This window comes from Kitasatospora sp. NPDC006697 (assembly GCF_042869935.1).
In the GTDB taxonomy this organism is placed as follows: Bacteria; Actinomycetota; Actinomycetes; order Streptomycetales; family Streptomycetaceae; genus Kitasatospora.
The window spans coordinates 1-55,008 of sequence record NZ_JBIAGU010000039.1 but is presented as its reverse complement, the minus strand read 5'-3'; the positions used below and the strand labels follow the sequence as shown (position 1 = coordinate 55,008).

Here is a 55,008-nt window from a genome sequence, read left to right as displayed (position 1 = left end):
TGAGGAGAGAGGGTCCTTCTTGGCTGTCGGGTATCAGCTATCGATTGTGCCACACCGCTGGAGCTCCCCCGACCGGGCGGTACCCGGCCGGGGGGAGCGGCGGATCAGGCGATCTTGAACGGCTGCTGGCAGGCGCCGCAGACGATCGAGGCCTGGGCGAGCACCGAGGGCACCACCCGGACGTTGCGGCCGCAGCCGCACACGGCCTTGACCCGGACGCCGCCGCCGGAGGACCCGTGCCGGGCGGCCGGACCGCGGAAGGTGCGCAGCACCCCGCCGTCGACCGAGCCGGCCACCGCCTGCTGGTGGGCGCCGAGGGCGCTCTCCAGCCGCTCAATGGTCGCGGCGTACCGCTCCTGCGTCTCGGCGAGCATGGTGACCTGGGAGAACCCGCTGCTGGCGTGCGGCTCGACCGGGTGGGCCAGGCCCAGCTCGGAGGCGAGCAGCAGGAAGCGGCGGTTGTGATAGCGCCCGGCCCGGGAGGTGTCCCGGATCTCGCGCGCGGCGGCCAGGCCGTGGGCGGCCTCGTGCAGCAGCCGCTCGAAGCCGAGCGTGGTGCCGCAGGCCGACGAGGACTCACCGATCAGCGCCTCCGGCGAGGCGAGGTCGGGGAGGTCCTGGTGATAGGCCTGGATGTCGCTCCAGGCGGCGGCCAGTTCGGCCGCGAGGACGAGGGGCTGTGTCGTGCTCACGCTATACCAACGAGGGAATCGGTTCCGGCGTTCCATTCCTGAGCGCTTCCGGGCAATTCCCGGGAAACTCTCAGCTGGGCGTGCTGCTGCCCGCGTTGAGTATTCGAAATCTGACGCAAGACCAACCCCCTCCGGTGTCTGCACCCGTCGATGATTCGCCGGGGCCGCCGAATCCTCGGCCCAACGGGTTCGCTGGGCCCTGTACGGCCCGGGCCCCTTGTCGGATTTTTGACAGGGCCACGGGCCGTACACCGTACCGCTAGTTCGCCCCTGCTGGGAGTTGACTGGCCAGTAGGCGAGACACCGTCACCTATTCAGTACGCGCGCGCGACAATCGCGATATTGCCGTCCTGGTCGTAGGAGCCGGGCACCGAGCCGTCGGCGGCGACCAGGCAGCGCACCGAGACGCCCTGCTCGGCCAGCTTGGCCTCGCCCTCCGGGCCGAGGTCGGCCCAGCGGATCCGGCCCCAGCCGGTGGCGGCGGCCTCGACGCACTCGTCGAGGGTCTTCACGTCCACCGTGCGGGCCTCGCGGCGGTCCCGGGACTGCTTGAGCAGCAGCGCCTGGTCCTCCTCGAGGATGCCCGGCAGCAGGGCGGCCAGCGCGTCGATCTGCACCGGCGCCTTGCCGCCCGGGATCCGGCGGGCCAGCATCGCGGTGCCGGCCTCCAGGTCGCGCGGGCCGACCTCGATCCGCAGCGGCACGCCCTTGAGCTCCCAGTCCACCGCGCGGCGGCCGAACGGGGTGTCGGTGCGGTCGTCCACCACGGTGCGGATGCCGGCGGCCTCCAGGGCCGCGCCGATCTCGCGCACCTTGGCGATGACCTCGTCCTCGCCCTTGATGGCCAGCACCACGGCCTGCACGGCCGCCAGGCGCGGCGGCACCCGCAGGCCGTTGTCGTCGCCGTGCGACATGATCAGGCCGCCGACCATGCGGGTGGAGACGCCCCAGGAGGTCTGCCAGACGTACTCGCGCTCGGCGCCCTGCAGCTGGTAGGTGGTGTTGAAGGCCTTGGCGAAGTTCTGGCCCAGCTCGTGGCTGGTGCCCATCTGCAGGGCCTTGCCGTCGCCCATCATGCCCTCGAGGGTGAGGGTGTTGATGGCGCCGGCGAACCGCTCCCGGACCGTCTTGCGGCCCAGCACCACGTCGATGGCGAGGATGTTGGTCATGAAGTCGCCGTAGACGTCGGTGTGGATCATCGAGGCGTAGTCGCGGGCGTCCTCGTAGGTCGCGTGCGCGGTGTGCCCCTCCTGCCAGAGGAACTCGGTGGTGCGCAGGAAGACCCGCGGGCGCAGCTCCCAGCGGACCACGTTGGCCCACTGGTTGATCAGCAGCGGCAGGTCGCGGTGGCTCTGCACCCACTTCGAGAAGTACTCGTTGATGATGGTCTCGGAGGTGGGCCGGACCACCACCGGCTCCTCGAGGTCCTTGCCGCCGCCGTGGGTGACCACGGCGAGCTCCGGGGAGAAGCCCTCGACGTGCTCGGCCTCGCGGGTGAGGTAGGACTGCGGGATGAACATCGGGAAGTAGGCGTTCTGCGCGCCGGTCTTCTTGATCCGGGCGTCCATCTCCTGCTGCATCCGCTCCCACAGGCCGTAGCCGTACGGTCGGATGACCATGGTGCCGCGCACCGGACCGTTGTCGGCCAGCTCGGCCTTGTTGATCAGATCCTGGTACCAGCGCGGGAAGTCGTCCGCCTGGGGGGTGAGAACGGGAGCCTTAGCCATGGGCCGCATCGTACGGCGTGGGCGGGTCGGAGCGTGAATCCATATCGCCCGGGGGCGCACGCCGGTGGTGACCGGTGCTCCGGCGCGCTCCTCTGGACGCCGAGCCCGCGCGGCGGTTCCCTGGACCGGGGGGCGCACCACTGGGGGGACCCGGTTCCACGTACCCGATGGGAGGCCGACCAGATGGCTTCGGCGCACGGCACCGCCTTGTCCGGCAGCCCGGACACGTTCCCCGTCCCCGCGGACCCGCCCCGGCCGGGCCCGGGCTCCCGGGCCAGGGACTGGGCCGAGATCCAGGAGCGCACCCTGGTGCCGCTCTACGAGGCGGTGCACGAGCGGCTGGCGGTCGGCCCCGCCACCCGCCTGCTGGGGCTGGGCTGCCGGTCCGGGCTGGCGCTGCTGCTGGCCGCCGCGCGGGGCGCCCGGGTGACCGGCCAGGAGGCCGATCCGCAGCTGCGCGAGCTGGCCCGGGCCCGCGGACTGGCGGTCGCGGCCGGCCCCGGCACCACCCGGACGGCGCATGCGGTGGTCACCCTCTTCGAGCCGCAGCGGCTCGGCCCCGACCCGGACCGCGCGGTGCGCGCCGCGCTGCGACAGGTCCGGCCCGGCGGGGTGCTGGTGCTGGCGGGCCTGGCGGCGGCCGAGGACGGGCCGGTGCAGGCGGTGCTGCGGGTGGCCCGGCACGGCGGCGGCCGGCGCCCGGCCGACCCGCTGGACCCGGCCGGCGCACCGGGCGCGCTGGCGGCCGCCGCCGGGCTGCGGACGCTCGGGCGGGGCCGGGTGGACTGCCCGTTCGGCTACCCGGACCTGGCCGGCGCGGTGCGCGGACTGCTGGCCACCGGCTGGTTCGACGCGGCGGCCGGCTACGCGGGCGAGCGGCCGGTGGCCAAAGAGCTGGCCGAGGCGCTGCACCCGCTGGCCCGGCCGGACGGCTCGGTCTGGCTGCCGGTCACCGCCGAGTACCTGCTGGCCGTGCGGGCCTGACGGACGCTCAGCCGCCGTCCGCCGGGCGCGGGACGCCGGCCGCCCGGTAGGCCTCCGCCTCGTCCAGCGTCTCGGCGGCCAGCAGCGCCTCGGCCAGCGCGTCCAGCCGGGCCCGCTCCTGCTGCAGCTTGCGCACCGCCTCCTGGTAGCACTCGGCGACGATCCGCCGGGCCTCCTGGTCCACCGCGTCCAGGGTGCTCGGCGCGGCGGCCAGCCCGTAGGCGCCCTGGGGGTCGTCGGGGATCGCGGTGAGCCGGCCGACCCGCTCGCTCATCCCCCACCGCCCGGCCATCCCCCGGGCCAGGTTGGTGACCTGCTGCAGGTCGCTCTCCGCACCGGTGGTGATCACCCCGTAGACCACCTGCTCGGCCGCCATGCCGCCGAGCGCGCCGATGATCCGGCCGCGCAGGTACTCCTCGGTGTAGGAGTACCGGTCCGCCTCCGGAGTGGAGACGGTGACGCCGAGCGCCCGGCCGCGCGGCACGATGGTCACCTTGCGGACCGGGTCGGCGCCGGGCTGCAGCATGCCGAGCAGCGCGTGGCCGCTCTCGTGGTAGGCGGTGCGGCGGCGCTCCTCCTGCGGCATCACCAGCGGACGGACGGCGCCGAGCTGGACCTTCTCCAGCGCGTCCGAGAGGTCCCGCTGGTCCACCGCGTCCTGCTTGCGGCGCACCGCCAGCAGGGCCGCCTCGTTGACCAGGTTGGCCAGCTCCGCGCCGGTCATGCCCGGGGTGGTCTTGGCCACCTCGGTCAGGCTGGTGCCCTCGGCCAGCGGCACGTCGCGGGCGTGGATGGCCAGGATCGCGGCCCGGCCGTCCCGGTCCGGCGGGCTGACGCTGACCACCCGGTCGAACCGGCCGGGGCGCAGCAGCGCCGGGTCCAGCACATCGGCCCGGTTGGTCGCGGCGATCACCACCACACCCTCGGAGCCGGTGAAGCCGTCCATCTCGGTGAGGATCTGGTTGAGCGTCTGCTCGCGCTCGTCGTGCCCGCCCATCGCGTTGCCGCCGCCGCGCCTGCGGCCGATGGTGTCGATCTCGTCGATGAAGATGATCGACGGCGCGACCTTGCGGGCCTCGGAGAAGAGCTCGCGGACCCGGCTGGCGCCGACGCCGACGATCATCTCGATGAACTCGGAGGCGGAGGCGGAGAAGAACGGCACCCCGGCCTCGCCCGCCACCGCCCGGGCCAGCAGGGTCTTGCCGGTGCCGGGCGGGCCGGCCAGCAGCACCCCGCCGGGCATCTTGGCGCCCAGCCTCCGGTAGGCCTGGGGGTTCTTCAGGAAGTCGACCACCTCGGTCAGCTCGGCCTTGACCTCGTCGATGCCGGCCACGTCGGCGAAGGTGGTGCGCTTGCCCTCCTCCGAGGCGACCGGCTTGGGCGGGGCCTTGCGGCCGAGCGGGCCGCCGCCGAGCCCGCCGGCCATCCGGCGGGCCAGCAGCACCCAGACCAGGACCAGCAGCAGCATCGGGGCCAGCGAGATCAGCAGGTTCGCCAGGAAGCTGCGCTGCTGCACCACCGGCTCGGCGGTCACCTCGACGCCCTGCACCTGGAGGGTGTTCCAGAGGTTGTCGGTGGCGAACGAGGGCCGCTGGGTGGTGAAGTCGGTGTAGTCGCCCTTGCCGCCGTTCGGCTTGGGCACGGCCGCCTTGAGGTGGCCCTGGATCGCGTCGCCCTTGGAGTAGAGCTTGGCGACGTTGCCCCGGCTGAGCTGGTTGGTGAACTCGGTGTAGGAGATCGTGGTGCCGCCGTTGTTGCCGAAGAAGCTCAGCAGCGCGTCGCTGATCAGGAACACCACCAGCGCGGTGAGGATCAGGCCGAGCCAGCCGCCGGGCATCTTGCGGCGGGGCGGGACCGGGGGCGGCGGGGGCGGGGCCCCCTCGGACCGCCAGGGCTTCTCCGGGTTCTGACGGGGCGGCACGGGATCGGTCACGTGACGGACCATACGGGTCCAAAACCGGACGATCCATCAGCAACGCCGCCCGGCTACTCCGCCACGGCCCCCAGCGGCCGCCACTCCTCCACGGTGAGCGCGAACCGCTCGTGGTCGCGCCAGGCGCCGTCCAGGAAGAGCATCCGCGGGGTGAAGCCCTCGTGCCGGAAACCCAGCCGGCGGGCCAGCGCGATCGACCGGGCGTTCTCCGGCTGCACGTTGATCTCCAGCCGGTGCAGGCCCAGCCCGCCGACCAGCTGGTCGGCGAAGCAGCGGTCCACCACCAGCCGCATGCCCTCGCTCATCCGCCCGGTGCCCGCGTAGGGCAGGTAGCTGTCGTAGCCCAGCGCGGCGTTGCAGAACCGGCCCATCACGATGTTGGAGACGTTGCACTTGCCGACCAGGCCGCCGTCCTCCCGGTCCACGATCAGGTAGCTGCGCAGACCGGGGCCCTGGCGGCGCAGCAGGTCCGGCAGGCCGTCCGGCTCGACCGGGTTCCACTGCCCGATGTGGGTGGCCGACCGTCTCACCGCCGCCGCGTACTCGGTGACGTCGGTTGGCCTGGGGGGACGGATGGTCACACGGGTCATCGGACCATGATGGAGCATGCCGACGGCCCGCCAGCAGGCTGACGGGCCGTCGGTGCGGGCCTGCCTACAGCAGGTCCTTGAACTCCTTGGGCAGTTCGAAGTCGGCCGGGCCCTGGCCCGGGCCCAGGCCGAACGCGCCGCCCGCCTCGGTCCCGGCGGCCGGGCCGAGCGCCTTGCGCTGGGCGGCCGCGGCCTCCTCCTGGGCCCGCTTGAGCGGGTTGCCGCTCTTGCGCTTGCCCTTGGCCTGCGGGGCCTTCTTGGCGTTCTTCCTGGCGCCGCCGCCCATCCCGGGGATGCCCGGCATGCCGGGCACGCCCTTGCCGGAGGCCATCGCGGACATCATCTTGCGGGCCTCGAAGAACCGCTCGACCAGGTTCTTCACCTCGCCGACCTGGACGCCGGAGCCCTTGGCGATGCGGGCCCGGCGCTGGCCGTTGATGATCTCCGGCTCGGCCCGCTCGCCCGGGGTCATCGACTTGATGATCGCGCCGACCCGGTTGACGTCCTTGTCGTCGATGTTGTTGATCTGGTCGCGGATCTGGCCCATGCCCGGCAGCATGCCGAGCAGCTTGGAGATCGAGCCCATCTTCTGGACCTGCTCCAGCTGGGACAGGAAGTCGTCCAGTGTGAAGGCCTTCGGGCCGCCGCGCAGCTTGGCGGCCATCTTCTCGGCCTCGGCCTGGGAGAAGGTCTGCTCGGCCTTCTCGATCAGCGACAGCACGTCGCCCATGCCGAGGATCCGGGAGGCCATCCGGTCCGGGTGGAAGGCGTCGAAGTCGTCGACCTTCTCGCCGTTGGAGGCGAACATGATCTGCCGGCCGGTGATGTGCGCCACCGAGAGCGCGGCACCGCCGCGGGCGTCGCCGTCCAGCTTGGAGAGCACCACGCCGGTGAAGTCGACGCCCTCGAGGAAGGCCTGCGCGGTGGTCACCGCGTCCTGGCCGATCATCGCGTCGACCACGAACAGGACCTCGTCCGGCTGGACCGCGGCCCGGATGTCGGCGGCCTGCTGCATCAGCTCGGCGTCGATGCCGAGCCGGCCGGCGGTGTCGACGATGACGACGTCGTACTGCTTCTGCTTGGCGTACTCGATCGAGTCGCGGGCCACCTTGACCGGGTCGCCGACGCCGTTGCCCGGCTCCGGCCCGTAGAACGACACCCCGGCCCGCTCGGCCACGATGTTCAGCTGGTTGACCGCGTTCGGCCGCTGCAGGTCACAGGCGACCAGCAGCGGGGTGTGCTTCTGCTTCTTCAGCCAGTGGCCCAGCTTCCCGGCCAGCGTGGTCTTGCCGGCGCCCTGCAGACCGGCCAGCATGATCACGGTCGGCCCGGTCTTGGCGTACTTCAGCCGCCGGGTCTCACCGCCGAGGATGTTGACGAGCTCCTCGTTGACGATCTTGATGATCTGCTGCGCCGGGTTGAGCGCCCCCGACACCTCGGAGCCCAGCGCGCGGTCCTTCACCTGCTTGATGAAGGCCCGCACCACCGGCAGCGCGACGTCCGCCTCCAGCAGCGCGATCCGGATCTCCCGGGCGGTGGCGTCGATGTCCGCCTCGCTGAGGCGGCCCTTGCCCCTCAGGTTCTTGAACGTCGCTGCGAGGCGGTCGGAAAGAGTGTCGAACACGTCGGTCGCGGGTCCCTTGCGGCATCGATGGAGGTACGGGTTTCCTCCCCAGGGTATCCGGCCCGCCGGGGAAGAGCGGCGCCCCGGTCAGCGCAGTGCCGCCTGGAGCTCCGCGGCGAGCTTTCCGGCGGTGTCCCGGTCGAGCGGGCGGCCGGTGGGGTCGGTGAGGTAGAAGGCGTCGACGGCGTCCGCGCCCAGGGTGCTGACGTGGGCGGTGCGGACCCGGACGCCGGCGGTGTCCAGGGCACGGCCGATCCGGTGCAGCAGGCCCGGGGCGTCGTGGGCGCGGACCTCCAGGACGGTGGCGCTGGCCGAGGCGCCGCCGGGGGCGACGGTGACCACCGGCGGGGGCGGGGCGATGCCGCGGCGGCGCGGGGCGGCGGCGTCGCGTTCGGCGAGTTTGCGGCCGGTGTCCAGCGAACCGTCCAGGGCCCGGCGCAGGTCGGCGCGCAGGCGGGTGCCCTCCGGCAGTTCGCCGAACTCGGCCGCCACCCGCCAGGAGAGCAGCAGCACCGGGCCGGCCCCGATCGGGTCCAGCTCGCGCAGGGTCAGCGAACGGACCGTCAGCCGGTTGAGCGCCAGCACCCCGGCGACGGTGCCGAGCAGGCCCGGCCGGTCCGGGATGGCCAGCGCCAGCTCCACGCCCATCGGCTCGCCGGCCGGCGCGTCCCGCTCGGTCTCGGCGCGCAGCAGCAGTGCGGGCTCGCCGGTCCGGGCGGCCTCCACCGCCAGCCGCTCCTCCTCCACCGAGGCCGTGGAGGCGGGCGGCCCGGCCTGGCCCGGCGCGCCCTCCAGCAGCTCGGCCGCCCGCCGCACCAGCCCGGCCACCAGCGAGGCCCGCCAGCCGCTCCACGCGGCCGGCCCGGTGGCCAGCGCGTCCGCCTCGGTGAGCGCGTGCAGCAGCTCCAGGTGCCCGGCCGTGCCGACCGCCTTGGCCACCAGCTCCACGGTGGCCGGGTCGTCCGGGTCGCGCCGGGTGGCGGTCTCGATCAGCGTCAGGTGGTGGCGGACCAGCAGCGCCAGGCTCTCGGTGTCGTCCTGGTCGAAGCCCATCCGGGCGGCCATGTCCCGCACGATCACCTCCCCGGCCACCGAGTGGTCGCCCGGCCAGCCCTTGCCCATGTCGTGCAGCAGCCCGGCGACCAGCAGCAGGTCGGGCCGGGCCACCCGGCGGGTCAGCGCGGCCGCCCGCACCGCGGTCTCCACCAGGTGCCGGTCCACCGTCCAGGTGTGCACCGCGTTGCGCTGCGGGCGGCAGCGGACCCGCTCCCAGTCCGGCAGCAGCCGGGTGATCAGCCCCTCGACCTCCAGCGCCTCCCAGACCGGCAGGCAGGCCCGGCCCGCGCCGAGCAGGGTGACCAGTTGCTCGCGGGCCTCGGTCGGCCAGGGCACCGGCAGCGGCCCGGCCTCGGCGGCCAGCCGGCGGGCGGTGGCGTGCGAGAGCACCAGGCCGTTCTGCGCGGCTGCGGCCGCCGCCCGCAGCGGCAGCACCGGGTCGGTGGCCGGCCGGGCGCCCTGCGCCAGCACCGCCTCGCCGTCCTGCTCCACCACGCCCTCGGCCAGCGGCTCGCGGACCGGGCCGCGGACCGGCGCGCCCCGGCCGCCGCCGTTGAACGGGAAGAAGAACGGGCGCCGGCCGCGGCTGCGGCGGGCCGCCAGCAGCCGGTCGACGGTCCGCCAGGTCACCTCGCCGGCGTACCGGACGGTGCGGGCGGCCTGGTAGACCTCGCGCAGCAGGGTGTCGGCGTCCAGCACCCCGAGCCGCGCGGCCACCTGGTCCTGGTCCTGCAGGCTCAGCCGCTCGGTGGCCCGCCCGGTGACCAGGTGCAGCGCGTCCCGGACGTCGGCCAGCTTCTGCCGGGCGGCGTCCAGCCCCTCCCGCGGGGCGTCGGCCAGCCAGGAGGCGGCCACCGCGTCCAGCTCGACCAGGTCGCGCAGCCCGCCCCTGGCCTCCTTGAGGTCGGGCTCCAGCAGGAAGGAGAGCTCGCCGTGCCGCTCGGCCCGGGCCTGCCCGAGCTCGCGCAGCTCGGGCAGCCGCTCCGGCGCCCGGGCCCGCCAGTCGGCCAGCACCTCCGAGCGCAGCCGCCCGGTCAGCTCGGCGTCGCCGGCCAGGTGCCGGGCGTCCAGCAGGCCGAGCTGCGCCTTCAGGTCGGCGGCGGCCACCTCGCGCGCCTCGGCCGGGCGGCGCACCGAGTGGTCCAGCGCCACCCCGCTGTCCCAGACCGGGTACCAGATCCGGTCGGCCAGCTCGGCGACCGGCCCGCCCTCGTGCAGCAGCAGCAGGTCGAGGTCGCTGCGCGGGGAGAGCTCGCCGCGGCCGTAGCCGCCGACCGCGACCAGCGCGGTGCCGGGCGGCGGCCCGGCCCGCTCGAAGAGCGCGGCCAGCCAGTCGTCGGTGAGCCGGGCCAGCGCGGTGCGCCGGGCCCGGCCGGCCAGGGCGGGGTCGGCGAGCAGCGCGGCCCTGGCCCGCTGGTGGTCGGTGCGGTCGGCGGGGTCGACGGGGCCGGCGGATTCGGTGGTGGTCACTGGGGCTCCCGGGTGGTCGGGCCTGCGCGGGCGGTGAAACGCCGTCAGCGGACCCGCGACTGCTCGCGGGTCCGCTCGGGTCGTGCGACTGGTGCGGGTGTTACAGGGCGTCGGGTCCGCGCTCGCCGGTCCGGACCCGGACCAGGGTCTCGACCGGCACGGCCCAGACCTTGCCGTCCCCGATCTTGCCGGTCCTGGCGGACTTGACCAGGACCTCGATCACGTCCTCGGCGTCGCCGTCCTCGACCACGACCTCTATCCGGACCTTGGGCACCAGGTCCACGGTGTACTCGGCGCCCCGGTAGACCTCGGTGTGGCCGCGCTGGCGGCCGTAGCCGCTGGCCTCGGTGACGGTCAGCCCGTGCACCCCGAAGGCCTGCAGGGCCTCCTTGACCGCCTCCAGCTGGTGCGGCTTCACGACGGCGGTGATCAGCTTCATCAGGCGTCCACCCCGGTCTTCTCGCTGTTCTTGGTGCTGCTCGCGGCGGCCGGCGCGGGCCCGCTGAGGGCACGGGCCAGGCTGGCGCCCACGGCGCTGAAGTCGTAGGCCGACTCGGCGTGCTCGGCCTGGTCGATGCCGGCCACCTCGACGTCCTCGGCGACCCGGAACCCGATGGTCTTCTGGATCGCCTGACCGAGCAGCCAGGAGATCACGAAGGAGTAGACCGCGACCACCGCCACGCCCATCGCCTGCTTGCCCAGCTGGCCGACCCCGCCGCCGTAGAACAGGCCCTTGGCGGTCTGGCCGACGTGGCCGGTGGCGAAGAAGCCGATCAGCAGCGAGCCGATCGCCCCGCCGACCGCGTGCACGCCCACCACGTCGAGCGAGTCGTCGAAGCCGAGCTTGTACTTGAGCGAGATCGCCGCGGCGCAGACCGCACCCGCGATCAGGCCGATCGCCACCGCGCCCAGCATCGAGACCGAGCCGCAGGCCGGGGTGATCGCCACCAGGCCGGCCACCGCTCCGGAGGCCGCGCCCAGCGAGGTGAAGGCGCCGTGCCGCAGCTTCTCGTAGGCCAGCCAGCCGAGCATCGCGGCGGCGGTGGCGACCTGGGTGTTCATGAAGGCCATCCCGGCCACGCCGTTGGCGGCCAGCGCCGAGCCGGCGTTGAAGCCGAACCAGCCGAACCAGAGCAGCCCGGAGCCGAGCATCACCAGCGGCAGGCTGTGCGGCCGCATCGGGTCCTTCTTGAAGCCGATCCGCTTGCCCAGCACCAGGCACAGGGCCAGGCCCGCCACACCGGCGTTGATGTGCACCGCGGTGCCGCCGGCGAAGTCGATCACGCCCTGCCGGTCGCCCAGCCAGCCGCCGTGCCCGTTGTCGAAGAAGAAGACCCAGTGCGCGACCGGGAAGTAGACGATGGTCACCCAGAGCGCGATGAAGAGCGCCCAGGCGGTGAACTTGGCCCGGTCCGCGATGGCGCCGCTGATCAGCGCCGGGGTGATCACCGCGAACATCAGCTGGAAGGCCGCGAAGGCGGTGACCGGGATCGAGCCGCTCAGGTCGTTCAGGCCGATCCCGCGCATCCCGAGGTGGTCGAGGTTGCCGATCAGGCCGTGGAAGGCGTCCGTGCCGAAGCTGAGGGTGTACCCGTAGAGCACCCAGAGCACGGTCACGATGCCCAGGGCGATAAAGCTCATGACCAGCATGTTGAGGGTGCTCTTGACCCTGACCATGCCCCCGTAGAAGAAGGCCAGCCCAGGGGTCATCAACATGACCAGGGCTGCACTGATGAGTACGAAGGCGGTGTCGCCCCCGCTGAAGCCGTCCGGCATCGGCGTCTCCTCGAACGTGTCGCAGCCGCTCCACCCCCGGGTCGTCCCGTCCCGCCCGGGGTGGCGGCGATGCAGAGGAGAGTGCCGAAGCCGGGTTTCGGTCAGTGCGGCTCGGTGTTTCGCCGGGGTGACACGGTTGACGCACGCGTTACGTGCGCGTGAACCGGGCCGCTCGGGGCACTCTTGACGGGGACCCGACCACCGATTACACCACCTCGTACTCGGGGATCTGCTCCACCACCAGGTCTGCCAGCCGGTTGACGGCGGGCACCGAGCGGTAGTCCCGGCTGGCCGCGGCGGTGGTCTTGCGGACCCGGGTGTTCAGCCGCTCGGAGCGCACCTTCCCGGCGATCTCCACCGCCTCCTCGGCGATCACCGCGGCCTGCTCCGGCTCGCCCTGCAGCAGGTGCACGCTGGCCATGCCGACCAGGTTGAAGGCGTAGGAGCGGGTGTGGTTCTCCATGTCCTCGCGGAACAGGTCGACCGCGGTCTCCATGTGCGGGGCGGCCAGCGAGGCGTACCGCGGGCTGCGGCTGGAGTGGTAGGCCAGGTCGCGGAAGGAGTGCGCGTTCTCCGCGTAGAGCTCGGCCTTGGAGAAGAACCGCAGCCAGTCCGGGTCCTGCTCGACCGGGCCGGCGTCGGTGTAGGTGTCCTCGGCCAGCCGGACCGCCCGGGCGCAGCGGTTGACCTCGCCGATGTTGGAGTAGGCGCGGGCCTCCATCGCGTAGAGCAGCGCCTGCTGGCGGGGGGTGGCGGTGTCCCGGCTGCCGTACTGGGCGAGGTGGATCAGCTCCAGGGCGTCCTCGCCGCGGTTGAGGTGGATCATCTGGCGGCTCATGTCGGTGAGGATCAGCGCGCCGAACGGGCGGTCGCCGGCCTCCTTGGCCGCGTGCAGCGCCAGCACGTAGTACTTCTGCGCGCTCGGGTGCATGCCGACGTCGTAGGACATCCAGCCCGCCAGGTGGGCGAGCTCGGCGGTGAGCCGGAAGAGCCGCCGGGTCACGCCGGGCGGGTAGGTCTCCTGCAGCAGGTCGGTGACCTCGTGCAGCTGGCCGACCACCGCCTTGCGGCGCAGCCCGCCGCCGTTCTGCGCGTCCCACTGGCGGAACATCACCGTGGTCTGCTCCAGCAGTTGCAGCTCGGGCTCGGAGAGCCGCCCGGTGTAGGGCTCGCCGCCGTTGGCGGAGGCCAGGATCGGGGTCGGGGTGCCGCCGGGACCGGGGGTGAGCCAGCGCTGCATCGGCTCGACCAGTGCGGCGCCGGCGGTCAGCACCAGTGAGGTGCCGAGGAAGCCGCGCCGGTTGAGCATCAGGTCGCTGCGCGAGTACTCGCTGATCAGCTGCACGGTCTGCGGGCCGCTCCAGGGCAGGTCCACGCCGCCGCCGGCCACGGTGGAGACCGGCACGGCGACCCGCAGCCCCAGGTCCTCCTCGGAGACCACGGAGCCGAACCGCTCGGAGAACAGGTCGGACATGATCTTCGGGATCGGCTCGCGCGGCTGCTCGCCGTCCAGCCAGCGGCGCACCCGGGAGGTGTCGGTGCTCACATGGTGGGCGCCGAGCTGGCGCGCCTGCCGGTTGACCTGGCGGGCGAACTCGCCCTTGGACCACCCGCTGCGCGCGAACCACGCGGTGAGTTTCTCGTTGGGCTGCTTCTCTGCCATTGAGGGTCCACCTGTCCCGCCCGACCCCGCTCGGGGGTCCCGTCCCGTTCCCGCTCGGCCGCACCCTCCCGGTGCGTGATCCGAACGTAACGTGCCGTGAGCCGTCCGGGGGATGGTTCGCCGGGAAACGCCACCATTCGCCACCCCCGCGAGTGAAGCCGACGGGCCGTCAACGGCGGTTCACTGGTGGGCGGTCCGCGGCCCGGGCCTCCCGTTGCACGGCCCCGTCCCGACCGCGCGCACCCACTGCCGCGCGCCGTCCGGCGTACCGTCGCGCCGGGGAGCAGAATTTGACAAAGCGTCACAGTCCCGTAACCGCCGGCAACCGAAATCTGTTGGGGGAGGCATGGACAACCTGTTCGGCGATCTGAGGTTCGGCTCCCGCCGCCGCAGCCGCGCCACCGCGTGCCAGGCCGCGGCCGAGTACGCCGGCCGCTGGGGCTGGACGGTCGTGCTCGGCGGACCGGCCCGCGCCCACGGCGGCCCCTGCCGCTGCGGCCGGCCGCACTGCGCCGCCCCCGGGCTCCACCCGCTGCCCGGCGAGGCGCCCCGCAAGCTGCCGCCCGGCGCCACCCCGCACGAGGTGCGGGCGCTCTGGGACGGCGGACCGGACGGCTCGGTGCTGCTCGCGGTCGGCCCCCGCTTCGACGTACTGGACGTGCCCGAGCCGGCCGGGCTGCGCGCCCTGGTCCGGCTGGAGCGGATGGGCACCCAGGTCGGCCCGGTGCTGGCCGCGCCGACCGGCCGGCTGTTCTTCTTCGTCGCCCGCGGCACCGCCGACCTGCTGCCCGACCTGCTCTACCGGATGGGCTGGGACGACGCCGCGCTGGACCTGGTCGGCCACGGGGAGGGCGGCTACCTGCCGGCCCCGCCCACCGTGCTGCCGGGCCTGGGCCCGCTGCGCTGGCTGCGCCACCCCTGCCGGGAGAGCGCGGCCCGCCCGCCGCAGGCCCGGCTGCTGCTCGGCACCCTGGCCTACGCCTGCCACCGCGGCCGGGAGCGCGCGGTGGCCGCCGAGCCGGCCTGGCTCGCCTCCTGACACACCGATGGGCGGCCCCCGAACGGGGACCGCCCATCACCGGGAAGCCTCGGCTCAGTCGCCGATCAGCGCGTCCACGAAGGCGCCGGGCTCGAACGGCGCCAGGTCGTCCGCGCCCTCGCCCAGGCCGATCAGCTTGACCGGCACGCCCAGCTCGCGCTGCACCTGCACCACGATGCCGCCCTTGGCGGTGCCGTCCAGCTTGGTCAGCACGATGCCGGTGATCTCCACCACCTCGGCGAAGACCCGGGCCTGCACCAGCCCGTTCTGGCCGGTGGTGGCGTCCAGCACCAGCAGCACCTCGTCCACCGGGCCGTGCTTCTCCACCACCCGCTTGACCTTGCCCAGCTCGTCCATCAGGCCGGTCTTGGTGTGCAGCCGGCCGGCGGTGTCCACCAGCACGGTGTCCGCGCCCTCGGCGATGCCCTCCTTGACGGCGTCGAAGGCCACCGAGGCCGGGTCGCCGCCCTCCGGGCCGCGCACCGTGCGGGCGCCGACCCGCTCGCCCCAGGTCTGCAGCTGGTCGGCGGCGGCGGCCCGGAAGGTGTCGGCCGCGCCGAGCACCACGCTGCGGCCGTCGGCCACCAGCACCCGGGCGAGCTTGCCGGAGGTGGTGGTCTTGCCGACCCCGTTGACGCCGACCACCAGGACCACCGCCGGGCGGCCGTCCTCGTGCTTGGCGGTCTTCAGCGAGCGGTCGGCCTCGGTGCCGATCAGCGCCACCAGCTCCTCGCGCAGCAGACCGCGCAGCTCGTCCGGGGTGCGGGTTCCGAGCACCTTGACCCGGGTGCGCAGCCGCTCGACCAGCTCCTGGGTGGGGGCCACGCCGATGTCCGCGGTGAGCAGGGTGTCCTCGATCTCCTCCCAGGTCTCCTCGTCCAGCCGGTCCCGGGCGAGCAGGGTGAGCAGGCCCTTGCCGAGCGCGTTCTGCGAACGGGAGAGCCTCGACCGCAGCCGCACCAGGCGGCCGGCGGTCGGCTCCGGCACCTCGAGCGCGGGCGCCTCGGCGACCTGCTCCGGGCTGAGCTCGTCCGTCTCGGGCAGCTCGACCTGCTCGACGGTCCTGGCCGGCTCCTCGCGCGGAGGCGCCGCCTCCTCCCCGACCTGGGGCTCGGCCGGGGCGGCCGGCGGGGTGAGGGTGGCCGTCCGGTCCGGGGGCAGTTCCTTACGTCGTCTGCCGCTGACGACGAGGCCGGCGACCGCACCGATGGCGATCACGGCGATGACTACGGCAAGGATCACGTATTCCATAACCGTGCCAGTATCCGGTACGACGGCCCGAAGCGGGGCTAGGCGGGCTGCGCCTCCTTCTCCCGTTGCCGCATCGGGACCTTCCGCTCCCGGTGTTCGTCGCGCAGCCGCTGGCTGATCACCTGGGAGATGCCGTCGCCCTTCATGGTCACGCCGTACAGCGCGTCGGCGCACTCCATGGTCAGTTTCTGGTGGGTGATCACGATCAACTGCGAGCTGTCCCGCAGCTCCTCCATGATCGCGATCAGCCGGCGCAGGTTGGTCTCGTCCAGCGCCGCCTCCACCTCGTCCATCACGTAGAACGGGCTCGGCCGGGCCTTGAAGATGGCGACCAGCATGGCCACCGCGGTCAGCGAGCGCTCGCCGCCGGAGAGCAGCGAGAGCCGCTTGACCTTCTTGCCCGGCGGGCGCGCCTCCACCTCGACGCCGGTGGTCAGCATGTCGTCCGGGTCGGTCAGCACCAGCCGGCCCTCGCCGCCCGGGAAGAGCCGGGAGAAGACCCCCTCGAACTGGGCGGCGGTGTCGTGGAAGGCCGCCGTGAACAGCTGCTCCACCCGCTGGTCCACGTCCTTGACGATGTCCAGCAGGTCGCGCCGGCTGCGCTTCAGGTCCTCCAGCTGCTCGCCGAGGAACGTGTGCCGCTCCTCCAGCGCCGCGAACTCCTCCAGCGCCAGCGGGTTGATCTTGCCGAGCTGCTGGTAGGCCTTCTCGGCGGCGCGCAGCCGGCGCTCCTGCTCGGCCCGGACGTACGGCCGCGGCTCCCCCGGCTCCTCCCCCTCCTCGGCAGTGGCATCGGCGGCTTCCGCCGCGGGCGGCGGCGGAACGGGCTGGTCCGGGCCGTACTCGGCCAGCAGCCCGTCGGCCTCCACCCCGAACTCCTCCAGCGCCCGGGCCTCCAACTGCTCGATCCGCAGCCGCTTCTCGGCCCGCAGCACCTCGTCCCGGTGGCCCGCGTCGACCAGTTTGTCCAGCTCCTCCTTGAGCTCCCGGCCCTGTTCCCGGGCCGTCCGGAGCGCGGTCTCGCGGGCCGCCCTGGCCTGCTCCACCCGGGTCCGCTCGGCCTCCGCCCGGGCGGTGGAAACCTCCAGGCAGGCCAGCAGGGTGCGGGCGCCGGCCAGCACCGCGCCGGCCACCTGCGCCTCCCGGGCGGCCCGGCGGGCCCGCTCGGCGGCCCGTGCCCGGGACTCCCGCTCGGCCCGGGCGGCGCGGTCCAGCCCGTCGGCCCGGCCGGCCAGCGAGCGGACCCGCTCCTCGTGGGTGCGCACCGCGAGCCGGGCCTCCAGTTCGCGCTGGCGGGCCAGCACGCCCTGCTCGGCCAGCCGGTCGCGCTCGCCCTGGTCGGGCTCGTCCTCCTGCTCCTCGGCCAGCTCCTCGGCCACCGCCAGCCGCTCGGCCAGCTCCTCGGCGGCCTCCAGCGCGCTCTGCCGGCCCTGCTCGGCCTTGGCCAGCGCGTTCTCGGCCCGCTCGGCCTCGCCGGCCGCGGCCCGGGCCTGGCCGCCGAGCCGGCCCAGGGTGCCGGCCGTCTCGGCCCGCTGCTTCTCGGCGCCGCGCCGCTCGGCGGCCAGCCGCTCCAGTTCGGCGGCCAGCTCCCGGCGCTGCTCCTTGGCCTGCGCCAGCGCCTCGGCCAGTTCGGCGCACTGCCCGGTCAGCTCGGCCAACCGGGCGGCGGCGGCGTCCACCGCGGCCTGGGTCTCCAGCAGGCTGGGCGCGCCGGCCGCGCCGCCCTGGGCCAGCCCGGCGGCGAGCAGGTCACCCTCGGCGGTGACGGCGGTCAGCCCGGGCCGCTCGGCCAGCAGCGCCTGGGCGGCGTCCAGGTCGGCCACCACGGCGGTGCGGGCGAGCAGCGCGCGGACCGCGGGCAGCAGCTCGGCCGGCCCGTCCACCAGGCCGGCCGCCCAGCGGGCACCGGCCGGCAGCGGCGCCGAGGCCGGGTCAGCCGGCTCCGCCGCCCCGGCGACGCCGGCGATCAGCAGCGCGGCCCGGCCGGCGTCCTCGTCGCGCAGCAGCCGCAGTGCCGCGGCGGCGGCCGGCAGCCCGTCCACCGCCACCGCGTCGGCGGCCGCGCCGAGGGCGGCGGCCAGCGCGGTCTCCTCGCCCGGCGCCACGGTGAGCAGCCGGGCGGCCGGGCCGAGCAGCCCGGCCAGCCGGTCGCCGGCCGCGAGCAGCGCGCCGGTGCCGTCCTTGCGCCGCAGCCCGAGGGACAGCGCCTCGTGACGGGCGGTCAGCGCGGCCCGCTCCCGGTCGGCCGCGGCGGCCGCCTCGCGGGCCGCGCTGACCGCCCGCTCGGCGCCGGCCAGCCGCTCGCCGGCCTGCTCGTGCGCGGCCTCCAGCTTCTGATCGCCGCTCTCCAGGCCGGCCACCTGCTCGCGCAGCAGCTCGTACTCGGTGCCGGCCGCCTCGGCGCGCAGCGCGGCCTCGTCCCGGGCGGCGGCCAGCCGCTCGATCTCGGCCTGCGCGCCGGCCGCCCGGGAGGCCGCGGCGGCGGCCTGCCCCTGCAGCCGGGCCAGCCCCTCGCGCCGGTCGGCGGCGGCCCGGGCGGCGGCCCGCAGCCGCTGCTCCTCGGCGGCCAGCGCGCGCTCCAGCTCGGCGCGCTCGGCGACGGCCTCGTCCAGTGCCTGCTCGGCGGCCTCCAGCGATTCGGCCAGCGCGGCCTCCTGCTCGCGGATCCGCGCGGCCTCGGCCTCCAGCTCCTCCGGGTCGCGGCCGCGCCGCTCCGGCTCGCCGCCGCTGGTGGCGTGCCGCACCTTGGCCTCGGCCAGCCCGATGGTGCCGCGGGTCCGCTCGCCGAGCGCGGAGAGCCGGTACCAGGCCTGCCGGACCTCCTCCAGCCGCGGGCCGAGCTGCTCGACCTGGGCCTCCAGCACCGCCTCGCGCTGCCGGGCGGACTGCAGCTCCTGTTCGACCGCGCTGCGCCGCACCCGCAGCGCCAGCTCGTCGGCCACCTCGGCCGCTATGGCCTGCCGCAGGCTCAGCAGGTCGTCGGCGAGCAGCCGCAGCCGGGCGTCTCGCAGCTCGGCCTGGATGCCGGCGGCCCGCCGGGCGATCCGGGCCTGCCGGCCGAGCGGGCCGAGCTGGCGGCGCAGTTCGGCGACCAGGTCCTGCACCCGGTTGAGGTTGGCGGCCATCGCGTCCAGCTTCCGCAGCGCCTTCTCCTTGCGCTTGCGGTGCTTGAGCACCCCGGCGGCCTCCTCGATGAAGGCCCGGCGGCCCTGCGGGTCGGCGTGCAGCACCGAGTCCAGCCGGCCCTGGCCGACGATCACGTGCATCTCGCGGCCGATGCCGGAGTCGGAGAGCAGCTCCTGGATGTCCAGCAGCCGGCAGGTCTCGCCGTTCAGGGCGTACTCGCTGCCGCCGTTGCGGAACATGGTCCGGGTGATCGTCACCTCGGCGTAGTCGATCGGCAGCGCGCCGTCGGTGTTGTCAATGGTGAGCGAGACCTCGGCCCGGCCGAGCGGGGCCCGTCCACTGGTGCCGGCGAAGATGACGTCCTCCATCTTTCCGCCGCGCAGCGTCTTGGCGCCCTGCTCCCCCATCACCCAGGACAGCGCGTCGACCACGTTGGACTTGCCCGAGCCGTTCGGGCCGACCACGCAGGTGATGCCGGGTTCGAAGCGCAGCGTGGTCGCCGAGGCGAAGGACTTGAAGCCGCGCAGGGTGAGGCTCTTCAGGTGCACCCGGTCGACTGTATCCGCCGGGTCCGGCCGGTTTCGTTCGGCGGGGCCGTGGGCAGCCTGAGGAAAAGCCGCTCGGGGGAAGGCGCAGGGGGCCGCCCGGGGGCAGGCACGACGAAGGGACGCCGGTGAGGGCGTCCCTGGGTATCGCGTCCCGAGATCTCGCGTCGGTGCGCGGCAAATCGGCCGGTGCGAGGCCGGTCGATCCCTTGTCCGTTGATCAGGTGCCTAGAACCAGGCGCCTGCGGATCAGGTGAGTGCGGGCTCCCGCTGTCCGAGGTCGATGCTGTCGAGCAGGGAGTGCTCGGTAGCGACCGCGACCAGCGCGTTGTTCTCGGCCTGCATCCGAACGAGTTCGGCCTCCAGGTCCAGGACGCGCTGCTGAAGCCGCCGCATCTCGGAGAGCATTCGCGGGTCGGGGCCGCCGACGTACCCGAGAAGCGCCTTTGCCATGATGAATGGTCCTCCACGCTGAGTGACCGAACCAGAACGGTACAGGTCGAGGGGAAGGGGTGACGCACGCTCTGCACGATCAGAGGCAGTGCCGGCTGAGCACAACAGGTCAGACGCTGTGGCTGTACGGCCACAGGGCATGACCCTGCTCGAAAATCGCCATCACGTGCGCGGGTTTCCAGCGTCTCACCAAAGACCGTACGGGTCAACACGATCACCGCGCGCTACAACGCCGCTGTCACCTGCATGGCGGTCGCGTCACGCCACGGGCACCGGCGGTCACACCACCGAGGGTGGTGGATCACTGCTCGATGCGGAGTCAACCACGGTCCGACCGAAATGGCAACCGTTGAACAACACGCGTTGACGCCGACCCGAACGTCACATGACCTACGCCGCTGACCTGCGGTTCTCCGCGCGCCGCCGGACTGCGGGCGAGCCGCCGGGAGATCGTTCCCGGTGTCCGGGCGCCGCCGCGGGGCGGCCCGCTCTAGCGGATCTCGAAGTCGGGGTAGCCGGCTCCGGTGGCGCTCCAGATCTCCGTCACACCGGTGACCCGGCCCGGGGTGTCCGGGCCGCGCAGCAGCGCCAGCAGCCGCTCGCAGTCGGCGCGGCTGCCCTCGGCGACCACCTGCACCCGGCCGTCGTCCAGGTTGGAGGTGTAGCCGGTCAGGCCGATCTCCAGCGCGCGGGCCCTGGTCCACCAGCGGAAGCCCACCTGCTGGACCCGGCCGCGCACCCAGGCGGTGGCTCGGACGTGCTCGTGCATCCGCCCATTCTCTCAGTCCGGGACCGGCCCGTCGTGGCGCCAGCCCGGCGAGTGGATCTCCAGGGTGAGGCCGCCCCGGGAGAGCTCCTCGCCGCACTCCCGGCAGGACCAGGAGGGGTCCACCCGGTGGCCGTGGTGGTGCAGGGTGACCGGGGGCTCCTCCACCATCCAGCGGTCGCCCCAGACCCGCAGCGCCTGGACCACCGGGGCGAGCTGCCGGCCGGCCTCGGTCAGGTGGTACTCGTGGCGCACCGGGCGGTCCTGGTACTGGCGCCGCTCCAGCACGCCGGCCTCCTCCAGCGCCCGCAGCCGGTTGGTCAGCCGGTCGCGCGGGGCCCCGGTGTTGCGCACGATCTGCTCGAACCGGTGGTTGCCGTAGAACAGCTCGCGCACCGCGAGCAGCGCCCAGCGCTCGCCCAGCACCTGCAGCGCGGCGGCGATCGAGCAGGGGCGGGCGGCCGGCTTGGCGGCGGGCTCGGGGCTCATCGCGCCAGCGTGCCACAGCGGGTCGCGGAGTCAAACCGGGCCCGCTCCCCCGGTGGGGAGCGGGCCCGGCCGGGCGGGCGCGCGGGTCAGCGCGCGCGGGTCACCAGTCGCCGCCCCCGCCGAAGTCGCCCCCGCCGCCGAAGTCACCGCCGCCGTCGCTGAAGCTGCCGGAGTCGAAGCCGCCGAAGTCGCCGGGGTTGAAGTCGCCGCCGGTCACGTCGCCGCCCTCGGGGCGGTCGCCGCCGTCCCAACCGCCGCCGCCCTCGTAGCCGGGGCCGTAGCCGTAGGCCGGCGGGGCGGAGAAGACCGAGCCGAGCATGGTGCCGACCAGCAGGCCCGGCAGCAGGCCGGAGCCGTAGCCGCCGAAGTAGCCGCCCGCCCAGGGGCCGTAGGCCGGGCCGGCGTTCCAGTACGGCTGCGGGCCCTGCTCGGTCTGCACGGTGCGGATCGCCGGGTCCTGGCCGCTGGCCAGGCGCTGGGCGTCGGCCGTGCAGACCGGCACCTCGCGGCCGGCGCCGCCGGCCGGGGCCCAGAGCACGTCCTGGCTGGACGGCCCGTGCCGCGGGTCGAAGAAGCACGGCGGGCGGCGCTCCGGCAGCGGCCGGCCGGAGCGGCGGGCGGCCAGGGTGGCCAGCGAGAACCGGCCGTCCTCCAGCGCGGTGGTCACGGCGGTGACGTCGGCCGGCTTGGTGGCCTCGTCCATCGCGCGCTTGGCGCCCTCGTAGGAGTCCAGCGCCTTGGTGTAGTCGGCCCGCTGGACGTCGTCGGCGTCCGGGGCGCCCGGGTTGAAGTCCAGCCGGTCCAGCTCCTCGCCGAAGGCCGTGATGTCCTCGTCCACCACGGTCCGCAGCGCGCGCAGCTCGGCCGCCGCCTGCTCGGCCTTGCGCTTGCGGGAGCGGCGCACCAGCAGGAAGGCGCCGGTGCCGAGCAGGGCCAGCAGCACCAGCGGGACCACGATCACCGCGGCGCTGATCCCGCCGCCGCCGGGCGCGTGGCCGGAGACCTTGGGCGAGGCGTTGGTGACGAAATCGGTCAGGGTGCCGTTGATGTCTCCGTGGTGCGAGTCGAAGGCGGCCTGGGCGTAGTTGTGCGCGGTCCGGGTGCTGATCGCGCCGGGGTCGGACCGGACGTCGAACTGGTCGCCGCGCCAGACGGCGTAGGCACCGACGATGCCGACCTTGGTGCGCAGGTCCTGGAAGACGCTCTTCGCCGGGTACTGGGCGCTGTCCGGGACCACGGCGACGAAGATCGGCTTGTCCGCGTCCTTGATCTTCTTGGTCAGGGCGTCGGCCTGGGCCTGGGAGAACCGGCCGGTCATCGCCGGGTCGACGTAGACCTTGCCTTGCTTGAGGGACGAGGCGGCGTCGTCCAGGCCGCCGGACGCGGCGGCGGAGCCGGGCACGAGCAGGAGCAGCAGCCCGACCAGGACGGCCAGCAGTGCGACCGGCCCGCCCACCCGGGAGCGGCGAAGAGCGATTGTCATATCCCAGACGCTACCGGGCCGCCAACCCGACCGAACCGGAGCCACCGGTTCCCGAACCTCCGCCGCCACCGCCCCGGAACCGTCAATTCCGCCGATCCGCACGCCGGTTGCCCCGGAGGCCAAGGGGGGCCCAACGAAAACCCAAGACTCTTTCTCTTACGCAACAGTTACGTTCACCACACCCCCAGGAGCACCATGCCCGGGCCACGCTCGTCCGCCCCGACCACCGACACCCGCGGCCGCAGCCGCGCCCGGGCAGCCCTGCCGGGGCCGCGCCGCGGCCCCGACGGACCCGTCGGGCGGGCCCGCCCGGCCGGCCGCGCGCGCGGCCGGACCCGCCGCCCCGCACCCCGGGCGGTGCTCACCGGTTCCCTGGTGCTGCCGGTGCTGGGCGCCCTGCTCGACGAACTGCGCGGGGTCGCGCCCGGCGGGGTCTTCGCCCTGCTCACCGTGCTCGGCGCGGTGGGCGCGGCCTGGCTGGCCACCCGGGCCGGCTGGTGGTGGGTGCTCACCGCGGTCGCCCCGGTGGTGCTCGCCAGCACCGCCTGCGCGGAGCTGCTGGGCCGCCGGGACGCCTACCCGGACGACAAGGCGCTGGCCGCCGGCGCCGCCAAGTGGGCCGTGCACGGCTTCCCGGTGATGGCCGCCGCGCTGCTGGCCGCGGGGGCCGCGGTCGCCCTGCGGGTGCTGCTGGAGCGCGGCGGCCGACGGCCCTGACCCGGCCCCGCACCGGGCGGCTTCTCCGCCCTCCGCCGAACAGGGCATAGTGGGGAACGAACCCCCCGTCAGGAGAACTTGTGATCATCGGCTTGGTGACCGCCGTCGCGGCCTCCACCTGCTACGGCCTCGGTTCGGTGCTGCAGGCGGTCGGCTCCCGCCGCTCCGCCCGCGAGGAGGCCGCCCGGCAGACCGCGCCCGCCCAGCTCACCGAGCACGGCGGACCGAGCCTGAGTTCCACCGCCAAGGCCGTGGTCACCTGGGAGTTCATGGTCGGCACGGTGCTGGACTTCGTCGGCTTCCTGCTCGGCGCGCTCTCCGCCCGGCTGCTGCCGCTCTTCCTCTCGCAGACCGTGATCAGCGCCAACCTGGTGATCACCGCGCTCTGCGGGATCAAACTGCTCGGGCTGCGGCTGCGCCGCCCGGAGTGGATCTCGATCGGGGTGGTCTGCGGCGCCCTGGTGCTGCTGGCGGTGGCGGCCGGGCCGGAGGGCACCGGGAGCACGCCGGTCGCCACCCACTGGTGGCTGCTGCTGATCTCCGTGGTGGTGATCGCCGGCGGCTCGCTGCTGGTCCGCCGGCTCGGCCCGAGCGGCGCGGTGGTGGCCGGCCTGCTCTCCGGCCTCGGCTTCGGCGCGCTCGGCATCGGCGTGCGGGTGCTCGACGGGGTGGACCCGTTCTCGCTCGCCGCGCTGCTCTCCGACCCGGCGCTCTACGCGATCCTGGTCGGCGGCATCGGCGGGATGTACCTGCACACGGTGGCGCTGCAGATCGGCTCGGTGAACGGGGCGACGGCCGCGCTGGTGGTCGGCGAGACCGTGGTGCCCGGCATCGTCGGGGTGGTCTGGCTGGGCGACGCCACCCGGCACGGCATGGCCTGGCTGGGCCTGGCCGGCTTCGTGCTGGCGGTGGCCGGCGCGGTGGCGGTGGCGCACTACGGCGAGGGTGAGGGGGCGCTCCAGCTGGAGGCCCGCACCCCCGAGCACGTCTAGCGCGGTCAGTCGGTGCGCTGCCGCGGCACCCGCTGGCAGCGCGGGCAGAAGTAGCTGGACCGGTTCATCCAGGCGGCCCGCCGGATCGGCGTGCCGCAGCGGTAGCAGGGCTCGCCCTCCCGCCCGTAGGCGTCCAGCGAGCGGGAGAAGTAGCCGCTCTCGCCGTTCACGTTGACGTAGAGGCTGTCGAAGCTGGTGCCGCCCACCGCCAGCGCGGCCGTCATCACCTCGCGGGCGTGGCCCAGCAGGGCGGCGGCCAGCGGGCGGGTCAGGGTGGCGGTCGGCCGGTCGTAGTGCAGCCTGGCGCGCCAGAGCGCCTCGTCCGCGTAGATGTTGCCGACCCCGCTGATCAGCGTCTGGTCGAGCAGCGCCCGCTTGACCGTGGTGCGCTTGGCGCGCAGTGCGCCGAAGAAGGCCTCCTCGTCGAAGGCCTGGTCCAGCGGATCGCGGGCGATGTGCGCGAGCGAGACGGGCAGGCCGTCGAGGTCGGTCTCCTCGACCGCGAGGTGCCCGAAGGTGCGCTGGTCGACGAAGCGCAGCTCGCGCCCGCCGTCGGTGAACCGCAGCCGCACCCGCAGGTGGGTCTCGTCCGGGTGGTCCGGCTCCTGCACCAGCAGCTGGCCGCTCATGCCGAGGTGGCCGAGCATCGCGCAGTGCTGATTCCCGTTGGCCTCGCCGACGGGCAGCCAGAGGTACTTGCCGCGGCGCTCGGCCGGGCCGAGCGTGCGGCCGGCCAGCTGGGCGGCGAAGTCCGCGCCGCCGCCGGTCTGCCGGCGGACGGCGCGGGGGTGCAACACGTGGGCCTCGGCCACGGTGCGGCCGGCCACCCAGCGGTCCAGCCCCCGCCGGACCACCTCGACCTCGGGCAGCTCGGGCATCAGGCAGCGGGTGCGGAGCTGTCGCCGTACTTGGCCTTGATCGCGCGCCAGGCGCTCTCGGCGGCCTTCTGCTCGGCCTCCTTCTTGGAGCGGCCGGTGCCGCTGCCGAAGGCCTCGCCGGCCACCCGGGCCGCGGCGTTGAAGGTCTTCTCGTGGTCCGGTCCGGACTCCTCGACCACATACTCCGGCACGCCGATGCCGACCGAGGCGGTCAGCTCCTGCAGGCTGGTCTTCCAGTCCAGGCCTGCGCCCAGCTGGGAGGACTCCGCGATCAGCGGGTCGAAGAGGCGGTGCACGAACTCGGTCGCGGCGTCCAGCCCCTGGTCGAGGTAGACGGCGCCGATCACGGCCTCGACGGTGTCCGCGAGGATCGAGGACTTGTCCCGGCCGCCGGTGCCCTCCTCGCCCTTGCCGAGCCGGATGAAGGTCCCGAGCTCGAGACCGCGGCCCACCTCGGCGAGCGCGCGGGAGTTCACCACCGCGGCGCGCAGCTTGGCCAGCGTGCCCTCCGGCACATCCGGGTGGATGCGGTAGAGGGTGTCGGTGACCACCAGGCCCAGCACCGAGTCGCCGAGGAACTCCAGGCGCTCGTTGGTGGGCAGCCCGCCGTTCTCGTAGGCGAACGAGCGGTGGGTCAGGGCGCGTACCAGAAGGGCGCGCTCGAGCGTGTACCCGAGGCGCCCTTCCAGGACGTCATATGCGGTCGAGGCCGGCCCGCTGCCCGGTTCACCCCCGTTTTTGCGGGGGCCCGACTTGCGGGAGGAGTGAGCGTCCGACATCGATCCGTCCACCCCGCCGATCAGACCGAGAGGACCTGGCGACGGTTGTACGTGCCGCAGCTCGGGCACGCGATGTGCGCCAGCTTCGGCTCGTGGCAGCGGTCGCACGCGACGAGCGCGGGGACGACAGCCTTCCACTGCGAACGGCGGTGGCGCGTGTTGCTGCGCGACATCTTCCGCTTCGGAACAGCCACGGCTACTTCTCCTGGTTCTCGGCGAGACCCTCACGGGTACCGCTGTTCTCGTCACCCTCGTCGCCGTGGCCGGCGGAGAGTCCCTGCAAAGCCGCCCACCGGGGGTCGGCGGCGTCATGGTGGTGGTCCGGGTCGTCGTTGAGCAGCGCTCCGCATTCGGAGCACAGACCCAGGCAGTCTTCCCGGCACACCGGCTGCAGCGGCAGTTCCAGCACCACCGCGTCACGCAGCACCGGCTCGAGGTCGAAGAAGTCGCCCTCCAGCCGGTAAGTCTCTTCCTCGTCGTCCTCGGACAGCTCGTCCTGGGAGGACCCCCGGCCGCGATCGTCGGACTCGGGGTAGTAGTACAGCTCCTGGAACTCCACGTCGACGTCGTCCTCGACGGGCTCCAGGCAGCGCACGCACTCGCCGGTGACGTGGGCCTCGGCGGTGCCCGTGACGAGCACCCCTTCGACCACCGACTCCAGGCGGAGCTCCAGCGCGATCTCGCTGCCGACCGGGACGCCGATCACGTCCTCGATGCCGAAGGCCTCGGGCGCCGGGAGGGTCCGGGACACCTTGCGCATCGAACCGGGGCGACGGCCGAGCTCATGCGTGTCGAACACGAGCGGGTCGCGGTGGTCGAGGCGGTTCACGGTTCCTGACTTCCTGGCGGCGGGCGCATTCCTGCGCAACGCGGTGGCGGTTGGCGGTCCGGGCCGCGGCGTGATGCGCGGGCAGCCGAACGATCCGGCAACGAATGGGCCGGAGTGGTCAGCGTACCCGAGAGCGCGCCCAGCCCCAACTTCGGTCCCGGCTCAGCGACCGCCCAGCTCCCTGAGCCGGGTCATGTCGATCATGCTGGTGTCGAAGAAGCTGGTCTCGTCCAGGGCCGGCTGGGTGCCCTGCTGGTAGCCGTACGGCTGCTGCTGATCCGGCTGGTAGTGGGGCTGGGCCGGGATCTGCTGCTGGTAGCCGCCGGCCGGCTCCTGGTAGCCCGCGTAGCCGGCCGCGTAGGGGTCGGCGTGCTCGGGCTGCTGGTAGCCGTACTGGCCGTGGCCGTAGGCCGCCGCGGCCGGGTCGTAGGCGTAGCCGTCCTGGTGCTGCTGCTGGTACTCGCCGCCCTGGTACGGGGCCTGTGCCGGGTACTCCTGGCCCTGGTAGGCGGGCTGCTGCCAGCCTGCCTCGGCCGGGGTCTGCTCCGGCCAGGACTGCACGGCGGGCACCGCGGGCGGCTCCGGCTCGCGGTACCAGGGCTGCTCCTCCCCGCCGTCGGCGGCGAAGCCGGCGGCCACCGCCTCGGCCCGGTCCTTGAGCTGCTGGGCCTCGTCGGCGGCGGCCAGGTAGGCGCCGAGCTCGTCGATCGGGGCCTTGCCGAGCAGCTTGTCCCGGCCCCGCCCGACCGCCTCCAGGGTGCCGCTGAGCACGGCCTGCAGAGTGGCCAGCTTGAGGTCGACGTACTCGTCCACCTCCGGGCTGGGGCTCACCGCGGGCTGGAACTCCTCGCCGTCCTCCGGCTCGTAGGAGCCCTCGCCGCGCAGCTTGTCCCGGCCCCGGCCGACCGCGCCGAGCGTCTTGGTGAGCACCACCTCGAAGTTGGCCAGCTTGGAGTCGACGTAGTCGTCGGCCTCCTGGCGCTTCACGGCGACCTCCTCGCGGGCCTCCGCGAGGATCTTGTCGGACTCGGCCTGGGCCCGCCGGACCACCTCGGTGTCGGAGATCAGCGAGCCCCGCTCGGCGTGCGCGCCCTGGATGATCCGGTCGGCCTCGCCCCGGGCGTCGGCCACCACCTGCTCGTGGTCGGCCATCACCGACTGGGCGTGCGCCAGCTCCGCGGGCAGTGCGTCCCGCAGGTCCCGGAGCATCGCCACCAGCTCGGCCCGGTTCACCACGCAGGAGGCCGACATGGGCATCGCCCTGGCGTTCTCGACCACGGCGATGATCTCGTCGACTCTGTTCTGCACGTCCACGGGGCTTCTGTCTTTCCGTGAGTACCGCGGGGCGGGGATATCGACTGTACGTCAGAATCCACCGCCCTCGGACCCTTCGGCCCGCTACCGGGCGGCCCGCTCCGCGATCCGCTCCACCAGCCGGGTGTGCACGGTCGGCGGGATCAGGTGCGAGACGTCGCCGCCGTAGCTGGCGACCTCCTTGACCAGGGTCGAGGAGAGGAAGCTCCAGGTCGGCGAGGTCGGCAGGAAGAGCGTCTCGACGCCGGTCAGGCCGTGGTTCATCTGGGCCATCTGCAGCTCGTAGTCGAAGTCGCTGACCGCCCGCAGGCCCTTGACGATGGCCGGGATGGAGCGCTCGCGGCAGTAGTCCACCAGCAGGCCCTGGTGCGACTCCACCTGCACGTTGCCGTAGCCCGCGGTGGTCTCCTCGATCATCGAGATCCGCTCATCGATGCTGAACAGGCCCTGCTTGTTCTTGTTGACCAGCACCGCGACGTGCACCACGTCGTAGAGCTTGGAGGCCCGCTCGATGATGTCGAGGTGGCCGTAGGTGATCGGGTCGAACGATCCCGGACAGACTGCGCGGCGCATTTCGGTGGTGTCCCTTTCGGCAGTTCGCGGCGGCCCGGCTCAGCCGGCCTGTCCGTACCAGAGCGTGCCCTCGCCGTACCGGCGGGAGCGGAGCGCGTCGAAGCCCCCGGGCCAGGCGAACTCGCCGCCCCGGGTGCTGCGTTCCACGGTGACGAGTGCGTCGTCGGTGATCCAGCCCCCGGCCCGGAGTGTGATCAGCATCTCGCGCAGCTCCTGGTCGGTGACCGCGTACGGCGGGTCCAGGAAGACCAGGTCGTAGGGCTGTTCGGGAGCCGGCCCAGCCGCCACCCGCTCGGCCCGGTCGGCCCGCACCTCGGCGCCCGGCAGGCCGATCGCCTTGACGTTGGCCCGCACCACCCGGGCGGCCGACGGGTCCGCCTCCACCAGCAGCACCGCCGCCGCGCCACGGGAGAGCGCCTCCAGGCCGACCGCGCCCGACCCGGCGTACAGGTCCAGCAGCCGGGCGCCGGCCAGCGTGCCGCGCAGCGCCTCCAGGGTGGAGAACATCGCCTCGCGGGCCTTGTCGGAGGTCGGCCGGGTGCCCCGGCCGGGCGGGACGGCCAGCCGGCGGCCGCCGGCCGCCCCGGCGATGACGCGGGTCATACCCATCCTTCGTGCGGTACGGATGCCGAGGATTCGGCACGACCACGCTATACGGGGCGACCGGTGCTCCGACGGAAGGGTTACTCCTAAGGGTTACTCCTGGGGAGTCGCGCCGAGCAGGGCGGGCGAGGCGTAGCGGGACCAGGAGAGGCAGCCGTCGGCGGGCTCGTACTCCGGGCGGCGCGGGTCGTGGCCGAGCTCGCGCAGCTTGGTGCGGACGGAGTCGGGCGTGCGGCCGAACCGGGCGGCTATCCGGGCGATGGTCTCGCCCGCGTGGAACCGCCGGGTCAGCTCCTCCTCGTGCTGGGGCACCCAGGGGGCGCCGTGGCCGGGGTAGAGCTCGCGCAGCACGTCGCGGTCGGGGATCGGCTCGGAGACGTCGGCGACGATGGCCAGCGCGCGCAGCGCGCGGTTGAGCGCGATCCGCAGGTTGGCCACGTCCTCCACCGGCAGCCGCAGCTTGCCGCCGGCCAGCGGGTCGGCGGCGTGGCCCTCGCGCCAGCCGGTCAGGGTGAGGGTGACCTCGCGGTCGTCCTCACTGGAGAGTTCGATGCGGAAGACCTTGTCGCCCAGCGGAAGCTCGTTGAGGTGTCGGAATGCCATGGACGAAACCCCCAAGTGTCGTGCCAGGAGCGCCCCTTGAGGTGCGCCCTGAACACCTTCATTCTCTCCCGGGGCACTGACACTCCGAGCTGCTCAGCCCTTCTCCAGGTAGGCCGCCCGGTCCTCGTCCAGCAGGCCGGCCAGCTCGCTGCGCAGCTCCTGGTGCTCCGCCAGTTCCGGGTCGGCGGCGACCAGCCTGGCGGCCGCCTCGCGGGCCTCGGCGATCACCTCCTCGTCGTCCAGCACCGAGAGCACCTTGAGCGAGGAGCGCACCCCGGACTGGGCCTGGCCGAGCACATCGCCCTCGCGCCGCTGCTCCAGGTCGATCCGGGAGAGTGCGAAGCCGTCCAGGGTGCCGGCCACCGCGTCCAGCCTGGCCCGGGCCGCCGAGCCGGCCGGCATCTCGCTGACCAGCAGGCAGAGCCCGGGCGCGCTGCCGCGGCCGACCCGGCCGCGCAGCTGGTGCAGCTGGGAGACGCCGAAGCGGTCGGCGTCCATGATCACCATGGCGGTGGAGTTGGGCACGTTGACGCCGACCTCGATCACCGTGGTGGCGACCAGCACGTCCACCTCGCCGGCCGCGAACCGGCGCATCACCTCGTCCTTGGCCTCCGGTGCCAGCCGGCCGTGCAGGATCCCCACCCGCAGCCCGGCCAGCGGGCCCTTGGCCAGCATCTCGGCGGTCTCCAGCACGGCCAGCGGCGGGCGGCGCTCGTCGCTGCCGGCGCCGGCGTCGGCGCCGACCTCCTCGGCGGCGTCCTCCGGGGCCCGCTTCCTCCGCTTCTTCGGGTCCTCCTCCTCGTCCCCGATCCGCGGGCAGACCACGTAGGCCTGGTGGCCCTTGGCCACCTCCTCGCGCACCCGCTCCCACGCCCGGGCCAGGAAGTTGGGCTTCTCCAGGGCCGGCACCACATGGCTGGAGATCGGCGAGCGCCCGGCCGGCAGCTGGTCCAGCACCGAGGTCTCCAGGTCGCCGAAGACGGTCATCGCCACGGTGCGCGGGATCGGGGTGGCGGTCATCACCAGCAGGTGCGGCGGCTGGCCGCCCTTGGCCCGCAGCGCGTCCCGCTGCTCCACGCCGAACCGGTGCTGCTCGTCCACCACCACCAGGCCGAGGTCCTGGAACTGCACCTTGTCCTCGATCAGCGCATGGGTGCCGATGGCGATCCCGGCGTTGCCGCAGGCCATGTCGGAGAGCACCTGGCGGCGGGCCGGCACGCCCATCGAGCCGGTCAGCAGTACCACCTTGGTGCCGCCCAGCATCCCGCCGAGCGCCAGGTCGCCCATCATCTCCACGATCGACCGGTGGTGCTGCTGCGCCAGCACCTCGGTCGGCGCCAGCAGCACCGCCTGGCCGCCGGCGTCCACCACCGCGAGCATCGCCCGCAGCGCCACCAGGGTCTTGCCGGAGCCGACCTCGCCCTGCAGCAGGCGGTGCATCGGGTGCTCCGAGGCCAGGTCGTCGAACACGTCGCGGCCGACCTTCTGCTGACCCTCCGTCAGCTGGAACGGCAGCTTGGCGTCGAAGGCCTCCAGCAGGCCGCCGGTCCGCACCGGGCGGGGCTTGGCGGGCAGCGCGGCGGCGGCCAGCCGGCGCTGGGCCAGCGCGATCTGCAGCACGAACGCCTCGTCCCACCGCAGCCGCTCCCGGGCCTGCTCCAACTCGGCCTGGTTGCGCGGGCGGTGGATCAGCTCCAGGGCCTCCTGCAGCCCGATCAGCCCGCGCTCGGCGCGCAGCTCGGCGGGCAGCGGCTCACCGACCTGCGGCAGACAGCTGTCCAGCACCGCCTGCACCGCCAACGAGAGCTTCCAGCTGGGCAGTTGGGCGCTGGCCGGGTAGACCGGGATGAGCTTGCCGGCGAACTGCCGGGCGGTGCTGCTGTCGGCGTCCTCGTCCAGCAGCTGGTAGTCGGGCGAGGCCAGCTGCCGGGTGCGGTTGAACACCCCGACCTTGCCGGCGAACAGGCCCTGGGCGCCGGGGCGCAGCTCCTTCTGCCGCCAGCCCTGGTTGAAGAAGACCAGCGAGAGCCGGCCGCGCCCGTCGGTGACGACCACCTCCAGCCGGTCGCCCTTGCGGCCGCGGAACGGGATCAGGGTGACCTTCTCGATCCGGGCCAGCACCGTGGCGTGTTCGTCCACCTGCAGGTCGTCCAGGCTGGTCAGCTGCCCGCGCTCGGCGTACCGGCGCGGGTAGTGGTGCAGCAGGTCGGCCACGGTGCGCAGCTTGAGGCCGTCGGCCAGCGCCTTCGCGGTGCGCGGGTCGAGGACCTTGGACAGGGGTTCGTCGAGAGCAGCCATCACGCCCTATGGAACACCACCGCGGGGACAGCCCGGCGTCACTCCACCCCGATGAGCAGCGGCGCGCTCTCCTGGCCGCCCTCGAAGACCGCCAGGTCGACCTCCGGGCGCTGCCGCCGCACGTGCGCCACCAACTGGTCGGCCAGGCCCTGCGGGGCCTCCTCGCCGAGCACCAGGGTGACCAGTTCGCCGCCGGCCGCGAGCATCCGGGAGAGCACCTCGGCGCCGGTCTCGGCGATGCTCGGGCCGATCACCGCCACGTCGCCGTCGATCAGCCCGAGCACGTCGCCGGCCTGGCAGACCCCGGCCATGGTCCAGGACTGGCCCTCGGCGACGGCCAGTTCGGCGTAGCGGGTGGCACCGGCCGCGGAGGTCATCGCCACCACGTCCTCGTCGAACCGCCGGCCGGCCTCGTGCACGGCCAGCGCCGCCAGCCCCTGCACCGGCGAGCGGGTGGGCAGCACGGCGATCCGCAGGCCCTCCTCGCGCAGCTGGTCGGCGGCCGCGCCCGCCCCGGCCCGCAGCTCCGGGTCGTTGAGCAGCACGACCACCTCGCGGGCCGCGCACCGGCGCACCGCCGCGGCCAGCTCGGCGCTGGACGGCGGGGCGTCCGGGTCGGCCTCCAGCACGGCGGCGCCGGCCTCCCGGCAGAGCCGGGCCAGGCCCGCGCCGGTGACCACGCTGAGCACGGCCCGCTCCAGCTCCGGCTCGACGGCGGGCTGCCGGCCGGCCCGGGCGGCGGCCTCGGCGAAGTGGGTGATCCGGATCCGGTGCGGGCGACCGGCCCGCACTCCGGCCTCCACGGCGGCGCCCGCGTCGTCCACGTGCACGTGGACGTTCCACAGGCCCTCGCCGCCGCCGACCACCAGCGAGTCGCCGAGCGCGCCCAGCTCCTCGCAGAGCGCGGGCAGCGCGGTGTCCGGCGCGTCCAGCAGGTAGACCACCTCGAAGGCGGGGTGGCCGGGCAGCCGCGGCGGCTCGGGGTGGGCCGGCGCGACCGCCGGCAGGTCCTCGGCCAGCGCCACCGGACCCATCGGGTGCCCATCCGCGACCGCGTCGGCCAGCGCGCCGAGCACGGCGACCAGGCCGCGCCCGCCGGCGTCCACCACGCCCGCCTCGGCCAGCACCGCCAACTGCTCGGGGGTGCGCAGCAGCGCGCCACGGGCGGTGCGGTGGGCGGCGTCGGCCACCTCGGCCAGCCCGCCGGGGACCCGCGCGGCCTGCGCGGCGGCCGCGGCGGCGACGGTGAGCAGGGTGCCCTCGACCGGCTCGGCCACCGACCGGTAGGCGCGGTCGGCGCCCCGGGCCAGCGCGGCCCGCAGCGCCTGGTGGTCGCCGCCGCGCTCGGCCAGCACCTCGGCCACCCCGCGCAGCAGCTGGGCCAGGATCACCCCGGAGTTGCCCCGGGCGCCGAGCTGGGCGCCGCGGGCCATCGCCCGCACCGCCAGGTCCAGACCGGGTCCGGCGCCGTCGGCGAAGCACTGCTCGACGGCCTCGGCGGCCGACTCCACGGTCAGGTAGAGGTTGGTCCCGGTGTCCCCGTCCGGCACCGGGTAGACGTTCAGCGCGTCGATCTCCTCCCGGGCCTGCCCGAGGGCGTCGAGCGCGAGGCGGCACCAGGTGCGGACGGCGGGGCCGTCGAGCGTGTCGAGCACCGGGTCTCCTCCAGGTGAACGCGGCGGTAACGGGATCGGGCCTTTCGGGCCTGCTGTCCAGGCTCACGCAGGTTATCGGGGTGGGCCGGTCGATCGCCCGCCGGAGTGATCCAGCGACCGGGCATGGTAGTTTCGTGGAGGCGGAGCAGTCGTTGTATGCTGCTCCGGTTGCCCGGAACAAGCCGGGCTTCCCCCTTGAACCGACCAGGTCCACGTCGAGTGGTCCCGATGGTTCAGCCGGGGTAATTCGTACGTAAATGATCCTGAAGTCTTGGAGTGACTCCTGTGGCTGCCAACTGCGACGTCTGCGGCAAGGGGCCGGGCTTCGGCAACAACATCTCCCACTCGCACCGCCGTACCCGCCGTCGTTGGAACCCCAACATCCAGACGGTGCGCGCTGTGATCGGGCGGACGCCGAAGCGGCTCAACGTGTGCACCTCGTGCATCAAGGCCGGTAAGGTCTCGCGCTGACGCGCAGACCGGTACGCCGGTCCTCTTCCGATTGGGCGGCTCCTCCTCGCGGAGGGGCCGCCCAATCGCTTTTCAGCACCCGCGCAGCCGCCAGGCGTGGTCCACCGGACCGATCCCGGCGCCCAGCGCGAAGCCGGCCGCGATCGCGCCGGTGACGTACTCCTTGGCGGCGGCCACCGCCTCGGGCACCTCCCGCCCCTTGGCCAGCTCGGCGGCGATCGCGCTGGCCAGCGTGCATCCGGTGCCGTGGGTGTGCCGGTTGTCGTGCCGGGGCGCCCGGAACCAGTGCTCCTCGCCGTCCCGCCCGGCCAGCAGGTCGGCCGGCTCCCCCGGCAGGTGCCCGCCCTTGACCAGCACCCAGCGCGGCCCGAAGGCCAGCAGCGCCTCGGCGGCCGGGCGCATCTCGCCCTCGTCCAGCACCGTGATGCCGGTGAGCTGCGCCACTTCGTGCAGGTTGGGCGTGGCCAGCGTGGCGCGCGGCAGCAGCTGCTCGCGCACGGTGGCGACGGCCTCGGCGGCGAGCAGCGCGTCCCCGTGCTTGGAGACCCCGACCGGGTCGACCACGACCGGGGCCGGGCAGTCGGCGAGCAGGTCGGCGACGGTGGCGACCAGCTCGACCGAGGCCAGCATGCCGGTCTTCACCGCCTGCACCCCGATGTCGTCCACCACACTGCGGTACTGCGCCCGGACGGCCTCGGCGGGCAGCTCCCAGTAGCCCTGGACGCCGAGCGAGTTCTGCGCGGTGACGGCGGTGATCACGCTCATCCCGTGCGTGCCGAGGGCCAGCATGGTCTTGAGGTCGGCCTGGATGCCGGCGCCGCCGCCGGAGTCGGAGCCGGCGATGGTGAGGACGCGGGGGGGTGCTTCTGCGGACATGGCCCCAACCTATCGCCAGGCCTCGGGGCACGGCCCGGACGCACGGCCTCAGAGCACCGCCTCGGACTCCGCCCACTGCTGCCGCGGCACGGTCTTCAGCCGGGTGACCGCGTCGGCGACCGGCGCGAGCACGATCTCGGTGCCGCGCAGCGCCGTGAAGTGCCCGAACGCCCCCTTGTGCACGGCCTCCACGGCATGCCAGCCGAACCGGGTGGCGAGCACCCGGTCCCGCGCGGTCGGGGTGCCGCCGCGCTGCACGTGGCCGAGGATCACCGGGCGGGCCTCCTTGCCGAGCAGGTCCTCCAGCTCGGCGGCCAGCCGGGTGCCGATCCCGCCGAAGGTGCGGTGGCCGAACTGGTCCACGGCGCCGTGGTCGAAGCGCAGCGTGCCGGGCATCGGCTCGGCGCCCTCGGCGACCGCGATGATGGCGAACTTCTTGCCGCGGGCGAACCGCTCCTCGATCATCCGGGCCACCGCCTCGATATCGAAGGGCTTCTCCGGGATCAGGATGCCGTGCGCGCCGCCGGCCATGCCCGCGGTCAGCGTGATCCAGCCGGTGTGCCGGCCCATCAGCTCGACCACCATCACCCGTTGGTGCGATTCGGCGGTGGTCTTCAGCCGGTCGATGGCCTCGGTGGCGACGTGCACGGCGGTGTCGAAGCCGAAGGTGACGTCGGTGGCGTCGATGTCGTTGTCGATGGTCTTGGGCACGCCGACCACCGGCAGGCCGGCCGCGCTGAACTTCTGCGCGGCCGCCAGGGTGCCCTCGCCGCCGATCGCGATCAGCGCGTCGATGCCGAGCTCGGCGGCCAGCTCCGTGCAGTTGTCCACGGCCCATTCGATCCGGTCCCGGCGCACCCGGGCCGAGCCGAGGATGGTGCCGCCCAGGGTGAGCAGTCCGGTGACGTCGTCGTGGCCGACCACCCGGGCCCGGCCCTCGATCAGGCCGAGGAAGCCGTCCTCGATGCCGAGGATCTCGTCGCCGTGCACGTCCTGGCCGCGGTGCACCACCGATCTGATCACCGCGTTGAGCCCCGGGCAGTCACCACCGCTGGTCAGCACACCGATTCGCATGGTCACCCACGTTACTCGGCGAAGTGGTCCCAACCCGCCGACCGCTCCCAGGGCGCGCCGTCGACGGTGACCCGGCCGCGGCCGCCGGAGCGGGCCGGTCCGGTGACCTGGCCGACCACCCGCCAGCGGGCGGGCAGCTGCGCACCGGCCGGGAAGGTGGCCGCGATCGCGTGGTCCTCGCCGCCGGAGAGCACCCAGACCAGCGGGTCCACCCCGACCGCCTGCCCGATGTCGGCCATCTGGGCCGGCACGTCGAACTCGGCGGCCCGCAGGTCGATGTCCACCCCGCTGGCGGCGGCCACGTGGCCCAGGTCGGCGACCAGCCCGTCGCTGACGTCGACCATCGCGGTGGCGCCGAGCTCACTGGCGGCGGGGCCGGCGTGGTAGGGCGGCTCGGGGCGGCGGTGCGCCTCGACGAAGGCCCGGGGCGAGCGGAAGCCGCGGGCCAGCACGGTCAGTCCGGCGGCCGACCAGCCGAGCCAGCCGGTCACCGCGACCACGTCGCCCGGCTGGGCGCCGGAGCGGGTGACCGGGGCGCGGCCCTGGAGGTCGCCGAGCGCGGTGATGGCGAGCGTGATGGCCTCTCCGCGCACCACGTCTCCGCCGACCACGGCGGCGCCGGCCACCTGGCACTCGTCGCGCAGACCGTCCATCAGCTCGGTGGCCCAGGTGGTCGGCAGGTCGGCGGGGACCACCAGGCCGAGCAGTATCGCCGTCGGCACGGCGCCCATCGCGGCGATGTCGGCGAGGTTCTGGGCGGCGGACTTGCGGCCGACGTCGTAGGCGGTGGACCAGTCCCGGCGGAAGTGCCGGCCCTCGATCAGCACGTCCGTGGTGGCCACCACCCGGCCGTCGGGTGCCCGCACCACGGCGGCGTCGTCGCCGGGGCCGAGTTCCACCGCCGGGGTCATCGGGAGCCGGGCGGTGAGTTCCCGGATCAGGCCGAACTCGCCCAGCTCGCCCACGGTCCCCTGCATCTGCCGTCCTTTCGCCCTCGCGGTTCGCGGGCCGCGCGGTGCGCGTCCCGCGCGAAGCGTACGCCTGCCGGGCGGCTCGGGGTCTCCCCTCCCGGGGCCGGTGCGCGGTAGCGTGGTGATCCAGTCTTCCGCGTCGGCGCCCCCGGGAACCCCACCCCCACCGGCCCCTGCCGTGCCGGACCGGTCCCCGGCAGCCGCCGGCAGTCGTGAAGCACCACCCCAGCCGCAGGGAGGTCCTCCGTGGTACAGGCATACATCCTGATCCAGACCGAAGTGGGCAAGGCCACCGCCGTTGCCGAGACCATCGCGCAGATCGACGGCGTGGTCCTGGCCGAGGACGTGACCGGCCCGTACGACGTCATCGTCCGGGCCGAGGCGCAGAGCGTCGACGAGCTGGGCAAGCTGGTGGTGGCGCAGATCCAGCTGGTCGAGGGCATCACCAGGACGCTCACCTGCCCGGTGGTCCATCTCTGAACTCTGAGCCGGCCCGCAACGCGACGGAGCGCCGCACCCCGCCCGGGGTACGGCGCTCCGTCGTTGTCGCGCGGGTCAGCGCAGGCCGGTGGAGCGGCGCAGCGCGGCCTGCAGCAGGCGGTCGATCAGCTCGGGGTAGGGCACCCCGGTGGCCTCCCACATCTTCGGGTACGCCGAGATGGGGGTGAAGCCGGGCATCGTGTTGACCTCGTTGACCACCCAGCGGCCGTCGGTCAGCAGGAAGAAGTCCACCCGGGCCAGGCCCTCGCAGCCCAGCGCCTCGAAGGCGGCCACCGCCTGGCGGCGGATCTCCTCGGTCTGCGCGGCGGTGAGCTCGGCCGGGATCCGCACCTCGGAGGAGTCGATGTACTTGGCCTCGAAGTCGTAGAACTCGAAGCCCTCGCCGACCAGCACCTCGGCCGGCAGGCTGGGCCGCGGGCCGTCCTCGAACTCCAGCACGCCGCACTCGATCTCGCGGCCCTCCAGCATCGCCTCGACGATCACCTTGGGGTCGTGCCGGCGGGCCTCGGCGATCGCCGCGTCCAGGTCGGCGGGGTCCTTGACCTTGGTGATGCCGATGCTGGAGCCGGCCCGGCAGGGCTTGACGAAGACCGGCAGGCCGAGCCCGGCGATCCGCTCCCGGGCGGCCTCCCGGCCGGCCTCGCTCTCCCAGTCCCGCGGCCGGACCACGGTGTACGGGCCGACACCGATGCCGAAGGACTCCAGCACCCGCTTGGTGTACTCCTTGTCCATGCCGACCGCGCTGGCCAGCACGCCGGAGCCGACGTAGGGCACCCCGGAGAGCTCCAGCAGGCCCTGGAGGGTGCCGTCCTCGCCCCACGGGCCGTGCAGCAGCGGCAGCACCACGTCGACCTCGCCGAGCACCTTGGGCGCGGCGCCGGGCTCGCTCCAGACCACCTCGCGGCTGGCCGGGCTGGCCGGCAGCGCCAGCTGGCCCTCGGCGGACTCCGCCACCTGGTCGACGTCGGGCATCCGGCCGCCGGCGATCGCCATCCGGTCCGGGTCGTCGCCGACCAGGGCCCAGCGGCCCTCGTGGGTGATGCCGACCGGCAGCACCTCGTAGCGGCTGCGGTCGATCGCGCGCAGCACGCCGGCCGCGGTCACCACGGAGACCCCGTGCTCGGAGGAGCGGCCGCCGAAGACGATCGCGACGCGCGGCTTGGCCGCCTGACCCTGGGTGTGCGGTTCGATGCTCATATCGGAAATGAGACTACCGTGCGGTTGTCCCGGTTCCGTGCGGGGAAACCGCCGGTTGCCGCCGTTCGGACGCTACCGCCGCTCGGGCTTCGCCGAGCGCCCCATCAGGTCCTTGAGCACCGCCTGGGTCGGCTTGCCCTTGTGCACCACGTCCACCACGGCCTCGACGATCGGCATGTCGCAGCCGTTGCGCCGGGCCAGGTCGAGCACCGACTCGCAGGACTTGACGCCCTCCGCGGTCTGCTTGGTGGCCGCGATCGTCTGTTCCAGCGTCATGCCCCGGCCGAGGTTGACCCCGAAGGTGTGGTTGCGGCTCAGCGGCGAGGAGCAGGTGGCGATCAGGTCGCCCATCCCGGCCAGCCCGGCGAAGGTCAGCGGGTCGGCGCCGAGCGCCACCCCGAGCCGGGTGATCTCGGCCAGTCCGCGGGTCATCAGGGTGGCCTTGGTGTTGTCGCCCAGGCCCATCCCGTCGGCCATCCCGACCGCCAGGCCGATCACGTTCTTGACCGCGCCGCCGAGTTCGCAGCCGACCACGTCGGTGTTGGTGTACGGGCGGAAGTACGGGGTGTGGCAGGCCTGCTGGAGCCGCCGGGCGACCGACTCGTCGGCGCAGGCGACCACGCTGGCGGCCGGCTGCCGCTTGGCGATCTCCGGGGCCAGGTTGGGTCCGGAGACCACCGCGACCCGGTCCTCGCCGACTCCGGCGACCTCCCGGATCACCTCGGTCATCCGCTTGGCGGTGCCGAGTTCGATGCCCTTCATCAGCGAGACCAGCACGGTCTGCGGCTCGATCAGCGGGGCCCAGGCGGCCAGGTTCTGACGGAGCGTCTGGGAGGGCACGGCCAGCACCGCGAAGTCGGCGCCGGCCAGCGCCCGGGCCGGGTCGGTGGTCGGGGCGACCGCGTCCGGCAGCACGATCCCGGGCAGGTACTCAGGGTTGGTGCGGGTGGCCGCGATGGTGTCCACCAGCTCCTGGCGGCGGCCCCAGAGGCCGACCTCGCACCCCGCGTCGGCCAGGATCATGGCGAAGGGGGTGCCCCAGGAGCCGGTGCCGAAGACGGCGCAGCGGGTGGTCATCTACTCGTTCTCCTCGCCCTGCTGACGCTTGGCCCTGGCCCGGCGCAGCTCGTAGCGCTCGGCCGGCGCCTTCTCCCCGCGGATCTCCTCCAGTACCGCGGTGATGGCGGCGGTGATCTCCTCGGTCGCCTCGCGCAGCACCTGGCTGGTCAGCTCCTTGCCCTGGAACCGGCTCAGGTCCACCGGCGGCCCGGCCTTCACCACCACCCGGCGGCGCGGCCGCAGGCTGATCCCGGCCTTCTTGCCACCCAGTCCGCGCCCGTACGGCGGCACGATCTCGTGCGCGCCCCAGTGCGCCACCGGGATCACCGGAGCACCGGTCATCAGCGCCACCCGGGCCGCGCCGCTCTTGCCGGTCATCGGCCAGAGCTCCGGATCCCGGGTGATCGTTCCTTCCGGGTAGAACTGGACCACCTGGCCGTTCTCGATCGCGGCGGCGGCGGCCCGGAAGGCCCGCGCCGCGTCGGTGGAGTCGCGGTAGACCGGGATCTGGCCCGTCTTGCGGAGCATGAAGCCGATGAACGGCACGTCGAAGAGCGAGGACTTCGCCAGGATCCGCGGCGGGCGCCCGCTGTTGTACTGGAAGTGCCCGTACACCACGGGGTCGATCGCGGAGTTGTGGTTCACCGCGGCGATGAACCCGCCCTCCTCGGGGAAGTTCTCCCAGCCGCTCCATTCGGGCTTCACCAGCACCGTGAGCACCGGCTTCACCAGGACCGCGGCCAGTCGATACCAGACTCCGTAGTCCGCGTTGCCGAATCCGGCGTGAGAGCGGCGGGCCACTCCGGGTCCTCCTCCGTGTGGTGCGGCACCGGGGGTGCCGCGGGATGCGGGCTGATTCGGTCACTACCGCCGGTCATCCTCGCACGGGGGTGCCCTGGCGGCCGCCGACGGGCCGACGGGACAATGACGCCGATGACCGAGCACACCGTACGCCCCCCGGCGCCGCCGGCCTCGACCTGGAGCCTGGTGCTGCCGGTCAAGGCGCTCGAGCGTGCCAAGACCCGGCTGGCGCCGTTCGCCGGGGCGCACCGCCCCCGGCTGGCCCTGGCCTTCGCCCTGGACACCGTGTCGGCCGCGCTGGACTGCCCCGCGGTCGGCCAGGTGCTGGTGGTCTCCCGGGACGGCGCGGCCGGCGAGGCGCTCGCCGCGCTGGGCGCGCTGGTGCTGGCCGACGAGCCGGGCGGCGGGCTCAACGGCGCGCTGTCGCACGGTGCCGCCCATGCGCGACGGCTGCGCCCCGACGCGCCCCTGGCCGCGCTCTCGGCCGACCTGCCGGCCCTGCGCGCGGCCGAACTCGCCCGAGTGCTGGGCGCGGTCCCGTCCGAAGGGCGCGCGTTCCTGGCGGACGCCCCGGGGATCGGCACCACTCTGCTGGCCTGCTCCCCCGGCCGCCCGCTGGCCCCGGCCTTCGGCGGCGCCTCCCGGCGGCGGCACGCGGCCGGCGGGGCCGCCGAACTCGCGCTGCCCGACGTGCCGTCGGTGCGCCGGGACGTGGACACCGCGGCCGACCTGGCCGAGGCGCTGGCGCTGGGCGTCGGTCCGCACACCAGGTCGGTGGCGGCGGCGCTGCCGATCTGAACCAGCCGTAGGATCGGTCACATGCAGGCCACCGCTTTCACCTTCGACCCCGACACCCGGGCGGGCTCCGTGCTGCTCGACGACGGCACCCCGGTGCCGTTCGACGCCGCCGCCTTCGACGCCGGCGGCCTGCGGCTGCTGCGGCCCGGCCAGCGGGTGCGGATCCGCACCGAGGGCAGCGGCGAGGGCCGCCGGGTGGTCTTCGTCACCCTGCAGACCTTCCCGGATCCGCAACAGGGCTGACGCCCCGTCAACCAGCGCCCCGGCCTTGCCCGGACGGCCGAACGCCGCGGCGGCCCGTCCCCCGGTTCCGGGGAGCGGGCCGCCGCGGCGCTGCTGCTTGGACCTGCCACCAGGTGCCCGCAGGGGGCACCTGACCGTGCGTTACTTCGCGGCGGTCTTGCGCGCGGTGGTCTTGCGCGTGGTGGTCTTCTTCGCCGGGGCGGTCTTCTTGGCGGCCGTGGTCTTGGCGGCCGCCGCCTTGGCGGTGGTGGTCTTCTTGGCGGCCGCGGCGGTCTTGGCCGTGGTCGCCTTCTTCGCCGCCGCGGTGGTGGTCTTCTTCGCCGCGGTGGTCTTGGTGGCGGTCGCCTTCTTGGCCGCGGTGGTCTTGGCGGCCGTGGTCGCCTTCTTCGCCGCGGTCTTCTTGACCGGAGCCTCGGCGGCCGCGGCGGCGGCGCGCTTGGTGGCGGCGCGCTTGGTCGCGGCGGTGACACCGCTCTTGCCCGGGGTCAGCGAGCCCTTGGGGGCCTTCTTGACCGACGGGCCGTCCTTCGGGAGCTTCTTGCTGCCGCTGACCAGGTCCTTGAAGCCCTGGCCGGGACGGAAGCGCGGCACCGAGGTCTTCTTGACCTTGACCCGCTCACCGGTCTGCGGGTTGCGGGCGAAGCGCGCGGAGCGCTCCACCTTCTCGAAGGTGCCGAACCCGGTGACCGAGACCCGGTCACCGGCCACAACGGCACGCACCATGGTGTCGAGCACTGCGTCGACGGCCTCTGCGGCAGCCTTGCGACCACCCAGCTGCTCGGCCACCGCTTCGACAAGCTGAGCCTTGTTCACGTCTTCCCCTTCAGAAACGGGCGCCGGATGATTCCATCCGTTCAATTCGCACGTTAGGCATGTATTTGCGGACTTTCAATTACCAAACGCGCGAATCACCCTAGTGTCGCAATGGATTTGCGCGTCCGTGACCTCAGCCGTGGGGCGGGCGCCCCTCGTCGAGGTCCTGCACAAAGCGACTCAACCGCCGCGCCGCCTCCGGGAGATCGCGCTTGGCGGTCTCGGTGACGATCAGCAGTTGCCGGGCGAGAGCGGTCTTTGCTTCAGCGGACACGTGGAGCGCGTGCACGCGGGCGTGAGCCTGCTTCAACCGCTCTGCCACAAGCGCGTAGAGCGCTGCGACTTCCGGTTCGTCCGGCACCTCGCCGACGGGGTCGGCAGAGGTCTCGTTGTCCAGCCGATCGTCAATTCGACTCCCGGGATCCCGGTCCACGAAGTCCGATGACGCGGGATCGCCGCCCGCGTACGGAGGTTCATGGTGCCGGTGCATGCTCTGATTGTGCCATCAACTCGGAGTTGCGACGCGCGGGCCCCGTCTTCCGGCAAATGGAGACGGTATCCGGGGCGTACTCCTGACCGGGCGTGAGGAGTGAACTCCCCCCCGCTACGACCGATGGCCCGCCCCCCGGTAAGGGGGCGGGCCATCGGATTGCGGTGGGTCAGGCGACCGGCTGGGTCCGGGGCTTGAAGCTCGGCCGGGCCGCCTCGAAGGTCGCGATGTCATCAGCGTTCGCCAGCGTGATGCTGATGTCGTCCAGACCGTTGAGCAGGCGCCAACGGACGTTCTCGTCCAGCTCGAACGCGGCGGTCACGCCCTCGGCGCGCACCTCGCGCGCCTCCAGGTCCACCGTGATCTCGGCGTTCGGGTCGGCCTCGATCAGCTCCCAGAGCTGTTCCACCGTCGACTGCGGCAGCACCACGGTCAGCAGGCCGTTCTTCAGCGAGTTGCCGCGGAAGATATCGGCGAATCGCGAGGAGATCACGGCCTGGAACCCGTAGTTCTGCAGCGCCCAGACCGCGTGCTCGCGCGACGATCCGGTGCCGAACTCAGGACCGGCCACCAGCACGGTCGCCCCCCGGCGTTCCGGCTGGTTCAGGATGAACGACTCGTCCTTGCGCCAGGCTTCGAACAGACCGTCCTCGAAACCCGAGCGGGTGACCTTCTTGAGCCAATGGGCGGGGATGATCTGGTCGGTGTCCACATTGCTGCGCCGCAGCGGAACGGCCCGGCCGGTGTGGGTGGTGAACTTCTCCATGGCTCAGACCTCCGCGGGGACGTTGTTCGACAGGTCGCTCGGGGCGGCCAGGCGGCCGAGCACCGCGGTGGCGGCGGCGACCTGCGGGGAGACCAGGTGGGTGCGGCCGCCCTTGCCCTGGCGCCCCTCGAAGTTGCGGTTCGAGGTGGAGGCGCAGCGCTCGCCCGGGGCCAGCTGGTCCGGGTTCATGCCCAGGCACATCGAGCAGCCGGCGTGCCGCCACTCGGCGCCCGCGGCGGTGAAGACCTTGTCCAGGCCCTCCTCGACGGCCTGCAGCGCGACCCGCACCGAGCCGGGGACGACCAGCATCCGGACGCCCTCGGCCACCTGGCGGCCGTCCAGGATCGCCGCGGCGGCCCGCAGGTCCTCGATCCGGCCGTTGGTGCAGGAGCCGACGAAGACCGCGTCCACCGCGACCTCGCGCAGCGGGGTGCCGGCGGTCAGGCCCATGTAGGTCAGCGCGTTCTCGGCGGCGATCCGCTCCTGCGGGTCCTCGAAGTCCGCCGGGTCCGGCACCGAGGCGCCCAGCGGCGCGCCCTGGCCCGGGTTGGTGCCCCAGGTGACGAACGGGGTCAGCTCGCTCGCGTCGATCAGCACCTCGGCGTCGAAGACCGCGTCCTCGTCGGTGGCCAGGGTCTCCCAGTAGGCGACCGCGGCGTCCCAGTCCTCGCCCTGCGGGGCGTGCGGACGGCCCTGCAGGTAGTCGAAGGTGGTCCGGTCCGGGGCGATCATGCCGGCCCGGGCGCCCGCCTCGATGGACATGTTGCAGATGGTCATCCGGGCCTCCATGGAGAGGTTCCGGATCGCCGAGCCGCGGTACTCCAGGACGTAGCCCTGGCCGCCGCCGGTGCCGATCTTGGCGATGATCGCCAGGATCAGGTCCTTGGCGGTGACGCCCTCCGGCAGCTCGCCCTCGACCGTGATCGCCATGGTCTTGAACGGGGCCAGCGGCAGCGTCTGGGTGGCCAGCACGTGCTCGACCTGGCTGGTGCCGATGCCGAAGGCCAGCGCGCCGAAGGCGCCGTGGGTGGAGGTGTGGGAGTCGCCGCAGACCACCGTGGTGCCCGGCTGGGTCAGGCCCAGCTGCGGTCCCACCACGTGGACCACGCCCTGCTCGACGTCGCCCAGCGAGTGGATCCGGACGCCGAACTCGGCCGCGTTGCGGCGCAGGGTCTCCAGCTGCACCTTGGAGACCGGGTCGGCGATCGGCTTGTCGATGTCCAGGGTCGGGGTGTTGTGGTCCTCGGTGGCGATCGTGAGGTCGGTCCGGCGGACCTGGCGGCCGGCCAGCCGGAGGCCGTCGAAGGCCTGCGGGCTGGTGACCTCGTGCAGCAGGTGCAGGTCGATGTAGAGCAGGTCGGGCTCGCCCTCGGCGCGCCGGACGACGTGGTCGTCCCAGACCTTCTCTGCCAGTGTCCGTCCCATCGCGTTCCCTCCAGCCGGCCGCTCTGCCGGCCTGATCGTGGTCGTGGGGTGCCCGTTCCCCGGGGGTTTGTCCGGGGTGCTCCATCAAGGGTGACGGGTTTCTCGCGAGATTGAACTTGCGTCTCGCCCACTGAGACTGCAGTATCGGTGCATGGACAACACTAGCGGCGTCGGCGTTCTCGACAAGGCCGCTCTGGTGCTCAGCGCACTGGAGTCGGGCCCCGCCACGTTGGCGGGGCTGGTCGCCGCCACCGGTCTGGCGCGGCCCACGGCCCACAGACTCGCCGTCGCACTCGAACACCACCGCCTGGTCACCAGGGACATGCAGGGCCGGTTCATCCTCGGACCCCGGCTCGCCGAACTCTCCGCCGCGGCGGGCGAGGACCGGCTGCTCGCCACCGCGGGCCCGGTCCTGACCCACCTGCGCGACGTCACCGGCGAGAGCGCACAGCTCTACCGCCGGCAGGGCGAGATGCGGATCTGCGTCGCCGCCGCCGAGCGGCTCTCCGGTCTGCGGGACACCGTCCCGGTCGGCAGCACCCTGCCGATGAAGGCCGGCTCCGCCGCCCAGGTGCTGCTCGCCTGGGAGGAGCCCGAGCGGCTGCACCGCGGCCTCCAGGGCGCCCGGTTCACCGCCACCGCGCTCAGCGGCGTCCGGCGGCGCGGCTGGGCCCAGTCGATCGGCGAGCGGGAGCCCGGCGTGGCCTCCGTCTCCGCGCCGGTCCGCGGGCCCTCCAACCGCGTGGTGGCCGCCGTCTCGGTCTCCGGCCCGATCGAGCGGCTGACCCGCCACCCGGGCCGGCTGCACGCCCAGGCCATCGTCGAGGCCGCCAACCGGCTCAGCGAGGCGCTGCGCCGCGGCTGACCACCCGTTCCCCCGGGCCGCGCACCCCACCCGGTGCGCGGCCCGTTCACGCATTCCGCCGGAATTCCCCGGAAAACACAGAAGCCCCCGGATTCCGGGGGCTTTCTTTACTGGCTGGGATACCAGGACTCGAACCTAGACTAACTGAACCAGAATCAGTCGTGCTGCCAATTACACCATATCCCACAGCAACCAGCCGATGGTTTTCGACCACCGGCTGGTTCACTGGTACCCCCGACCGGATTCGAACCGGCGCTACTGCCGTGAGAGGGCAGCGTGCTAGGCCGCTACACAACGGGGGCTCACCATGCCGCACGGGACGAAGCCCGCACTGCGTACCCCCGACCGGATTCGAACCGGCGCTACTGCCGTGAGAGGGCAGCGTGCTAGGCCGCTACACAACGGGGGCTCCTGCTATGCAATTCACTTACTGCATTGCGTACCCCCGACCGGATTCGAACCGGCGCTACTGCCGTGAGAGGGCAGCGTGCTAGGCCGCTACACAACGGGGGCTTGCTGTTCCCGCATCGCTGCGGGGTACTGCGCTGGGGTACCAGGACTCGAACCTAGACTAAATGAACCAGAATCACTCGTGCTGCCAATTACACCATACCCCATCAGAACTCAACCCCTGCTGGAGTCTTGCTCGGATGTTCGCTCCGCGGTTCGGGGGGTGGTGACCGGTGAGGTCTCTGGTCCCTCTCCGTTGCCCTCCCGGGCGGCGCAGAAAGAACATTACCCGACGCCCGGCCCCGCTCCAAAATCGATAACCGCAGGCAGGCCCGCCGGGGCCGCGGACCCGGCCCCGGCGGGGCGCCGTGACCAGGTCCGCGGGCGGCTCAGGAGGCCGGCAGGGCGTCCAGCGCGGACCGCAGCCGGCGCAGCGTCTCGGGCCGGCCGAGCAGCTCCATCGACTCGAAGAGCGGCGGGGAGATCCGGCGGCCGGTGACGGCCACCCGCAGCGGGGTGAAGGCGAACTTGGGCTTGATGCCCAGGCCCTCCACCAGCACCTCGCGCAGCGCCGCCTGGATCGGCTCCGGGGTGAAGTCCGCCAGCTCCTCCAGCGCCTTCACGCTGGCCTCCAGCACCGGGCGGGAGTCGGCGGTCAGCGCCTTGGCGGCGTCCTCCGGGTTCACCGCGAACTCGGCCGGGTCCACGAAGAGGAAGCCGAGCATGTCGGTGACCTCGGAGAGCACCACCATCCGCTCCTGGGTGAGCGGGGCGGCCCTGCGCAGCAGGTCGAGCTGCTCGGCGCCGGGCTCGGCCGGCAGCAGGCCGGGGGCCTGGAGGTACGGGACCAGCCGCTGGACGAAGTCCTCCGGCTCCAGCAGCCGCAGGTGGTCGGCGTTGATCGACTCGGCCTTCTTCAGGTCGAACCGGGCCGGGTTGGCGTTCACCTTGCCGATGTCGAACGCCTCGACCAGCTCGGCCATGGAGAACCGGTCCCGGTCCTCGGCCAGCGACCAGCCCAGCAGGGCCAGGTAGTTGAGCAGGCCCTCGGGCAGGAAGCCGCGCTCCCGGTAGAGGTTGAGGCTGGCCTGCGGGTCGCGCTTGGAGAGCTTCTTGTTGCCCTCGCCCATCACGTACGGCAGGTGGCCGAAGAGCGGGGTGGTGCCGTTGCCCACGCCGATCTCGGCGAGCGCCGCGTAGAGCGCGATCTGACGGGGCGTCGAGGAGAGCAGGTCCTCGCCGCGGAGCACGTGGGTGATGCCCATCAGGGCGTCGTCCACCGGGTTGACCAGGGTGTAGAGCGGGGCGCCGTTGGCCCGGACGATGCCGTAGTCCGGCACGTCCTTGGCCTCGAAGGTGACGGTGCCGCGGACCAGGTCCTCGAAGGCGAGCGCGTGGTCGGGCATCCGGAACCGCAGGATCGGCTGCCGGCCCTCGGCCCGGTAGATCGCCTTCTGCTCCTCGGTCAGGGTGCGGCACAGGCCGTCGTAGCCGGAGGGCAGGCCGGCGGCGCGGGCCGCCTCGCGGCGGGCGTCCAGCTCCTCGGTGGTGCAGAAGCACTCGTAGGCGTGCCCGGCCTCGTGCAGCCGGCGGGCCACGTCCGCGTAGATGTCCATCCGCTGGGACTGCCGGTAGGGCTCGTGCGGGCCGCCGACCTCGGGGCCCTCGTCCCAGTCGAAGCCCAGCCAGCGCATCGCGTCGAGCAGCTGGTTGTACGAGTCCTCGGAGTCCCGGGCCGCGTCGGTGTCCTCGATCCGGAACACCAGGGTGCCGCCGTTGTGCCGGGCGAAGGCCCAGTTGAACAGCGCGGTGCGGACCAGGCCGACGTGCGGGTTGCCGGTGGGGGACGGACAGAAGCGGACCCGGACGTCCGGGTTTGCTGCGTTAGCCACGCTTGATCACCTTGTTGGTGAGAGTGCCGATGCCTTCGATGGAGACGGCGACCTCGTCGCCGACGTGCAGGGGTCCGACACCCGCGGGGGTGCCGGTGAGGATGACGTCGCCCGGGAGCAGCGTCATGGCCTCGGAGATGTGCGCGATCAGCTCGGGGACGCCGCGGACCATCAGCGAGGTGCGCCCGGTCTGGCGCAGCTCCCCGTTGACCGTGCAGGTGATGGCCAGGTCGGCCGGGTCGAGGCCGGTCTCGATCCACGGGCCGAGCGGGCAGGCGGTGTCGAAGCCCTTGGCCCGGGCCCACTGGCCCTCGCGCTGCTGGACGTCGCGCGCGGTGACGTCGTTGGCGCAGGTGTAGCCGAAGACGACCTCGGGCACCCGGTCCACCGGCACCTCGCGGCACATCCGCCCGATCACCACGGCCAGCTCCGCCTCGTGCTGCACGTCACTGCTGAACGGCGGGTAGGCGATCGCCTCGGTCGGGCCGATCACCGAGGTGGAGGGCTTGAAGAAGGTGAGCGGGACGTCCGGGACCTGGTTGCCGAGCTCGGCCGCGTGCGCCGCGTAGTTGCGGCCGACCGCGACGATCTTGCTGGGGAGCATCGGGCTGTGCAGCCGGACCGCGGCCAGCGGGTAGCTCTCCCCGGTGGGTTCGGGGGTGCCGAACGGGTGCCCGGAGAGCGCGTGCACCACCAGCGACGCCGGCTGGTTCGGGTCGCCCTCGACCACGCCGAAGGAGACGCTGCCCGCGGCCGCTCCTTCACGAACTGAGAATCTCGCGATACGCACGCTGGGCGACCTTTCCGGTACTGGGGTCGATTCCGCCCCAGGCTATCGCCCGGGGAACGGGCGAGGGCGCCGCCACCAGGGGTGACGGCGCCCTCGACCAGGAGTGTGAAGGAGGCGTCTCAGCTCTCCTGCTGCTGCTTGGGCACCACCATCAGCTTGGTACGGCGCGGGTTCGCGGTGCTGGTCGGCAGCTCGCGGGCGTACTCGACGGCCTCCACCGAGCGGCCGCCGGGAAGCTGGCTGAAGTCCTCCAGCGAGGCCAGCGTCGTCCGGCGCGGGTTCGCCGTGGAACGGGAGCCGAGCGTCGACGGGTTGGGCTTGGCCGGCGTCTGGGACATCGATTCACACCTTCGGTTTCGGGACGGGTGCCATCGCGGTCTCGTGGCACGCCTCCTGGTCGCAAGGAGCCAGGGTAGGGATCTCATTCCACAGTGGCCGTGACCAAAGCTACACATTGGCCTGTGATTTTGCTCACAATTTCGCCGACAAGGCCCGCATACTGGATATTTCACCCAAGAAGTAAATTCCGACAATTCGGAACTGTCCGGCATACCGGAAGGCCGTTCGAGTGGCGTTCACCTGGCCGCCAGTCACGGAGTGTCCGAAAAGGCCCGGATTCCTGCCCCCGCTCGCACCGTCCGTGAGGCACCGCGCGCGGTCGGTAGCACCGCTCCGGCCGCCACCCCGCCCCTTGTTGGACTCCCCCCGCTGTGCTGGAATGCCACGAACCGCCCTAGGTCTACCCATGGCGGCCCGAGTGCATTCCCGATTCCACGGGATTGCCGACATGAACTCGACACCGCCCCGGCCTCGCGGCCCAGGGGCGCCCGGTCCAGAGGTTGCGACGCCAGTGCAGGGACGTTTCAAAAGGGGTAGCGGCGCCGCAGGCCAGGCCGAGTCGCCGGAGCCCCTCGCTGCCCCCCACCAGTCGGAGCCGGACGCCGTTCCCGGTGATCGGCTGGTCAACGGAGAACCGGACGGCGAGCAGGACGCCGGACCGGACGCGCAGGACGAGGCCGGCCGGCTCTCCCGGGCCCGGCTGCGCACCACGCTGAACCGGCGCCGGGCCACCGGCCTCGGCCGCCTCCGGATGCGCAACTGGCGCATCCGGACCCGTCTCATAGCCCTGCTGCTGCTCCCCGTGGTGGTCGCGCTCGCCCTCGGCGGCCTGCGCATCAACGGGTCGATGCAGAGCTCCCAGCAGCTGGCCCAGATGGCCAACCTGAGCGACCTCGCGGTCAAGGCGACCCAGCTCGCCGACGCCCTGGAGACCGAGCGCGACATCAGCGCCGGCCCGCTGACCGCGTTCCCGACCGTGCAGGACGACACGGTCACCACGGCCCGTCGCACCACCGACGACCTGACCAAGGCGTACAACACCCGGGCCGACTCCTTCGACAACCTCGACCTGGCCGGCGGCAACTCCCTGCTCATGCAGGTCCGCAAGGACATGGTGCTGCTGTCGAACTTCCGCAACAACGCCTACAACCAGGTCAACAACATCGAGGCGACGGTCGCGTCCTACGACACGATCATCAAGGACCTGCTCTCGATCAGCCAGGAGATCGCGCTCGGCTCGGACTCCCCCGACCTGGTCAAGTCCACCCGTGCGCTGGAGCAGTTCTCGCTGGAGAAGGAGAGCACCTCGATGCAGCGCGCGCTGATCAGCGCCGCGCTGGCCCGCCCGGGCGGCCCCGACCTCTCCTCCTCGGACCAGTCCTTCGGTTTCCGTCTGACCACCGCCGACCAGAACGCGGCCGCCAACTTCAACGCGATCTACGGCACCACCCAGGCGCAGAAGCTGCGCGAGCGGCTGACCTTCAACCCGGAGATCAACCAGTCCGACCGGTTCGCCGGCCAGGTGCTGCAGGCCAACGGCATCAGGCAGGCCGACACCCGCGGCTTCAAGGACTGGTACGACCAGGCCTCGGTGAAGATCGACGCCGAGCGCTCGATCGAGAACCAGCTGCTCGAGGAGCTCAAGGGCAAGGCCCAGTCGCTGCAGTCGCAGGCCGACAACGACGTGATCCTCAACGGCGTGCTGGTCGCGCTGGTGCTGCTGGTCGCCGTGGTCGGCGCGGCCCTGATGGCCCGCTCCATGGTGCGCTCGCTGACCAAGCTGCAGACCGCGGCCGAGGACGTCGCCGAGCGGCGGCTGCCCGAGCTGGTCAAGACGCTCTCCGAGAGCGACCCGCACGAGGTCGACGTGGCCGTGGAGCCGGTCGGCATCGACTCGGCCGACGAGATCGGCCACGTGGCGCACGCCTTCGACATGGTGCACAGCGAGGCGGTCCGGCTGGCCGCCGAGCAGGCGCTGCTCCGCGGCAACATCAACTCGATGTTCACCAACCTCTCGCGCCGCAGCCAGGGCCTGATCCAGCGCCAGCTGTCGCTGATCTCCGAACTGGAGAGCCGCGAGGCCGACCCCGACCAGCTGGCCAGCCTCTTCAAGCTCGACCACCTCGCGACCCGCATGCGCCGCAACGGTGAGAACCTGCTGGTCCTCGCGGGCGAGGACCCCGGCCGCCGGTGGACCCGCCCCGTCCCGCTGGTCGACGTGCTGCGCGCCGCCGCCTCCGAGGTGGAGCAGTACGAGCGCATCGAACTCGCCTCCGTGCCCTCGGCCGAGGTGGCCGGCCGGGTCGTCAACGACCTCGTCCACCTGCTCGCCGAGCTGCTCGAGAACGCCACCTCGTTCTCCAGCCCGCAGACCCGGGTCCGGGTCACCGGCCACGCCCTGCCGGACGGCCGGGTGCTGATCGAGATCCACGACACCGGCATCGGCCTGAGCCCGGACGACCTGGCCGAGATCAACGAGCGGCTGGCCAACCCGCCGACCGTGGACGTCTCGGTCTCCCGCCGGATGGGCCTCTTCGTGGTCGGCCGCCTGTCGCTGCGCCACGGCATCCGGATCCAGCTGCGCCCCAGCGACTCCGGCGGCACCACCGCGCTGGTCATGCTCCCGGTGGACGTCACCAACTCCGCCGACCGGCGCGGTCCGCGCCCCGGCGGCCCGCAGGGCAAGGCCGCCCAGCGCGGCGTCGGCCCGACCCCGCGCCAGCAGCGCGCCCCGCTGCCCGGCGGCGAGGCCCCCGGCCTGCCGCAGCGTCCGGCCCCCGCGCTCGGCCAGGGCCCCGGCGGCGCCGGTGCGCCGGCCGGCCGCCCGCAGCTGGGCCAGGGCCCGAGCGGTCCGGGTGCGCCGGCCCCGCAGGGCGGCCCCGGCCTGCCCACCCGCGAGGTCGGCCAGGCGCTGCGGGAGACCCCGCCGGCCGGCCGCCCGCAGCAGCCGCAGCAGCAGGGCCGCCGCCCCGCTCCCGGCGGGCCCGGTATGCCGCGCCGCGGCGGCGCCCCGATGGCGCCCGGCGCCCCCGCCGGCCCCGGTGCGCCCGCCATGCCAGCCGCGCCCACCGCGCCGCAGGGCCACGGGCGTCCCGCCGAGCAGCCGCAGCACGGCTGGGCGGACGGCCGCACCCAGGGCCGCCCGGCTCAGGCCCCGCGCACCGACGTCGGCCCGAACGGCCGCCCGGCCGGTCTGCCGCAGCGCCCGGGCGTGCCGAACGCCGCCGCCGCGCAGCAGCACGGCCAGCTGCCCCGGCAGGACGACCTGCAGGGCCCGCCGACCCTGCAGCAGCCGGTGCTCGGCTCGGCCCCGGCCGAACCCGCCGAGAGCACCGCGCCGTTCGCCCGGCCGCGGTTCGAGGCCAGCGAGATCGACCCGCGCGACCCGCTGGGCCTCGGCCTGGTGGAGCCGGTGCTGCCGAGTGTCGGCGCGCCGCAGCCGCAGCAGCGCGGCGGCCAGCAGCCGCCGGCCGAGCAGTACGGCCGGCCCGCCGAGCCGTCCCCGTTCGCCCCGCCGCAGCAGCAGCTCCAGCAGCAGGCTCCGCAGCAGCCGTACGGCCAGCCCGCGCTGCCGCCGCGCCGCGCCGAGCACGGCCAGGCGCCGGGCGAGGATCAGGCGTTCCGCAACGGCGGTGCCAGCCGGATGGCCTCGGTCCAGGTGAACGACACCCGGGATCCGCAGCAGGGCCGCCAGCCCTACCAGCCGCAGCGCCCCGGCACCACCGCGCCGGACCTCCACTCGGCGGCCGCCCAGCCGGGCCGGCCCTCGATGCCCGGTCAGCAGGTGCCGCAGCAGTCCCAGCAGCAGCCTCCGCAGCAGCCGATGCCGGCTCAGGGCCAGCCTCAGAGCCAGCCGCAGGGCCGGCCCGGTCCGGGCGAGACCCCGTGGCACACCTCGGCGAACGACGAGCGGTGGCGCCGGGCCGAGCAGCTGCGCGAACCCACCTCGGACGGCGTGACCCTCTCGGGCCTGCCGCGCCGCACCCCGCAGGCCAACCTGGTGGCCGGTACCGCCGAGGCGGCGCCGCTCTCCGGCCCGCAGGTCTCCCGGGCGCCGGAGGAGGTGCGGGGCCGGCTGACCAACCTGCGCCGCGGCATCCAGCAGGGCCGCCGGGCCGGCGCCGAGTCGACCCAGCAGACCCCCGCCGTCGACCGGTCGTTCGACGGTTTCGGCAACCCCACCGCTGCCGGTGACGGTCAGGGGGGCTACCGTTCTGCGGCACCGGAGGGCAACGGCTTCGGTCCGGAGAGCGGCTACGGCTTCGGCACTCAGAACCAGGAGCGTTGAGTTGAGTCAGATGAGTCAGGCAGCCAGCAACCTGAACTGGCTGATCACCAATTTCGTGGTGAACACCCCCGGGGTGTCGCACACGGTGGTGGTCTCCGCCGACGGGCTCCTGCTGGCCATGTCCGAGGGCTTCCCGCGCGACCGCGCCGACCAGCTCGCCGCCGTCGCCTCCGGCCTGACCTCGCTGACCTCCGGCGCCAGCCGGATCTTCGAGGGCGGCGAGGTCAACCAGACCGTCGTGGAGATGGAGCGCGGCTTCCTCTTCCTGATGGCCGTCAGCGACGGCTCCTCGCTCGCGGTGCTCGCCTCCCCCGACTCGGACATCGGCCTGGTCGGCTACGAGATGGCCCTGCTGGTCGACCGGGCCGGGGCGGTCCTCACCCCGGCCCTCCGCGCCGAACTCCAGGGCAGCCTCCTGCACTGATCGGGAGTCAGACCACCCTCCGTCGGGCCCGGCCGCGCGTACCGGGCCCGACGTCCCATCCCACAGCTGACGCGACTTCAGCAGCAGCGCAAGGAGGATCCAGATGACGCCCCCGACACCGGCCGGTTCATACGGCAGCGGGTACGGCTCCGGCTACGGCGACCAGGGCGGCTACGAGCAGCAGCCGCTGGTCCGGCCGTACGCCATGGTCGGCGGCCGCACCCGCCCCCGGTACCAGCTCGCGATCGAGGCGCTGATCTCCACCACCGGGAACGCGGCCCGCTCCGGCGGCCTGCTGCCCGAGCACCAGCGGATCGTCCAGCTGTGCCAGGAGGTCAAGTCGGTGGCCGAGATCTCGGCCCTGACCGGTGTGCCGCTGGGGGTGGCCCGGATCCTCGTCGCCGACCTGGCCGAAGCCGGCCTGGTCGCCATCCACCAGCCCGCCGCCGCCGGCGAGACGGGCGGAACGCCGGACGTCACGCTGCTCGAAAGGGTCCTCAGTGGACTTCGCAAGCTCTAGCCCCGCCGCCACCCGGGCCACCACCTCCGCGAAGATCGTCGTCGCGG

50 protein-coding genes and 5 tRNA genes are annotated in these 55,008 nt (G+C 73.5%); 12 read left to right on the top strand and 43 right to left on the bottom strand.

Annotation, left to right across the window (positions count from 1 at the left end):
• Window positions 1-104: 104 nt before the first annotated feature.
• Together ACFYNO_RS36450 and proS are read right to left on the bottom strand one after the other, a co-directional pair.
• On the bottom strand, window positions 105-692 hold the full coding sequence (locus ACFYNO_RS36450; RefSeq protein WP_388021940.1) for a hypothetical protein: 588 nt from the start codon (window positions 690-692) through the stop codon (window positions 105-107).
• 314 nt (window positions 693-1,006) lie between these two features.
• Window positions 1,007-2,419 carry a proline--tRNA ligase gene (proS, locus tag ACFYNO_RS36445; protein ID WP_388021938.1) on the bottom strand — a complete coding sequence of 471 codons (1,413 nt, stop codon included), beginning with the start codon at window positions 2,417-2,419 and terminating at the stop codon, window positions 1,007-1,009.
• A gap of 183 nt (window positions 2,420-2,602) precedes the next feature.
• Here proS and ACFYNO_RS36440 point away from each other — a divergent pair, with 183 nt between their 5' ends.
• Entirely contained in the window at window positions 2,603-3,403 is an 801-nt protein-coding gene (locus tag ACFYNO_RS36440; protein WP_388021936.1) for an SAM-dependent methyltransferase, read from the top strand.
• A 7-nt stretch (window positions 3,404-3,410) separates the two neighbouring features.
• Here ACFYNO_RS36440 and ftsH read toward each other — a convergent pair whose 3' ends face one another.
• The 7 genes from ftsH to ACFYNO_RS36405 all read right to left on the bottom strand — a co-directional run bounded on the left by ftsH (window position 3,411) and on the right by ACFYNO_RS36405 (window position 13,515).
• On the bottom strand, window positions 3,411-5,336 hold the full coding sequence (ftsH, locus tag ACFYNO_RS36435) for an ATP-dependent zinc metalloprotease FtsH (protein WP_388021934.1): 1,926 nt from the start codon (window positions 5,334-5,336) through the stop codon (window positions 3,411-3,413).
• Window positions 5,337-5,389: 53 nt separating this feature from the next.
• Window positions 5,390-5,926 (bottom strand): GNAT family N-acetyltransferase, encoded by a 537-nt coding sequence (locus ACFYNO_RS36430; RefSeq protein ID WP_388021932.1) that lies wholly within the window; start codon window positions 5,924-5,926, stop codon window positions 5,390-5,392.
• 64 nt (window positions 5,927-5,990) lie between these two features.
• Window positions 5,991-7,550 (bottom strand): signal recognition particle protein, encoded by a 1,560-nt coding sequence (ffh, locus tag ACFYNO_RS36425; protein WP_388021930.1) that lies wholly within the window; start codon window positions 7,548-7,550, stop codon window positions 5,991-5,993.
• Window positions 7,551-7,637: 87 nt separating this feature from the next.
• Window positions 7,638-10,076, bottom strand: coding sequence for a [protein-PII] uridylyltransferase (locus ACFYNO_RS36420; RefSeq protein ID WP_388021928.1), 2,439 nt, complete (start codon window positions 10,074-10,076; stop codon window positions 7,638-7,640).
• Window positions 10,077-10,176: 100 nt separating this feature from the next.
• Window positions 10,177-10,515: a P-II family nitrogen regulator gene (locus tag ACFYNO_RS36415; protein ID WP_388021926.1), complete on the bottom strand. Its 339-nt coding sequence runs from the start codon at window positions 10,513-10,515 to the stop codon at window positions 10,177-10,179.
• Window positions 10,515-11,852: an ammonium transporter gene (locus ACFYNO_RS36410; RefSeq protein WP_388021925.1), complete on the bottom strand. Its 1,338-nt coding sequence runs from the start codon at window positions 11,850-11,852 to the stop codon at window positions 10,515-10,517. The genes ACFYNO_RS36415 and ACFYNO_RS36410 overlap by 1 nt, the downstream gene beginning before the upstream one ends.
• A gap of 205 nt (window positions 11,853-12,057) precedes the next feature.
• Window positions 12,058-13,515: a hypothetical protein gene (locus ACFYNO_RS36405; protein ID WP_388021924.1), complete on the bottom strand. Its 1,458-nt coding sequence runs from the start codon at window positions 13,513-13,515 to the stop codon at window positions 12,058-12,060.
• 346 nt (window positions 13,516-13,861) lie between these two features.
• Between ACFYNO_RS36405 and ACFYNO_RS36400 the strand changes: the two genes are divergently transcribed.
• Complete coding sequence (locus tag ACFYNO_RS36400; protein ID WP_388021922.1) at window positions 13,862-14,554, top strand: bifunctional DNA primase/polymerase; 693 nt, start codon at window positions 13,862-13,864, stop codon at window positions 14,552-14,554.
• Window positions 14,555-14,608: 54 nt separating this feature from the next.
• Here the strand turns inward: ACFYNO_RS36400 and ftsY are convergent, their stop codons facing one another.
• The 6 genes from ftsY to ACFYNO_RS36370 all read right to left on the bottom strand — a co-directional run bounded on the left by ftsY (window position 14,609) and on the right by ACFYNO_RS36370 (window position 22,667).
• Window positions 14,609-15,805 (bottom strand): signal recognition particle-docking protein FtsY, encoded by a 1,197-nt coding sequence (gene ftsY, locus ACFYNO_RS36395; RefSeq protein ID WP_388021920.1) that lies wholly within the window; start codon window positions 15,803-15,805, stop codon window positions 14,609-14,611.
• Window positions 15,806-15,843: 38 nt separating this feature from the next.
• Window positions 15,844-19,479 carry a chromosome segregation protein SMC gene (gene smc / locus ACFYNO_RS36390; protein WP_388021918.1) on the bottom strand — a complete coding sequence of 1,212 codons (3,636 nt, stop codon included), beginning with the start codon at window positions 19,477-19,479 and terminating at the stop codon, window positions 15,844-15,846.
• A gap of 246 nt (window positions 19,480-19,725) precedes the next feature.
• Complete coding sequence (locus ACFYNO_RS36385; protein WP_388021916.1) at window positions 19,726-19,929, bottom strand: hypothetical protein; 204 nt, start codon at window positions 19,927-19,929, stop codon at window positions 19,726-19,728.
• Window positions 19,930-20,419: 490 nt separating this feature from the next.
• Complete coding sequence (locus ACFYNO_RS36380) at window positions 20,420-20,698, bottom strand: acylphosphatase (protein ID WP_388021914.1); 279 nt, start codon at window positions 20,696-20,698, stop codon at window positions 20,420-20,422.
• A 12-nt stretch (window positions 20,699-20,710) separates the two neighbouring features.
• Window positions 20,711-21,184, bottom strand: a complete 474-nt coding sequence (locus ACFYNO_RS36375; RefSeq protein WP_388021912.1) for a winged helix-turn-helix transcriptional regulator — start codon at window positions 21,182-21,184, stop codon at window positions 20,711-20,713.
• A gap of 100 nt (window positions 21,185-21,284) precedes the next feature.
• Window positions 21,285-22,667 carry a hypothetical protein gene (locus ACFYNO_RS36370; protein WP_388021911.1) on the bottom strand — a complete coding sequence of 461 codons (1,383 nt, stop codon included), beginning with the start codon at window positions 22,665-22,667 and terminating at the stop codon, window positions 21,285-21,287.
• A 195-nt stretch (window positions 22,668-22,862) separates the two neighbouring features.
• Between ACFYNO_RS36370 and ACFYNO_RS36365 the strand changes: the two genes are divergently transcribed.
• Window positions 22,863-23,384, top strand: a complete 522-nt coding sequence (locus ACFYNO_RS36365) for a DUF6542 domain-containing protein (protein ID WP_388021909.1) — start codon at window positions 22,863-22,865, stop codon at window positions 23,382-23,384.
• 80 nt (window positions 23,385-23,464) lie between these two features.
• Window positions 23,465-24,376, top strand: a complete 912-nt coding sequence (locus ACFYNO_RS36360; protein WP_388021907.1) for a hypothetical protein — start codon at window positions 23,465-23,467, stop codon at window positions 24,374-24,376.
• Between the two features lie 5 nt (window positions 24,377-24,381).
• Here the strand turns inward: ACFYNO_RS36360 and mutM are convergent, their stop codons facing one another.
• The 10 genes from mutM to ACFYNO_RS36310 form a co-directional block, all read right to left on the bottom strand.
• On the bottom strand, window positions 24,382-25,254 hold the full coding sequence (gene mutM, locus ACFYNO_RS36355) for a bifunctional DNA-formamidopyrimidine glycosylase/DNA-(apurinic or apyrimidinic site) lyase (RefSeq protein ID WP_388021905.1): 873 nt from the start codon (window positions 25,252-25,254) through the stop codon (window positions 24,382-24,384).
• On the bottom strand, window positions 25,254-26,033 hold the full coding sequence (rnc, locus tag ACFYNO_RS36350) for a ribonuclease III (RefSeq protein WP_388021903.1): 780 nt from the start codon (window positions 26,031-26,033) through the stop codon (window positions 25,254-25,256). Before rnc ends, mutM begins: the two co-directional genes overlap by 1 nt.
• Before the next feature lie 20 nt (window positions 26,034-26,053).
• Window positions 26,054-26,227: a 50S ribosomal protein L32 gene (gene rpmF, locus ACFYNO_RS36345; RefSeq protein ID WP_388021901.1), complete on the bottom strand. Its 174-nt coding sequence runs from the start codon at window positions 26,225-26,227 to the stop codon at window positions 26,054-26,056.
• Window positions 26,228-26,229: 2 nt separating this feature from the next.
• On the bottom strand, window positions 26,230-26,784 hold the full coding sequence (locus ACFYNO_RS36340) for a YceD family protein (RefSeq protein WP_388021899.1): 555 nt from the start codon (window positions 26,782-26,784) through the stop codon (window positions 26,230-26,232).
• Between the two features lie 240 nt (window positions 26,785-27,024).
• On the bottom strand, window positions 27,025-28,170 hold the full coding sequence (locus ACFYNO_RS36335; protein WP_388021897.1) for a cell division initiation protein: 1,146 nt from the start codon (window positions 28,168-28,170) through the stop codon (window positions 27,025-27,027).
• A gap of 90 nt (window positions 28,171-28,260) precedes the next feature.
• Complete coding sequence (gene coaD, locus ACFYNO_RS36330; protein ID WP_388021896.1) at window positions 28,261-28,749, bottom strand: pantetheine-phosphate adenylyltransferase; 489 nt, start codon at window positions 28,747-28,749, stop codon at window positions 28,261-28,263.
• Window positions 28,750-28,788: 39 nt separating this feature from the next.
• Window positions 28,789-29,358 (bottom strand): 16S rRNA (guanine(966)-N(2))-methyltransferase RsmD, encoded by a 570-nt coding sequence (gene rsmD / locus ACFYNO_RS36325; RefSeq protein WP_388021894.1) that lies wholly within the window; start codon window positions 29,356-29,358, stop codon window positions 28,789-28,791.
• 87 nt (window positions 29,359-29,445) lie between these two features.
• Entirely contained in the window at window positions 29,446-29,955 is a 510-nt protein-coding gene (locus ACFYNO_RS36320; protein ID WP_388021892.1) for a hypothetical protein, read from the bottom strand.
• Between the two features lie 93 nt (window positions 29,956-30,048).
• Entirely contained in the window at window positions 30,049-32,253 is a 2,205-nt protein-coding gene (recG, locus tag ACFYNO_RS36315; RefSeq protein WP_388021891.1) for an ATP-dependent DNA helicase RecG, read from the bottom strand.
• A gap of 38 nt (window positions 32,254-32,291) precedes the next feature.
• On the bottom strand, window positions 32,292-33,908 hold the full coding sequence (locus ACFYNO_RS36310; RefSeq protein ID WP_388021890.1) for a DAK2 domain-containing protein: 1,617 nt from the start codon (window positions 33,906-33,908) through the stop codon (window positions 32,292-32,294).
• A 285-nt stretch (window positions 33,909-34,193) separates the two neighbouring features.
• Here ACFYNO_RS36310 and rpmB point away from each other — a divergent pair, with 285 nt between their 5' ends.
• Entirely contained in the window at window positions 34,194-34,379 is a 186-nt protein-coding gene (rpmB, locus tag ACFYNO_RS36305; protein ID WP_035846000.1) for a 50S ribosomal protein L28, read from the top strand.
• A 72-nt stretch (window positions 34,380-34,451) separates the two neighbouring features.
• Here the strand turns inward: rpmB and thiD are convergent, their stop codons facing one another.
• The 3 genes from thiD to ACFYNO_RS36290 are packed head-to-tail and all read right to left on the bottom strand — an operon-like array spanning window position 34,452 to window position 37,306.
• The gene (gene thiD, locus ACFYNO_RS36300; protein WP_388021889.1) at window positions 34,452-35,255 is read right to left on the bottom strand and encodes a bifunctional hydroxymethylpyrimidine kinase/phosphomethylpyrimidine kinase; all 804 of its coding nucleotides are present in this window, start codon (window positions 35,253-35,255) and stop codon (window positions 34,452-34,454) included.
• A 48-nt stretch (window positions 35,256-35,303) separates the two neighbouring features.
• Window positions 35,304-36,329, bottom strand: coding sequence for an ATP-dependent 6-phosphofructokinase (locus tag ACFYNO_RS36295; RefSeq protein ID WP_388021887.1), 1,026 nt, complete (start codon window positions 36,327-36,329; stop codon window positions 35,304-35,306).
• An 11-nt stretch (window positions 36,330-36,340) separates the two neighbouring features.
• Window positions 36,341-37,306, bottom strand: a complete 966-nt coding sequence (locus tag ACFYNO_RS36290; RefSeq protein WP_388021886.1) for a thiamine-phosphate kinase — start codon at window positions 37,304-37,306, stop codon at window positions 36,341-36,343.
• A 240-nt stretch (window positions 37,307-37,546) separates the two neighbouring features.
• Here ACFYNO_RS36290 and ACFYNO_RS36285 point away from each other — a divergent pair, with 240 nt between their 5' ends.
• On the top strand, window positions 37,547-37,780 hold the full coding sequence (locus ACFYNO_RS36285) for an Lrp/AsnC family transcriptional regulator (protein ID WP_388021885.1): 234 nt from the start codon (window positions 37,547-37,549) through the stop codon (window positions 37,778-37,780).
• 75 nt (window positions 37,781-37,855) lie between these two features.
• Here ACFYNO_RS36285 and ACFYNO_RS36280 read toward each other — a convergent pair whose 3' ends face one another.
• The 3 genes from ACFYNO_RS36280 to ACFYNO_RS36270 all read right to left on the bottom strand — a co-directional run bounded on the left by ACFYNO_RS36280 (window position 37,856) and on the right by ACFYNO_RS36270 (window position 40,858).
• Complete coding sequence (locus ACFYNO_RS36280; protein WP_388021883.1) at window positions 37,856-38,998, bottom strand: D-alanine--D-alanine ligase family protein; 1,143 nt, start codon at window positions 38,996-38,998, stop codon at window positions 37,856-37,858.
• A gap of 72 nt (window positions 38,999-39,070) precedes the next feature.
• A complete protein-coding gene (locus tag ACFYNO_RS36275; protein WP_388021881.1) occupies window positions 39,071-40,075 on the bottom strand; it encodes an NAD(P)H-dependent glycerol-3-phosphate dehydrogenase in 1,005 nt (334 codons plus the stop codon).
• The gene (locus tag ACFYNO_RS36270) at window positions 40,076-40,858 is read right to left on the bottom strand and encodes a lysophospholipid acyltransferase family protein (RefSeq protein WP_388021879.1); all 783 of its coding nucleotides are present in this window, start codon (window positions 40,856-40,858) and stop codon (window positions 40,076-40,078) included.
• Window positions 40,859-40,990: 132 nt separating this feature from the next.
• Between ACFYNO_RS36270 and cofC the strand changes: the two genes are divergently transcribed.
• Both cofC and ACFYNO_RS36260 read left to right on the top strand, forming a co-directional pair.
• Window positions 40,991-41,656 carry a 2-phospho-L-lactate guanylyltransferase gene (gene cofC / locus ACFYNO_RS36265; protein ID WP_388021877.1) on the top strand — a complete coding sequence of 222 codons (666 nt, stop codon included), beginning with the start codon at window positions 40,991-40,993 and terminating at the stop codon, window positions 41,654-41,656.
• 21 nt (window positions 41,657-41,677) lie between these two features.
• On the top strand, window positions 41,678-41,899 hold the full coding sequence (locus ACFYNO_RS36260) for a hypothetical protein (RefSeq protein ID WP_388021876.1): 222 nt from the start codon (window positions 41,678-41,680) through the stop codon (window positions 41,897-41,899).
• A 141-nt stretch (window positions 41,900-42,040) separates the two neighbouring features.
• Here ACFYNO_RS36260 and ACFYNO_RS36255 read toward each other — a convergent pair whose 3' ends face one another.
• The 4 genes from ACFYNO_RS36255 to leuC all read right to left on the bottom strand — a co-directional run bounded on the left by ACFYNO_RS36255 (window position 42,041) and on the right by leuC (window position 45,393).
• The gene (locus ACFYNO_RS36255) at window positions 42,041-42,712 is read right to left on the bottom strand and encodes an HU family DNA-binding protein (RefSeq protein ID WP_388021874.1); all 672 of its coding nucleotides are present in this window, start codon (window positions 42,710-42,712) and stop codon (window positions 42,041-42,043) included.
• A gap of 133 nt (window positions 42,713-42,845) precedes the next feature.
• Window positions 42,846-43,202, bottom strand: coding sequence for a hypothetical protein (locus ACFYNO_RS36250; protein WP_388021872.1), 357 nt, complete (start codon window positions 43,200-43,202; stop codon window positions 42,846-42,848).
• A gap of 169 nt (window positions 43,203-43,371) precedes the next feature.
• Entirely contained in the window at window positions 43,372-43,968 is a 597-nt protein-coding gene (leuD, locus tag ACFYNO_RS36245) for a 3-isopropylmalate dehydratase small subunit (protein WP_388021870.1), read from the bottom strand.
• Window positions 43,969-43,971: 3 nt separating this feature from the next.
• Window positions 43,972-45,393, bottom strand: a complete 1,422-nt coding sequence (gene leuC / locus ACFYNO_RS36240) for a 3-isopropylmalate dehydratase large subunit (protein WP_388021868.1) — start codon at window positions 45,391-45,393, stop codon at window positions 43,972-43,974.
• A 151-nt stretch (window positions 45,394-45,544) separates the two neighbouring features.
• Here leuC and ndgR point away from each other — a divergent pair, with 151 nt between their 5' ends.
• Window positions 45,545-46,258 carry an IclR family transcriptional regulator NdgR gene (gene ndgR, locus ACFYNO_RS36235; RefSeq protein WP_388021866.1) on the top strand — a complete coding sequence of 238 codons (714 nt, stop codon included), beginning with the start codon at window positions 45,545-45,547 and terminating at the stop codon, window positions 46,256-46,258.
• 111 nt (window positions 46,259-46,369) lie between these two features.
• Here the strand turns inward: ndgR and ACFYNO_RS36230 are convergent.
• The 8 genes from ACFYNO_RS36230 to ACFYNO_RS36195 all read right to left on the bottom strand — a co-directional run bounded on the left by ACFYNO_RS36230 (window position 46,370) and on the right by ACFYNO_RS36195 (window position 49,728).
• A tRNA-Gln gene (locus ACFYNO_RS36230) sits at window positions 46,370-46,444 on the bottom strand.
• A 40-nt stretch (window positions 46,445-46,484) separates the two neighbouring features.
• A tRNA-Glu gene (locus tag ACFYNO_RS36225) sits at window positions 46,485-46,560 on the bottom strand.
• 34 nt (window positions 46,561-46,594) lie between these two features.
• Window positions 46,595-46,667 (bottom strand) — tRNA-Glu (locus ACFYNO_RS36220).
• 31 nt (window positions 46,668-46,698) lie between these two features.
• A tRNA-Glu gene (locus ACFYNO_RS36215) sits at window positions 46,699-46,771 on the bottom strand.
• Window positions 46,772-46,803: 32 nt separating this feature from the next.
• Window positions 46,804-46,875 (bottom strand) — tRNA-Gln (locus ACFYNO_RS36210).
• Window positions 46,876-47,097: 222 nt separating this feature from the next.
• Complete coding sequence (gltX, locus tag ACFYNO_RS36205) at window positions 47,098-48,600, bottom strand: glutamate--tRNA ligase (protein WP_388021864.1); 1,503 nt, start codon at window positions 48,598-48,600, stop codon at window positions 47,098-47,100.
• Window positions 48,593-49,390 (bottom strand): fumarylacetoacetate hydrolase family protein, encoded by a 798-nt coding sequence (locus ACFYNO_RS36200; protein WP_388021862.1) that lies wholly within the window; start codon window positions 49,388-49,390, stop codon window positions 48,593-48,595. Before ACFYNO_RS36200 ends, gltX begins: the two co-directional genes overlap by 8 nt.
• A gap of 119 nt (window positions 49,391-49,509) precedes the next feature.
• Entirely contained in the window at window positions 49,510-49,728 is a 219-nt protein-coding gene (locus ACFYNO_RS36195; protein ID WP_388021860.1) for a hypothetical protein, read from the bottom strand.
• Window positions 49,729-50,240: 512 nt separating this feature from the next.
• Here ACFYNO_RS36195 and ACFYNO_RS36190 point away from each other — a divergent pair.
• The 3 genes from ACFYNO_RS36190 to ACFYNO_RS36180 all read left to right on the top strand — a co-directional run bounded on the left by ACFYNO_RS36190 (window position 50,241) and on the right by ACFYNO_RS36180 (window position 54,961).
• The gene (locus tag ACFYNO_RS36190; protein WP_388021858.1) at window positions 50,241-54,017 is read left to right on the top strand and encodes a nitrate- and nitrite sensing domain-containing protein; all 3,777 of its coding nucleotides are present in this window, start codon (window positions 50,241-50,243) and stop codon (window positions 54,015-54,017) included.
• Window positions 54,018-54,027: 10 nt separating this feature from the next.
• Complete coding sequence (locus tag ACFYNO_RS36185) at window positions 54,028-54,441, top strand: roadblock/LC7 domain-containing protein (protein WP_388021856.1); 414 nt, start codon at window positions 54,028-54,030, stop codon at window positions 54,439-54,441.
• A gap of 103 nt (window positions 54,442-54,544) precedes the next feature.
• Window positions 54,545-54,961, top strand: a complete 417-nt coding sequence (locus ACFYNO_RS36180) for a DUF742 domain-containing protein (protein ID WP_388021854.1) — start codon at window positions 54,545-54,547, stop codon at window positions 54,959-54,961.
• Window positions 54,962-55,008 lie beyond the last annotated feature (47 nt).

Excerpts from the sequence above, each read along its gene's own strand:
- proS (WP_388021938.1), bottom strand. The coding sequence starts at position 2,419 with ATGGCTAAGGCTCCCGTTCTCACCCCCCAGGCGGACGACTTCCCGCGC.
- ACFYNO_RS36440 (WP_388021936.1), top strand. The coding sequence starts at position 2,603 with ATGGCTTCGGCGCACGGCACCGCCTTGTCCGGCAGCCCGGACACGTTC.
- ACFYNO_RS36430 (WP_388021932.1), bottom strand. The coding sequence starts at position 5,926 with ATGACCCGTGTGACCATCCGTCCCCCCAGGCCAACCGACGTCACCGAG.
- ACFYNO_RS36415 (WP_388021926.1), bottom strand. The coding sequence starts at position 10,515 with ATGAAGCTGATCACCGCCGTCGTGAAGCCGCACCAGCTGGAGGCGGTC.
- ACFYNO_RS36410 (WP_388021925.1), bottom strand. The coding sequence starts at position 11,852 with ATGCCGGACGGCTTCAGCGGGGGCGACACCGCCTTCGTACTCATCAGT.
- ACFYNO_RS36405 (WP_388021924.1), bottom strand. The coding sequence starts at position 13,515 with ATGGCAGAGAAGCAGCCCAACGAGAAACTCACCGCGTGGTTCGCGCGC.
- ACFYNO_RS36400 (WP_388021922.1), top strand. The coding sequence starts at position 13,862 with ATGGACAACCTGTTCGGCGATCTGAGGTTCGGCTCCCGCCGCCGCAGC.
- ftsY (WP_388021920.1), bottom strand. The coding sequence starts at position 15,805 with ATGGAATACGTGATCCTTGCCGTAGTCATCGCCGTGATCGCCATCGGT.
- ACFYNO_RS36385 (WP_388021916.1), bottom strand. The coding sequence starts at position 19,929 with ATGGCAAAGGCGCTTCTCGGGTACGTCGGCGGCCCCGACCCGCGAATG.
- ACFYNO_RS36380 (WP_388021914.1), bottom strand. The coding sequence starts at position 20,698 with ATGCACGAGCACGTCCGAGCCACCGCCTGGGTGCGCGGCCGGGTCCAG.
- ACFYNO_RS36375 (WP_388021912.1), bottom strand. The coding sequence starts at position 21,184 with ATGAGCCCCGAGCCCGCCGCCAAGCCGGCCGCCCGCCCCTGCTCGATC.
- ACFYNO_RS36370 (WP_388021911.1), bottom strand. The coding sequence starts at position 22,667 with ATGACAATCGCTCTTCGCCGCTCCCGGGTGGGCGGGCCGGTCGCACTG.
- ACFYNO_RS36365 (WP_388021909.1), top strand. The coding sequence starts at position 22,863 with ATGCCCGGGCCACGCTCGTCCGCCCCGACCACCGACACCCGCGGCCGC.
- mutM (WP_388021905.1), bottom strand. The coding sequence starts at position 25,254 with ATGCCCGAGCTGCCCGAGGTCGAGGTGGTCCGGCGGGGGCTGGACCGC.
- rnc (WP_388021903.1), bottom strand. The coding sequence starts at position 26,033 with ATGTCGGACGCTCACTCCTCCCGCAAGTCGGGCCCCCGCAAAAACGGG.
- coaD (WP_388021896.1), bottom strand. The coding sequence starts at position 28,749 with ATGCGCCGCGCAGTCTGTCCGGGATCGTTCGACCCGATCACCTACGGC.
- rsmD (WP_388021894.1), bottom strand. The coding sequence starts at position 29,358 with ATGGGTATGACCCGCGTCATCGCCGGGGCGGCCGGCGGCCGCCGGCTG.
- ACFYNO_RS36320 (WP_388021892.1), bottom strand. The coding sequence starts at position 29,955 with ATGGCATTCCGACACCTCAACGAGCTTCCGCTGGGCGACAAGGTCTTC.
- recG (WP_388021891.1), bottom strand. The coding sequence starts at position 32,253 with ATGGCTGCTCTCGACGAACCCCTGTCCAAGGTCCTCGACCCGCGCACC.
- thiD (WP_388021889.1), bottom strand. The coding sequence starts at position 35,255 with ATGTCCGCAGAAGCACCCCCCCGCGTCCTCACCATCGCCGGCTCCGAC.
- ACFYNO_RS36295 (WP_388021887.1), bottom strand. The coding sequence starts at position 36,329 with ATGCGAATCGGTGTGCTGACCAGCGGTGGTGACTGCCCGGGGCTCAAC.
- ACFYNO_RS36290 (WP_388021886.1), bottom strand. The coding sequence starts at position 37,306 with ATGCAGGGGACCGTGGGCGAGCTGGGCGAGTTCGGCCTGATCCGGGAA.
- ACFYNO_RS36280 (WP_388021883.1), bottom strand. The coding sequence starts at position 38,998 with ATGAGCATCGAACCGCACACCCAGGGTCAGGCGGCCAAGCCGCGCGTC.
- ACFYNO_RS36275 (WP_388021881.1), bottom strand. The coding sequence starts at position 40,075 with ATGACCACCCGCTGCGCCGTCTTCGGCACCGGCTCCTGGGGCACCCCC.
- cofC (WP_388021877.1), top strand. The coding sequence starts at position 40,991 with ATGACCGAGCACACCGTACGCCCCCCGGCGCCGCCGGCCTCGACCTGG.
- ACFYNO_RS36260 (WP_388021876.1), top strand. The coding sequence starts at position 41,678 with ATGCAGGCCACCGCTTTCACCTTCGACCCCGACACCCGGGCGGGCTCC.
- ACFYNO_RS36250 (WP_388021872.1), bottom strand. The coding sequence starts at position 43,202 with ATGCACCGGCACCATGAACCTCCGTACGCGGGCGGCGATCCCGCGTCA.
- leuD (WP_388021870.1), bottom strand. The coding sequence starts at position 43,968 with ATGGAGAAGTTCACCACCCACACCGGCCGGGCCGTTCCGCTGCGGCGC.
- leuC (WP_388021868.1), bottom strand. The coding sequence starts at position 45,393 with ATGGGACGGACACTGGCAGAGAAGGTCTGGGACGACCACGTCGTCCGG.
- ndgR (WP_388021866.1), top strand. The coding sequence starts at position 45,545 with ATGGACAACACTAGCGGCGTCGGCGTTCTCGACAAGGCCGCTCTGGTG.
- ACFYNO_RS36195 (WP_388021860.1), bottom strand. The coding sequence starts at position 49,728 with ATGTCCCAGACGCCGGCCAAGCCCAACCCGTCGACGCTCGGCTCCCGT.
- ACFYNO_RS36185 (WP_388021856.1), top strand. The coding sequence starts at position 54,028 with ATGAGTCAGGCAGCCAGCAACCTGAACTGGCTGATCACCAATTTCGTG.
- ACFYNO_RS36180 (WP_388021854.1), top strand. The coding sequence starts at position 54,545 with ATGACGCCCCCGACACCGGCCGGTTCATACGGCAGCGGGTACGGCTCC.